The sequence below is a fragment of the Staphylococcus gallinarum genome, from assembly GCF_029774255.1.
Lineage (GTDB): Bacteria > Bacillota > Bacilli > Staphylococcales > Staphylococcaceae > Staphylococcus > Staphylococcus gallinarum.
Window position 1 is genome coordinate 57,672 of sequence record NZ_CP069082.1, and the last position, 57,671, is coordinate 115,342.

The window sequence follows — 57,671 nt, forward strand, 5'->3', positions numbered from 1 at the left end:
GCTAAAAGGGAGATTTTAAGGCTAGAACTTTGTGGAGTTAGTATTTCTGATTATGAAATAATAGTTTCAAAATGTTTATTTGAAAAGAAAGAGATAGTACTTTTATTACAATCAGGTAAGATACCTGAAGAAAAAGGTGTTGAGATATAAACAACATGGCAAATCGATTTGTATATTACGTTGATCCCAAAAATTATATATATAAAAAAATAGATATTTCTTTTAAATGGTATCCTGGTTTTTCAAAGGAGCAAAAACAAAAAAGTATTGAAGACTTACATTTTCAGTTTTTAAAAGAAAACATTACAGATCAAATATTAGAAGTTTCCAGTAAATCAGTGAAAGTAATAGGAGTAAAATCGAGCGCATTTAATTTGAAAATAAGTACAATGAATGGGAATGTATTTAGTGTAGAACAATTATTTCAATCTAGTAAAGTATACCAAAAAGCGGGTAATCAAAATTATTTATTAGAAAAAGGATATAATGCAAAAGAAATGAAACAGAAAATTAGAAAAATCGACAATAATGATTACATGACTAAATATAGTAGTTTTGGTCATGATTTTCCATTAGAGCCTAAAAATTTGTTTTATAATTGGTTATATGTAAATGCATTATATCGAAACCCAGATATTGCTAGTGAAATACTTAAATATGAAGCGTTTACAGATATAGAATTTAATCCTAAACGATCATTTAATTGTCAAGCAGAAGCTTGTGCAATTTATGTTTCTCTATTTAAAAGAGAATATTTACAAAAAGCTTTGAAAAGTGTGGATAATTTCAAGAAAATTGTATATTAAGTTTTCTATAACAAATATAAAAGAAGTTTTGTTTTCTTAATACAACCATAAACTGACTTTAATTAAAATTTTGAGAAAAGATTTCATTCATTTTACTGAAAAAATTATAGTAATTAGTTATCAAGAAAACAATTAAATTATTATTCATGTAACATAGTGTATATATTTTCATTTTAGATCAATAACTTTAAATATTACTATATATAGAAATAATAAATTTATAAACTAGTAATTATTGTATAAACGTTTCACTAATGAATAGGGGAATTATTAATGACATTATCAAATTTAATAGAAGCGATAGGTAATACATACGTTAAAGAAAGAGAATCTGGTAAATTTAAGAATGCGCCAGTCGGTGATTTAGTAAAATATAAAATGGTAGAAGAACTAAAAAGTATAAAAGAACTAAATGACTACGAAATTAAAGGCAGTATTGGGAATGGTCAATTTGCTTCTGTGCCGTGGGTTGCAATTATGAATCCAGATGTCACAGATGCTACTACAAAAGGTTTTTATATTGTTTTTTTATTTAGTGCTGATGGAGAAAAAGTATATTTGACATTAAATCAGGGAGCTACATATTTTAATGATAAAAAGGTGGATAGCTCGGAGATATTAAAAATATCAAAGTCAATTTATGGAATTTTAGAATCTCCAAAAAGTAAGCTAGTCGATATTCATTTAAATGCTGACACATCACTAGGAAAAAGCTATGAACCAACAACGATTAGTGGCTTTGAGTATTATATTAATGATATTCCTGACTCATCAGTGATAGAAAGAGATATTAATAAACTGTTGAATGATTATGAACAGTTAGTAGCTATATACAGAGAGAATGGTCAAGATATTGATCAATTTTATCAACTTATACGAAACTCTGAAGAAAAGAAATATCAAAATTTTAAAAATTTATTTATGAATTTTGTGGAACAAAGCCAGATTAATATAACTGATGAAAAAAACAAAAATACAAATATAAATCTTGAAGGTATCGAAGAGCTTGAAGTTACTAAAATTAAAAATTTTAACTCTGTACGAATGAATGGAGTAGACTTGCATGTTCATCTATTTAGTAATAGTCATTATGGAAGAAAAAATGGTAATGGAAGCGGAAAAGTTCCGTATATATGCTATCAATGTTCATTAGGAATTTGGATAACTATTAGAACAACTTTTAAAAATTATAAAATGACTCATGCTAGATTAACTATGTGGAATGAAATAGAGCAGAAAGAGCAGGAAATAAGTCAAAACTATAATATTATTGAAATGGATTTATTTTCAGATAATCCACCCAACGCATATTTCAAACAATTTTTTGATGATTATATGAGTTATAAAGTAGAGGGCGAGGAGGATTCAGTGGTGGAAAATGAAAATGTAAAAGAGATAGCTGAAAAATTATTAAAGTCAAAAAACATCATACTTAGAGGTGCACCAGGAACTGGTAAGAGTTATCTCGCCAAAGCGGTAGCGTCAAAGATCATAGGCGTATCTAATGAAGATGTCGAGTCATCAGAACAATTTGAATTTGTACAATTCCATCCGAATTACGACTATACAGACTTTGTAGAAGGAATCAGACCTGTTATATCTGATGATGGAACTATGGGGTTTAATTTGAAACCTGGAATATTCAAAACTTTTTGTGAGAAGGCTAAAAACCCACACAATAGTAACGTTTTCAATGAAATTTACACGGAAAATAATAATGATGTGAAATTTGTATTTATAATTGATGAAATAAATAGAGGGGAAATTTCTAAAATATTTGGAGAATTGTTCTTTTCTATTGATCCTAGTTACAGGGGAATAAAAGGAGCAGTAAAAACCCAGTATTCAAATATAGATTCTGAAAAAGATAAATTTTATATTCCTGATAACGTATATATAATTGGAACAATGAACGATATTGACCGTTCAGTTGATACTTTTGATTTTGCCATGAGACGTAGATTTAGATTTATTGAAATCAAGGCTAATGAAAATATTGAAATGTTAGAAACTCTAGGAGATAAAAAAGAAGAAGCTATTACTAGAATGACTAGTCTTAACAATGAAATATCGAAAGTAGATGAGTTGGATAGTAATTATCACATAGGTGCTGCTTATTATTTAAAGGTGGCTAACATAAGTTTTGAAGAGTTATGGGAAGATTATCTGGAGCCGTTATTATCTGATTATATTAGAGGAATGTTTAATGAGGAAGAGATTATGGAATTATTTAAATCGGCTTATAATAACTCACAAGGAGAATCAGGTTTAGATAATGAAATTGATTAAAGTGAAAGACAATGTTTCTAAACCGTCAAATGAGTTTAGAGAAATTCCGAATCTAACAAATTCAATATTAGATAAGACTACATCAGAACTTGAAGATACAGGCATATTTGTTTTTCCTAATAGTTTAAAGGAACAAGAAGGTATAAGTGACAATCAAGTTATTCTAAATAAAGTAAATCAATCCTATCGTACTGGTAATATAGTTGGATTTTTAGGTTATAATCAGGAAAATTTAATTATTGAATCACGCTTTTCAGAAGGACCACAGGATTATTTTTTTCAATATTTAATAGAAAATGTGCTGAAAATACCGTATGTTGTTGACTTTAATACGATAATTGACCAAGAAAATAAAGTTATTGATCTATTTATTTTTATTTTTCCTTATTATTTAAAAAAAGCTATGCGCAAAGGATTGTTCAAGGAATATAATCGAAATGAATATAATAACGATAATTTAAAAGGAACTATAGATATTCAAAGACATATAAAGAATAATACACCTTTTGTTGGGAATATCGCTTATTCACAGAGAGAATTTTCGTATGATAATTACATTATACAGTTAATTAGGCATACAATAGAGTTTATTAAAAAGAGAAAAGAAAGCAAAGGTATACTAAGTAGCGTTAAAACAGAAGTGCAAGAAATCAGAGAGGTTACGACAAGTTATAATCATAGGGATAGAAATAAAGTGATAATGTTTAATAATAAGAGACCTATTCGTCATGCATATTATAAGGAATATAGAGAGCTACAAAAACTATGTTTAACGATTTTACAACAACATAAACATTATATAGGTAATGGTGCAAAGAAAATAAATGGAATTCTATTTGATGCTGCATGGTTATGGGAAGAATATATTTATAAATTAATCGATGAAGATTTTTATCACCCTAAAAATAAAGGCGGTAGTGGCGCACAAAATTTATTCGGTAGAAAAAAGTATTCTAAAATAGGACTAATTTATCCAGATTTTATTGGGCGTAATGAAGAGAGAAGAATTATTGGAGATGCCAAATATAAACCTATTCAAAATATTGGAAATAAAGACTATTTGCAAGTATTAGCATATATGCTTAGATTTGATTCTAAAATAGGTTATTATTTTTACCCCAATCAAAAAGAAAATGATGATCAAGTATTGTATTTAAATCAAGGGACTACGTATGAAAATAATGTACAAATGCGTGAGGATATAAAAGTAATAAAACTTGGTCTAACAATACCGAGAAATGTTATTGATTATAAAGATTTTTCAGAGAAAATGAAACAGTCAGAAGAAGAATTTTTTGCAAAGTATAAGAGTTATATATAGCTTTTTGCTACAGTAGTAGTGAAATTGCTAAATGGTTCTAGCATTGTGTAATAATGGTAACGGAGTTTATAATATTAAAAGAATCAGATCAAAAATCAAAGGATTGCTTCCAGAAAAGTTTGGGAGCAATCCTTTGAATATTTATACTAAATCAAATTGTAACTTTTGATGTCTTGTATAGATGGTTGTTCTGTTTAATCCTCTAATCCCTCCGCAAAATTTACATAAATGAATCAATGATATACGCGAAACCAAAGGCAATTAATGCGAGCAATGTTTCCATCACTGACCAAGTTTTAAAAGTTTCTTTCACATTTAAACCTAAATATTCTTTAACCATCCAAAATCCAGCGTCATTAACATGGGAAAGCATTAAGGAACCTGCGCCTGTGGCAATAACTAATAATTCTAAGTTCACTCCAGACATATGTTGGATAATGGGTGACACAATACCTGCAGCTGTTGTTAATGCAACTGTGGCAGATCCGGTAGCAACACGTATTAGTCCGGCTACTAAAAATGCTAAGAGTAGTGGTGAGATTGAAAGGTGTTCTGTCATTTGTGCAATTGTGTCACCTACACCTGTTTCAATCAGTATCTCTTTAAATCCACCACCAGCTCCGATAATTAAAATAATTGAACCCACCGGTAAAATGCATTCTTCTACTAAATCTTTGATTACATTTTTGTTCATGCCTTGTTTAAATCCTAATAAATAAAAGGCGACAAAGCATGAAATCAGTAGTGCAATAACGGGGCTACCTATAAATAATAAAGTGTTTTTTAATAGATTTGGTATGTTTCCTAAATACGGCGTAACTATAGATAACAACATTAATAATACTGGTAAGGCAATAACTAAAAATGAAATAGCAACACTTGGAAAGACATTTGTTTTATTCTCAACTTTAATAATATTAGGCGGATTTTCTGGTGTGAGTCGTTTACTAATAAATTTGCCGAATATTGGACCAGCTATAATTGCAGTTGGCAATGCTATGATAAGAGAATAGAGCAATACTTTTCCTAAATTAGCTTCGTAAATACCTATGGCAGTCATCGCTCCAGGGTGAGGAGGGACAATACCATGTACAATAGATAAGCCAGCTAGTAATGGAATTGATATGAGTAATATATTTGCTTTAGTCGTTTTATGAATTGAAATAACGAGTGGTAATAAAATAACAATACCGACTTCAAAGAACACAGGTATACCAATAATAAAACCTGATAACATCATTGCCCAAGGCAGTTTTTTATATCCTAAGGCTTTAACAAGAAAATCAGAAATTTGCATGCCTGCACCTGAATCGGACATAAGTTTACCCAAGATTGTTCCTAGTGCTAATATGCCTACGAGGTGACCAAGCACATCGCCAACACCTGATTCATAAGCTGTTACAATTTTTTCGGGAGATAAGCCTGCTAATATTGCTAAAAATAAGCTGGCAACCGTTAAACTAATAAATGCGTGCCATTTCCACCATGCAACGCCTAAAATAACAATTACAATTGACAGTAGTGTAATAATTAATAAATAAATGTTAGAATCCATCCATGTTCCTCCAGTTATGTTAGCGCTTTCAAAATACTATAAAAAATCTGCATCAATCTTTTAGACTGATGCCATATTTTTTCAATTCACTATTATAATAACCAATACTATACTCTAACACTGCGCCATCTACGGAATAAGATTTTCTTTCTCTAATGAGTAATGGCTTATTTGTATCAAGGTTTAGTTGTAATGCAGCATCTTGATTAAAATCAGCAGAAAATTCATCTTCTATGTCTTGAATCTCTAATTTATCTGTTTCTAAAATTTTATATATTGATAGATCGTTATTTTCTTTAGATTTATCCACATCACTTAAAATATTAAGTGGGTAGGGCAAATAGTGCTCGAATAGTATATAGGGTTGATCATTTAATAAGTAAATTCTTGTAAGTTTATAGGATTTTGTGCCAAACATTTTAAATAAATGACTATCTTTTTCGTGTGTTATTACTGTAATATCTTTAATGATTTTTTGGATTTTATTACCTTGTTCTACAAGTTTTTCTGTGAAATTTTTATTTTTTGTTTGTGTGTCCGCTTGTTTGTGACTAATTACTGTAGTGCCTTTGCCGCTTTTCTTTTCTAAGTAACCTAAATTGACTAGCTCTTTAATTGCAGCTCTTACTGTTACTTTGCTTACGTTAAATTCTTTTTCGAATTCTATTTCTGTAGGTATATAGTTTCCTACTGTGTATATACCATGAATAATTCTATCTTCAATAATTTGTTTGATTTGTAAATATAAAGGTCCTTTGGCTGATGATAATTTTGTCATAAATCAATTACCTCTCAATATCGTTTTTTTCATTATTTATGATTTTTATTATATCATCAGTATCAAACAATGGTGTATCTCCAGAAATTGTATGTGCGAGTACACAAGAAGCTGTTGAAAATGATACGACATCTTGTGGTGCCATGCTTGAAAGTTCTCCATGTATAATGCCGCAGGTGTAAGCATCGCCAGTGCCAATTCTATCTAAGATATTAACATCATATATTTTAGAGTAATACATATTTTCGTTACTATATAAGTAGCCCTTAATGGTATTATGAGTGCTATCTTGTACAGTTCGTATCGTTCCTGCAATTTTATTTATGTTAAATTTTTGAGCTACAATAGGTAACAGTTCTTCTAGTTGACCTTCTTTTGTTTGATGGTTTGTTGAAAGACCTAACGTTTGAATTGCATCTTTTTCATTCATTATGACGATATCGGCTTGTGATAATATTGTTTCGTAAAATGGTTTCGCACGTTGATTGCCATTTTCTCCCCATAAGGAAGCCCTGAAATTACAATCGAATACTATTTTAATGTTTTGCTCTTTTGCTGCTTTCACTAATTTCATAATGTTATCGCGGGTTAATTGATTCATAGCGAGTGTGATACCACATATATGCAAGATGTCGACATCATTTAGTGATTGTATTAAATCATATTTTGAAATATCTGTAGTATTAAAACTACTGTGTTGTCTATTAGTATAAGTTACGTTGCTTGAACGGTTGCCGAAGCCTTTTTCTAAAAAATACATACCCAAATTGTCGTTATTTTTAATAATCAAATCACTATGAATGCCTAATCTACGTATGGCACCAATTGCAGAGGAACCAATTGAATTATCTGGTACAGCACTGATTAAACTAGAGCTATATCCAAATTGAGCTAATAGTCCCGTAATATTTACGCCTGTTCCTGTAAATGAGTATTTTAAATTCTCTGCTTGTCTAAGCAAAAGGTTGTCTGGAACTTCTAAACGCATCATTATTTCTCCGTAAGCAACAATGTTTTTATTCATATTGATCAACTAGAGATTTCATTTTAGTAGTTAGCCATTCTACATCTTCAACATAAGTTAAGCCTGTATCTTTGCTAATTATGGAAGAATATACATGAGGTATGATTTTAGGAACATTATAATCTAGAGCAATTTTTAAAATAGCTTCAAAGTTTTCTTTTGTAATGCCGCCTGTTGGTTCTAGACCGAAATTTGTTTCTCCACATGCTTGAGCTACGGCTTTATATTCTTCAACTGTATCTAAACCGCCCATTGGAAAGAATTTAATAGAATTTCCACCCATATCTTTAATTAGATTAATAGCTGTGTTTATAGGTATAATCGCTTTTTCAGAATCAGTACTACTAATCGGACCTGTTGATATATTCACATAACCTACTTTGCCAGAAGGTGACACTAAAGCATTGACCCAAGATTCATCATTTGCATTAGCTGTAGTTTGTCCTACGCTTGTAAATACTTGATTAATATGTGAACCTTGATAACATTTTGCAATGTTTGAGACAACTTTTGCTTGTCTATTATCACCAGCGCCTAATCCAATTGATATTGCATCATCAACGTTTGAACCTAAAGCACGCATACTATCTACAGCATCATCCACAGTCTTATAATCTTTTGATAATACGCCAACAACTACCTTTTTATCTGCTGCTTGATAGACATCTTGAATATTTTGTTCACCTTTTGCTAACACGTTAAGCGCTACTCTGCCTTTATAAAATCTGTCTGATATTTTCATTAAATTTCACCCTCCATTATTTGAACAATCGTTTTATAGATAATCTCTATCTCGCCATCTTTTAATGGTCTTGGATCAATGTCAAAAAATCCTTGTTTAACACCATAATCTCGTGTATAAATAGCAATTTCAGCCAATTTTAATTTCTCAACAACTGATTCTGCAGTTAATGTTGGTGAATCTACATGTACACGTGTTCTATAAATTTCTCTGCCTGCTTCATCTTGAACAATTTCTAAATTTATTTCCTTATAATTGTTCAATCTATCTAGTTTTTGTAGTTCTTCTTTTTCATGTATAGAGGTATCTACTTTTTCAAAATATTCATCGAGTGCTTGTAATAGTCCAAAAGTAGACTCTTTACCTACCTTCATACTTCGTCCTATAAAGTGTAGCTGCACTTTAGTTGCATCAATAAAATTCTTTTTACCTGCCACAATACCGGTTGTAGGTCCTTGTATAGCTTTTGATCCACTAAAAACAGCCATATCTGAACACTGTATATATTTTTCTAAATTTTCTTCTGCAGCTGCATCTACTATAAAAGGAATATTATTTTTCTGTGCGACTTCATATATTTCATCTACGTTTGCCATGTTTTTTTGTACTGCATGATGGGATTTTACATATAGTATCGCAGCGGTGTTTTCATTAATTGCTTCTTGTATATGTTGTGCCTTACCTTCATTGGCATAACCTACTTCAACAACTGATCCGCCACCTAAATAGATCATAGTTTCTATAGGTGCACCATATTGAACATTATGTCCTTTAAAAATAATCACTTCATTTTTGCTAATTTTATCATTATGAAGTCTTTGGCTTTTTCGTTCATTTCCCCCTGTTATAACGCCTGCAATTGATAATGCTATCCCGCTCGAAGCGGAGTTTACAACAACAGCATCTTCTGAATTAAGTTTATTCGCAATATACAATCCTGATTGCTTAACCAATTCTTCAATTTCTACATAATTTTGTCCGCCGAATTTCATTGCTTCCATGACTGAGTTGGTTGGTGAAGATACACCAAGAATGCTCATTCTTCCACTGGCATTAATGACTTGTTTTAAGCCATATTTATAATTTAATGAATTTGCCATTTGTAACTACGCCTCTTTCCTTAATAAATTTTTTCGTTTTGACTTTTTGTTGTGCTGAATCTATAAGTGATATTTCTTCATCAACTACATCAAATAGAGTTAAATTTGCTAGAATGCCTTCTCTAAATTCTGCCAATTGAGGTTTATTTATAATTTTCGCTGGTTTAAGCGTTACTGCATTAATAATTTCTTTTAGACTATAGTCTAAATATAAAAATTTTGATAAGACATTAGATAAACTATATACGGGTCCGTGTATTCTGTTTTTTTTATAAATATCAGTACTAATCGTATCAAAGTGTATATTTGCACTTTGTGCTTGCTTAGCTACTTCAAATGAAAAACTAGCATTGCCATGACCTACATCTAAATTAACGCCTCTATCAACAGCTTCTTTAAGGACGTTCAGTGGTTCTCCATTTTCATCAAATAGATTATTATCTTTACCATTTAAGAAATGTGTAATGACATCGCCTTGTCGTAATAGTGGTATGACATCTTGAATTTTTGGTGGTGCAGACCCGATGTGTGTCATAATAGGCAATTTTAATTGTTCACTTATTTCTATTGCGTTTTTTAGAGGAACAGTACCATTACCTTTTACAACACTGCTACTTATACGAGCTTTTAGACCGATAATCATATCTGGATATTTGTGTGCAGCAGATATACATAATTCCTTGTCTATCCAAGATAAATTAGACAATTCATCAATTCTCTCTAGACCTATTTTTGATATATTTAAGAATGAAAATAATTGTGTATCACTATATAATGCACGTTGATACAGTTCATCAATCCTATCGGAACCACAACTTCCAGCGTCAACAATCGTTGTAACACCTTGCTTAACCCCGATAGCATCTATATCATCTCCATATGGACTAAAGTCAGAAAATGCATGTACATGCAAATCAATCCATCCCGTTGACAAATAAGACTCAGAACCGTCAAAAAGTATGGGGCCTTTTAATGTATTGGCTTTTCCTATCTCTTTGACGACACCTGCCTCAAGTGAAACATCCATTCGTGTTTCTTTTTCTACTAATAATATGTTTTTTATTATTCCTGTACTTTTCACACAATATCACCTCGCAAAAAGATTATAACATTATAATGTTTGGAAGCGCAATCATTATAATATTCGATTAATAAAAATAATAAATAGTATTAAACAAATTTATGATGTATTGATTTATAAAACATATTCCAAATCAAAATGATGTAATATTGACAAATTAAAAATAATATGATTATATTCTTGTGCTTTCACATATATATTTTCATTTCACATATATGAAATAAGGAGGGGGATGGTGAGTATAGTTAAATCTGCAAAGCGTGTATTTGATGTTTTAGAGTTATTGAAGGATGCATCGCTACCGTTGAGTGAGAAGGAAATAGGTGATGCCTTAAATATTCCACCAAGTAGTTTGTTTAATTTACTTAAAACAATGTTGGATTCTAAATATATTAGGAAGGATTATCAAAATAAATATTTATTAGGGCATAAGTTGATTAATTTGGGCAATAGGGCTCGAGAAGATTTGGATTTATATAATGAGAGTTTAACTTATATTAAAAATCTAAATGACAAAATAAATGAAACAATTTTTCTTGCTTATCCTCAATACAATGAAATGATTTACCTAACTAAGATTGATAGTAATAGGTCTATTAGAACGACTGCACAACCTGGAACGAATAAACCGATATATTCTACAGGATTGGGCAAAGCTTGTTTATCCATGTATGACAGCAATTTATTAGATGAAATGTTTGAGCATATTAAATTTGAAGCAATCACACCCAAAACTGTAGGTAATTATGCTGATCTTAAAAAGCAGTTAGCGATGTTTAAAGCACAAGGTTATGCCATTGATGATGAGGAAAATGAGATGGGTTTATATTGCATCGCGGCACCAATATTGAATGATGCGCAGCAAGTTGTTGGTGCAATAAGTTGTGCTGGACCTAAGGAAAGAATTATTGAAAATAAAAATATCCCAGGACTTATTAAGCAAAATGCTTATTTTATTTCGAAGGCAATGGGTTTAACAAGAAATGGAGTGAATATATATTGACTGTAATTTCATATGGAGAAGTCATGGGTGTGTTTTCAATTAATGATGGTAAGTTCGTATATCGAGATCATGCACAATTTCATATTGCAGGTGCGGAAGTTAATACAATGATTGGTTTAGCTAAATTAGGTTTATCTTCACAGTTTATTACAGCAGTAGGCAATGATGCGATAGGTGATGCTATACGATATCAGTTGAATGGGGAAGCTGTAGGAACGCATTTTTTAACAACATTAAACAATTTTTCCACTGGACTCATGACTAAAGAAAGAGGCGTATCCAATACGATTCATGTAGATTATTTTAGACAGAACAGTGCGGTGAATCATTATGATATTAAGCCTTTTTTTAAAGATATATTTGAAAGCGCATCCATTTTGTATATTACTGGTATTACACCGGCATTAAGTGAACTAACTTACAACACTACTTTAGCTTTAATTAAAGAAGCGAAAACTAGAGGATTAACAGTGATATTTGATCCGAATTATAGGGGGAAATTATGGGCTCAAGATGAATTTAAGTGCTTTTATAACAAAATTGCCCAAGATGTAGATATTTTACTAACTGGTAGCAGTGAAGCACAGATTCTATTTGGAAATAATGCGAATGAAACGATTGCAAAGGAACTTAATCATAAGTTGTTAGTTATTAAAGATGGCTCAAACGGTGCCTTTTTTGCAAATCAAAAAGCACAATGCTTTAAATCAGCATATCATGTTAATGAAATTGATTCGGTAGGTGCAGGTGACGCTTTTGCTGCTGGATTAATATATGGACTTGAAAAATATGGATTGGAAAACTTAGCGCAAATGTCTCAATATGCGCTAGCTATGGGCGCATTGGCCACAACGGCTTATGGAGATTTTTATGGGTTACCAACGCTCAATGAATTAGAAAAATTTATAAATCATCAACTAAGTGATGTGGAAAGGTAGTGCTTTATATGAACATTGATCTAATAAAAGAACACAAAATCATATCAATCATTAGAGGATATGATACTGAAGATACATTGAAAATAGTAGAACAACTATATGAAGCGGGGATTAAACTAGTTGAAGTCACGTTGAATTCTCCGGAGGCATTAAAATCTATTAGCGATTTAAATGAAATTTATGGAGAAGCAATGTATATAGGCGCAGGTACTGTTTTAAATGCAGAAGATTGTCAACAAGCCATAAATGCAGGAGCAAAATTTATTATTTCGCCAGATACGAATAAAGAAGTAATAACATGTACGAAAAATAATCATAAGATTTCCATTCCAGGTGCGTTGACACCTTCTGAAATTACGTTTGCTATGAATACCGGTGCAGATATAGTGAAAGTATTTCCAATATCTGAAATGGGAGCAGGCTATATCAAAGATATTTTAGCGCCATTAAATGAAGTTGATTTGTTACCGACGGGTGGAATTAATTTAGAAAATATTAAGCAATACATTGATGTAGGTGCAATTGGTGTCGGTGTCAGTAGCGCGATTGTAAAAAATAATCTTGAAATTAATAGAACAACATTGCATGAAATCAAATTGAAAGCAGAAAAGTTACTTGAAAAGTTAAACTAGGAGGCTATTAATATGAAAATTAAAAGTTATGAATTGTATCAGGTACCACCGAGATGGTTGTTTTTAAAAATTACAACGGATTGTGGTATTTCTGGGTGGGGTGAGCCAGTTATTGAAGGTAAAGCCGCGACTGTGAAAGCAGCAGTGACTGAATTAATGGATCAAATTATTGGTGAGGATCCAAGTAATATTGAAGGATTATGGAATCAAATGTATCGTTCTTCATTTTATAGAGGTGGTCCAATATTGATGAGTGCAATTGCTGGGATCGATCAGGCGCTTTGGGATATTAAAGGAAAGTATCTTAATGCACCAGTGCATCAATTATTAGGTGGTAAAGCGCGTGAAAATATTAAAGTCTATTCATGGATTGGTGGAGATAGACCTACGGATGTTGCGATAGAAGCTCAAAAAGTTGCAGATAAAGGATTCACAGCAATTAAAATGAATGCTACCGAAGAATTACAATATATTGATGATTTTAGGAAAGTTCAAGAAGTTGTTGAACGTGTAAGTGCGATTCGAACGAAAATGGGAGAGGACTTTGGTATAGGCATTGATTTTCATGGTCGTGTACATAAACCTATGGCGAAAATTTTGTTTAAAGAGTTAGAACCGCTGCATCCATTATTTATTGAGGAGCCTGTTTTACCAGAACATAATGATAGTTTGAAACATTTATCGAACTTTTCGACACCAATTGCAACTGGGGAAAGAATGTATTCACGTTATGATTATAAATCTTTATTAGCGGAAGGTTATGTAGATATTATTCAACCTGATTTGTCTCATGCGGGTGGTATTACGGAATGTAAAAAGATTATATCTATGGCAGAAGCTTATGATGTTGCAGCAGCACCACACTGCCCACTGGGTCCTATTGCTCTAGCTGCTTGTTTGCAAGTAGATGCAACTTGTCATAATGCAATTATACAAGAGCAAAGTTTAGGTATCCATTATAACAAAGGAAATGATTTATTGGATTATGTGAAAGGTAGAAGCATTTTTAAATATGAAAATGGTTTTGTGAAAATACCTGACGGACCTGGTTTAGGCATTGAAATTGATGAAGACTATGTTAAGGAAAAAGCAAAAGAAAGTCATAATTGGAAAAATCCAGTATGGAAACATAAGGATGGCTCTATTGCCGAATGGTAAAGGGGCGTAAGGGGGATAAATATGAGCTTAGTTGGCGTTATATTTAGTGTAGTTATCAGTGTCGCCATTCTTTTAATTTTAATTATAATATTAAAGTTAAATACATTTGTTTCACTAATTATTACATCGATCATTGCAGGTTTATTTTTAAACATACCAATGGAAAAAATAATGGGAAGTATTGAAAGTGGAATAGGAAGTACACTTGGTCATATTGCTTTAATATTTGGTCTTGGGGCAATGTTAGGTAAATTACTTTCTGATGGTGGTGGTGCGAATAGAATTGCAGAAACACTGATTTCGAAATTTGGAGAAAAATATACACAATGGGCAATCATCATTGCTTCGTTTATTGTAGGTATAGCCTTATTTTTAGAAGTTGGTTTAGTATTGCTTATACCATTAGTATTTACAATTGCCAAAAAACTTAAGGTATCACAATTAAAAATTGGAATTCCTATGATGGCGGCACTTTCCGTAACGCATGGATTCTTACCACCACATCCCGGACCAACAGTTATCGCGAAAGAGTTACATGCCAATATTGGAGAAGTACTCATGTATGGCATCATCATTGCGATACCTGTAGCGATTATATCTGGACCTTTATTTTTAAAAGTGGCAGAAAAAATTGCACCCTCTGCATTTCGAAAAGAAGGGGATATTTCAGAATTAGGTTCTCAAAAGAAGTTTTCCGAAAATGAAATGCCGAGTTTTGGTTTGAGTGTTTTTACAGCATTGTTACCTGTGATATTAATGCTATTATCTACGATTTTACAATTAATAACAGGTCACGAAGATGGTAATGGTATGAATTATATTGAGAACTTTGTGTATTTTATAGGTACAGCAGGAACAGCTATGGTGATTTCAGTTATATTTGCTATATTTTCTATGGGATTATGGAGAGGAAAACGAATTGGAGAAACAATGGAGTCTGTTACGAACTCTATTTATCCAATTGGCATGATGCTACTTATTATTGGTGGCGGTGGTGCATTTAAACAAATTCTAATAGACGGTGGCGTAGGCGATACGATTAAAGAGAGTTTTACAAATACAACTATGTCTCCGTTACTGTTTGCTTGGATTATAGCTGCGGTACTGCGTATTGCATTGGGATCAGCAACGGTAGCAGGTATATCGACGACGGCAATTATATTACCTATTATACAAAATTCGGACACGAATGTTGCACTTGCTGTCTTGGCCATAGGTGCTGGGAGTCTAATCTTTTCTCATGTTAATGATGCGGCGTTCTGGATGTTTAAAGAATATTTTGGTCTGACTATTAAAGAAACATTTTTAACGTGGTCACTTTTAGAAACCATTTTGTCAGTTTCAGGAATTATATTTATTTTATTTATAAGTTTGTTTGTATAGAAGTAATATGACAAAATTTAAGTAGAAGTTTCAGAAGCAGAGTGCTGTTTATAGTGCTCTGCTTCTTTATTATGTTCCAGGATTACCTTACTCTAAACCAGTTAATTTATTAATTACAGTGACCATATCGTCATTGATAACTAGATTAGCGTCATGGTCGTATGGTGTAGCATCTCGGTTAATGATAATAAGGTTATCGCCTTCGAAATTAGAGATGAGGCCAGCAGCAGGTTGAACTACGAGTGATGATCCAAGTACAACTAATGTATCTGCGGACTTGATTTTATGTAGTGCATTGAATATAATACCTTGATTGAGCATTTCTCCATAAAGTACGATGTCTGGTCTGATTGGCTCACCGCATGTTTCACAAGCGCGTAAATTTTTATTGATAACATCACTTTTTGAATATTTATGATTGCAATGCGTACAGTAAAAGCGGTTGAGTGTGCCATGTAATTCGTCTACATGTGCGCTGCCAGCATCAGCATGTAGTCCGTCTATATTTTGAGTGATGACGCCTAATGAACGTTTATCTTGTTCTAATTGAGCGATCCATTGATGAACGCTATTCGGTTTTTTGTCTGCAAATAGTAGATATTGATGACAAAAATTAATAAATCCAGAAGGGTCGCTTTTTAAATAATCATCACTTAGTAAATATTCTGGAGAGAATCCGTTTTTCGAAATTTCATCATACAGTCCTCCAACCGAACGGAAATCAGGAATGCCACTAGCAACTGATATACCTGCTCCAGTGAAAAAAACGATCTTGTTTGATGAATCAATCATATCTTTCAACTGTTTAATACTACTTTCCATATTTATCACTCCAGTTAGTTTTAAATCTATAAAAGTATAATGCTTTAGAATAATTTTAAAATTTTGTAGTACTTTTAGCAAATGTGCACAATAGATTAATGACTTTATAAGGGATAGTTTGAGGTAATTTTTTCTAACATACATTATACTTAGTTTAAATGTAAGGAATCGAGGTTAGACTATTGAAGAAATTATGGATTACTATTTTAACTACTCTGTTAGTTGTTGTTTTAGGAATTATATTATTGGTTACTTTTACGCATAAGAAACAGGATTCACAAGCTACAAGTGGTTCAGAATTTGCGAACAAGCAAGTACCAACTTTGTTTTTACATGGCTATGCGGGCAGTGTTAATTCTGAAAAATATATGGTTCAAAGAGCTAAAGCACAAGGGGTTTCTAAAAACATTATCACTGTGACTGTTTCAAAAGATGGTGATGTAGTATTAAGAGGGAAGCTTTCAAAAAATGCGAATAATCCAATCGTACAAGTACAATTTGAAGACAATAAGCAAGGGGATTATGCTAAAAATGCACAGTGGCTCAAAAACGTATTAGTAAAGCTACAACACAAATATCATTTCCAACATTTTAACTTCGTTGGACACTCTATGGGAAATATGACCTTATCGCAATATATGTTAACCTATGGAAATGACAAATCATTGCCGAAATTAGATAAGCAAGTGAATATCGCTGGCCCATTTAATGGTGTCTTGAATATGAATGAAAAAGTAAATGAAATTAGTGTTGATTCAAATGGCAAACCGAGTCGAATGAATCCGCCGTATCAAGAATTTCGTAAGCTCACACAGGTTTATAAAGGTAAAAATATAGAAGTGCTGAATATCTTTGGTGACTTAGAAGACGGTACGCACTCTGACGGTAGTGTTTCTATTAGTTCAGCGAAGTCACTGAAGTATTTACTAGGTGATAGTCCTAAATCATATAAAGAAAAACAATTTGATGGAGACGATGCACAACACAGTCAGTTACATGAGAATAGTGAAGTTGCAGATGATTTAATTCAATTCTTGTGGGGAAAATAGAACATCGTTTTGTTTATGATATATACAAATTAAGTAGGAATAACTGACATATTACAATAGCCCATCAATGAGCTTTGAAACTCATTGATGGGCCTTTTAATATAATAAAGTGTTAACATTCATCTTCGCCTTCGTATTTATTGAAATCAAGAGGCATTGGAGTTGCGAAACCTAACATAATGAAGTCTTCATCACTGGTATTAACCATGCCATGCGCATCGCCAGGAAATGAAACGAAAATATCTCCAGCCTTGATAGGCATTTCTTTAAAGTGGTTAGTGATAAATGTCCCTTCACCTTGAAGTACAATCCAAACGTCGTCGGCATTTTTATGTGTATGGCAAGGAAGAGATTGGCCTGGTTTCAAGCACCACATGGCTCCTGCTGATATTTGTGATTGATAGAATGTCGTCTTTTTTGCTGCTTCTTCTGAAAATGATGGGAGGTCTTTAATGTTAAAAAAACGATTTTTAGTATTAATCATGGTGTCACTCCTGTCAGTTCACAATATAATCTGGTAATGCTCCAGTAAGTTGTTTTACGACGTTAGTTGCTGCAATATCAGCCATCATATCTCGGGCTTCGAATGTAGCATTGCCAATGTGTGGCGTTATAACTACATTTGTCATAGACTTAAGTGCATCTGTAATTTGTGGTTCAAATTCAAATACATCTAATGCAGCACCTTCGATGAGTTTGTCTTCAAGTGCTTTAACAAGGTCTGCTTCGCAAACAATTGGACCTCGAGATGCATTGATTAAATAAGATGTTGATTTCATTTTTTGTAGTGCTTGATAATCAATCATATGGTGCAGTTGATCATTATAGGCACAATTGATAGTTACAAAGTCAGAACATGTCAGTAGTTCATCTAGTTCGACGTGTTTTGCGTTTAATTCGGCTTCTTTTTCTGGGTAACGTGTAGGTCCTGAGTATAAGATATCCATACCAAAGCCTTTAGCACGTCTGGCAACAGCAGTACCGATTTCACCTAAACCAATGATTCCAATTGTCTTGCCTGAGACTTCACGACCTCTGAAAAATAATGGTGACCATCCATTAAATCCAGTAGTACGACACAGTTGATCTCCTTCAGGAATACGTCTAGCAACAGCAAGTAATATACCCATAGTCAAATCTGCAGTAGCATTTGTTGAAGCAATAGGTGTATTAGTAACATTAATATCACGTTTACGTGCAGCCTTAATATCTATATTGTTAAAACCAGCACCATAGTTTGCAATGATTTTTAAATTTGGAGCAGCATCCATCACATTTTCACCGACATTCGTTGATAGTAAAGTGATTAAGGCATCCACATCTTGTACTTTTTCGATAAGTTCTGATTCTGAAATTAAGGTATCTCCAGTATACATATCTACATCAAAATGTGTCTTAAGTTGATTAAGACCAGCTTCAGGAATAGCACCTGCTATAAAAACTTTAGTCATAAACTTCGTCTCCTTTATATTGTGAAATTATTCACATATTATAGTTTTAGTTTATCACCTATATTTTGTATAGGTATGCCAAAATTGCTAAATCCTGACTGGAATTTTGTGCTTAAGTGACAAAATAATTCGGTACAACTAATCAATAATGAACTTACTGATAAATGCGTTAGTTGGTAGTGATTAAATTAGGAGAAAAGTTACTATCAAGATTCGATTATTGTCCCCCTATGACAGAAGGTATACCACAATCTAATAGTTGAAGTTATGTATTAAATTTGCAAAGTATCACGATGATTTTAAATTTGAAAATTTTATGAAAACTTGATATATCAGTAAAAAATTACTAAAACCTCTTTTATTTTAGTTAGATTTTTTGTAATATAGCACCTATGAATTTTTGTGAGTGAGTATCACATATAGTTAAAAGGGAGGGGAACAGTAATGAAAAATAATAATTTAATCTTTATTATCTTTATGATTGGTACATTTACAGTTGGGATGGCAGAATATGTTGTTACAGGATTGTTAACACAAATCGCCAATGATATGCATGTTTCAATATCTAATGCTGGTTTGCTCATTAGTGTATACGCAATAAGTGTAGCGATTATTGGTCCTTTTATGAGAATTGCAACGATTAATTATTCTGCAAAAAAGCTATTACCAATTTTAGTTGGGATTTTTATTATCAGTAATATTATAGGAATGCTGGCACCGAACTTTTATGTATTACTGCTTTCAAGATTATTATCTGCAGCAATGCATGCACCATTTTTCGGAGTTTGTATGAGTGTTGCAGCAACAATTGCGCCACCTGCTAAGAAAACGCAAGCTATTGCATTAGTTCAAGCAGGTTTAACGATTGCAGTAATGATTGGCGTACCTTTTGGTTCGTTTTTAGGTAGCTTTACAAATTGGAGAACTGTATTTGGCATTATGGTTCTCTTGGCAGTGATCACATTTATAGGTGTCCTAAAATTCACTCCAAATGTAAGTTTAAGTACGGAAGCCAATGTAAAGGATGAATTAACAGTCTTTAAGAATAAACATATTCTGATTATTATAGCGATTATTGTTTTTGGATTTTCAGGTGTGTTTACGTCTTATACATTTATGGAACCAATGATTCATGAATTTGCGCCATTTAAGACGGTCGGCTTAACAGTATGTCTATTTATGTTTGGACTAGGCGGTGTTATTGGGAATTTAACAACTGGTAATATCCCGCAAAGAAAGTTAACACAGTATTTATTCTATACGTTCTTGTTATTGTTTATTACGATTGCACTATTTGTAACGGTATTACATGTTACAGTATTAGCGTTCATCATTTGCTTTATGTTCGGCTTTGGTACATTTGGAACTACACCATTGCTTAATAGTATGATTATTTTAAATGCACATGAAGCACCATTATTAGCAAGTACATTGGCTGCTTCAGTATTTAATTTGGCTAACTTTATAGGTGCTATATTAGGTTCTCTATTATTGAATATCGGCTTACCATATATTGAAATTACATTTGTTTCAGCAAGTATCATTCTGTTGGGAATCATATTGAATTTTTTTAATTTCATATATGAACGTAAAGTTGTACGTAAACAATAAGATTAGAAAACCGTAATTATTAACTTTTTATAAAAAGTAATGAGGTTGGTAACAAATTAGAATCTCTTGTGTTTTGTAGTTTCAATATAAAGGTATGATATGACACGTGAAACACTTGAGAAAGATAAGTGAGTCCGAGATTTAGACGTGACTCAAGCCCTTTTGATCAGCAAAAAATGATATCATCTATTTATAAAAAAGAGGCCATCCGTAAAGATAGATTAATCTTGGCGGGTGGCCTAACTATATGCTGTCGATGCGTGTAGTGATTTAAAGTTGATTCCTTTCTAATTGATGGATTTGATGTGTCAGCATTTGATTGATAGGTGTTGGTACATCAAATTCCTGTCCATATTTAGCAATTTGTCCATTCAAGAAATCAATTTCTGTCGGTCTACCATTATTTAAATCTTGGTACATGGATGGGTAATGCAACCCTTGTTCAGAATTTGGATACATCGCGGTAATCGTATTTAGTAATGTGTCGGCTTCAATTTCTATGTTTTTGGCGTGTGCTACAGTAACAATTTCATCTATGATTAATGAGACCATCTCGTTTACTTTTGAATAAGCACCAAACTCTCCAATACGTTGATTTAATATGGTACAGAGTGGGTTAAGTACACAATTAACTGTGACCTTTGTCCAAATGGCTTCAAAGACATTGTTGCTTATAGTCGCGTTTAAATTTGCAGTATTTAAAATTTGTGCAATTGTTTTACTAACCTCATTGTTTACACCATTAGCACATTGGAAATTAATAGAACCTGTACCCTCTAATAGTAAATGACCAGGTCCTTTTAGCCCTGCAGACCACATAGTTACTGCTAGATAAATTTGATGCAGTGGGACAATTTTTGATAAACGTTCTTCGTGGCCTAAACCGTTCATCATACTCAATATTGCTGTATTCTCATGAATAGCACCACCATTTTTTAGCTGTGTTAACATCGATTCAGATTGCATCGATTTTGTTAATAAAATAATGAGATCATATGTATCAGCAACATCTTTGGATAAGATAGCAGGGATTGATACAGTATATGTATCTGTTTCAGTCTGAATTTTCATGCCATCATTATTGATATTTTGCACATGAGCTTCCCAATCATCAATAAGCGTCACATTATACCCTGCTTGATGTAAAGCAACTCCAATTCTACCACCCATGGCACCTGCGCCAGCTACTGCAATTTTATACATAATTAAGCCCCCTTGATTAATCAAAATTAAATTTCAGAAAAGTTAGATAGTTGTACAAAATAATAATATTATAGTGAAAGATATTTTTGAAGTGATTGATATGGAAAAGACTGTTAGCTCCAAATAGCTATATTCACTTTAATTAAAATAGCAAATTTCAATTTAAAAAAAGTTTCACATGAAACTTATATTTTTTAATAAATTGAGAGGTGTCTCATCGGTAGATAAATAATCAATAAAGCGTTTTATATTGAATGACAAAGAAATAAAAAACAATTAGATATTGCGCTACTTTTTGTATATAATTATATATAAATAAGTTTAATATTAGGAAAAGGGGATTATATTATGAAGTTTAAATATGTGGCGATTGCTACAATAACATCTGCTATTATGCTTTCTGCATGTGATATCAATATTAATACAGGTGGCGATGACTCTAATAAATCAAGCTCAGAGTCAAAAAGTAACGATAGTCAAAAAAATAATGATCAACAAAGTAATGACAATCAATCAAATTCTAACAACTCACAAAATAGTAATCAAAGTAATAGTTCACAAAGTGATCAACAGAATGCTACAGCACAAAATCATAACGATACTTATGTAACACGTGATAATGTTATTGATATTGTCGAATCATATGAAGGCGAATATTTAGATACAGATAACTATACATATAAAGAACCTGAAAAGCGTGGTAACGGCGAGTGGGGATTCTCGTTTACTGATAAAGACGGTGATTTAGCTGGTTCATATATTATCGACAAAGATGGCTATGTTACGAAATATGATGAAAATGGTAACGAAGAGTAATTTAAATATTATCAATTAATTTAAATGAGTCTGGTAAATAATGCTAGACTCATTTTTTATTGTATTATGTAAGAAACTTTGTGCAGTCGAACAATTTGACACTAAGATGGAAAAGTAATAAGTTGTACTTGTAATTGAAATTAATACATGTTTGAAGTGAGGGATAGCATGAAGATATTATTGACAGGAGCAACGGGTAACTTAGGCACGTATATCACAGAATTAGCACTTGAGTCAGAGGTTCCGGACTTTAACATTGGTGTGCGAAATATTGATAAGGTGCCGGAGCAATGGAAAAGTGAATTATCAGTTAGACAATTAGATTATTTCAATGTAGATAGTATGATTGAAGCATTCCAAGATATAGACCTAGTAGTATTTATTCCAAGTATTATTCATCCATCATTTAAAAGATTACCAGAAGTTGAAAACTTAGTAACAGCAGCTAAAACAGCACAAGTTTCACATATATTGTTTGTCGGTTATTACGCTGATCAACACAATAATCCATTTCATATGAGTCCATACTTTGGCTACGCTGAAAGATTGCTCGCTTCAAGTGGCATTCCATACACTTATGTGCGCAATGCAATGTACATGGATCCACTTGTCCCATATCTATCAGAATTAAAGGAACTAGGCAAGTTAATTTATCCAGTAGGTAATGGGAAAATCAACTATATTTCTAGAGCAGATATTGCAAAAGGTATCGTTGCGATACTTAAAGATCCAAAATTTTTAGGTTCCAGATATTTACTTTCAGGTTACAGTTATTCAATGGAACAACTAGCACAAATTTTAACAAATGTAAGTGGAACAGAAATTATTTATGAACCAGTATCTTTAGAAACTTTCGGTAAAATGTATGATGAACCGAAAGGATTTGGTCCTTTACTTGCTTCAATGTATCAAGCGGGAGCAATGGGGTTGCTGGATCAACAATCGACAGATATTGAACAGCTAACAGGAGATAAACCAGAAACTTTCGAAAGTTATTTATCAAGAAATTATAAAGGGTAGTTGAAGCGGAGCACTTATGGTTAAAAAGTGAATTTTACAAGCGTACGTTAGTAATTAGCGTAAGCATTTATGGATAACAAAACGATTGAATAAAGGTGGGACATGACAATGCATGTTCCACCTTTAATTTATAAATGTATAGTTTTAAAATATCCATAAACCTAATGGAATTGTAATTAATAGTGTTAATACAACGCGTAAGAACCAAATTACGACTAATTTCCATATCGGTATTTTTATTTCAGTAGCCATAATACATGGTACTAAAGCTGAGAAGAAGATAATTGCTGATACGCTGACAACACCTACGATGAATTTTGTGCTTAGTGCAGCTTTAGCTACGAGCAATGATGGCAAGAACATTTCGATAATAGATATTGCTGAAGCTTTAGCGAGTAGTGCTTGATCTGGCGTTGGGAATATATAGATAAATGGATAGAATATATAACTTAGCCAATCAATCACTGGTGTAAAGTTTGCCAGTATTAATCCTAGGAATCCAATTGATAAAATAGAAGGCAAGATTGCAATCGTCATTTCTAATCCGTCTCGTAAGTTATCCCAAACATTTTTAGCTAACGAAGGTGTCGCAGCATTTTTCTTCAATGCTTCTGCATAAGCAGTTTTCAAACGACTACCCACAATTTCTACCTCTGGTTCACCTTCTTGTCCGTTATAATATTCAGTTGATTCATTGACAATAGGTGGTAACCAGGCAGTAATGGCAGTTACTATGAATGTGATAACTAATGTTCCCCAGAAATATAAATTCCAATGTGGCATTAAACCCAATGTGTTCGCCACAATAATCATAAATGTGGCAGAAACAGTTGAGAATCCAGTGGCAATGATTGTCGCTTCTCTTTTATTATATAATCCTTCTTTATACACTCGATTCGTAATTAATAATCCAAGCGAGTAACTTCCTACAAATGAAGCTACGGCATCTACTGCTGACTTTCCTGGTGTTTTAAAAATAGGACGCATCACTGGTTCCATAAACACACCTACAAATTCTAGCAATCCATAACTCACAAGTAATGAGAGTGCTATAGCACCAACAGGAATTAGCACGCTTAATGGCATCATGAGTTGTTCAAATAGGAACGGACCGTAATCCTTTTTGAATAATAATGCTGGACCAAAATGAAAAACGTACATCACACCAATGATAGCGCCAAGGACTTTAAATACGACAATGACAAAATCGGCAAATGAATTCTTATAACTTTTCCTAATTAATGGTAAGATAGCACCAGCCAAAATCATAATTAAAGCAATATACGGCATGAGCCCACCAAATAATGCACGAATCGCTAAATGGACATGGTCTACAATAATAGAACTCGTCCCAGCAATCTCAATTGGTACGAAAAAACATAAAATCCCAATTAAACTAAAAACAAAAAATCTCCATGCGTTGTTACTTTGTGACTGAACATACCCCTTATTCATAATCTCACCCCAAAGTTTGAATTAAGATATCTAATTGAGCGTTATTAAAGTACTTGTGTACCATCCCCTATACATAAGTCTTTTAACAAACTCAAAGTATAAAATATTATGAAGATAACTTATTACTAATTATTTTATAGGGGTAAAATGTAAACAACCAATATAAATAAGTTAATTGTTTATAGTTTCAAACTATAACTATTGTTTATAGAATGTAAAAATTAAAAGATACATAACACAAAAAAGCTAGTGATGAAGATTTTCACCACTAGCTTAATTTATTTATATCTTAAAATTTATCTTTTAAATCTTTCGCTTTGTCAGAAGCTTGGTCTTTTAATTGTTCTTTTTTCTCATCGTCATTTTTAATTTCTTCGGCTTTATCTTTCGCTTGATCTTTGAATTCATCAAATTTACTCATTATAAATGCCTCCTTTAAAAGTTATATTTATGTGATTCCACTTTTAAGAGAAGTTAAACATAATTATCAAAAGATATATTTAATTTAGAAAACCTATTTAGAAAAATAACAACTTAAATCTCAAAATTCATAATCAGTGGGTATAGGTGGTAGTTTTCTTTTTCGAGAATCGGGACAAAAGGTTTACGATATAGAGATGACAAATGTCATATGCAATTTATGACAAATGGGACTAATATATCATCATCTTTCTTGATAAAGTTAAGTCGAATTAAGAAAGGGTGATTACACATGATTTGTGTTGAGAATATATCTAAGCGTTTTGGTAAGCGAGAAGTCTTGAAAGATATCACGCTCAATATTGAGCAAGGTATCTGTACAGCATTTATTGGTAAGAATGGTGCAGGAAAATCTACGCTAATAGATATAATTATTGGAAATAAACAGTTAGATACTGGAGAAATAGTAGATGAAGATAATTTATTAAATTCACAGCGTATGGCGATACTTTTCCAGAAAACACAGTTTCCAAAAATGTTAAAGGTGAGAGAATTGTTGGAGTTACACCAGTCTTTTTATAAACAAGTTATTTCAATTGAGCGATTTCAAGAAATAACGCAATTTGATGAAGGACAATTAGAACAAATGGCGGATAGTTTATCTGGAGGACAAAAGCGCATTTTAGATTTTGCTTTAACTTTAGTCGGGATACCTGAGTTTTTGATTATGGATGAACCAACTACTGCAATGGATATAGAAACTCGGGCGCATTTTTGGCAAATAATTGCTGATTTAAAACATAAAGGTATGACTATTTTATACACTTCACATTATATAGAAGAAGTAGAAAGAATGGCAGATCACGTGATATTACTAGATGAAGGTGTTATTCAAATTAGCGATTCTCCTGAAAATATAAGAACAAATGGTAGTCGTTCAGTAATAAACATTCCGAAATATTATCATAAGATAATAGAAAGTATGGATAATGATTGTAAAGTTTTAGAAAAGGGTCATTATTATAAAATTGAAACAAATGATGTAGGTAAAATTGTTGATGATTTAATTCGACTAAATGTAAACCTGAATGAAATTGAAATTCATAAATCGTCACTATTGGATATTATGTTTAATAACAAGGATGGAGTGGTTGAAATATGATGTTAGCGTACTTGCAAACTGAAATAAAAGTATTGTTTCGTAAAAAGATGTATTTAATCATATCGATATTTTTGCCAGTAGTATTCTATTTATTATTCACCTCATTGTTAGATTTACCATCAGCAGCTGCACAGAAATTTTATAAAGAGTATATGTATAGTATGACTGTATTTAGTTTAATGAGCTTTTGTTTAATGTCATTTCCTTTAGATATGATAGAAGAGAGAACAAGTGGTTGGTTTAGACATTTAATGTCGACACCTTTAACAGCTACTAAATATTTTACAGTTAAAATATTTAGAGCGATGATTCAATTTGCATTAGCAATTATTGTTATTTTTACGGTAGGACACTTTTATAAAAATGTTACTATGGATTTACAAAGTTGGCTATTCTCAGGTTTAATATTATGGCTTGGTGCAAGTCTATTTTTAACTTTTGGTTTAGTTATTGCACAATTTAAAGATGCTCAAAAGGCCAGTAGTTTTGCGAATATACTTAATTTAATTTTAGCAATAATCGGTGGTTTATGGTTCCCAGTGAATACTTTTCCAGAATGGTTACAAAATATTTCAACTAAAACTCCGACATATAATTTGAAATTAATTGCCTATGATTTAGGTAAGGGCGAAGGTGTTAATCTAGAATCTTTCGGTGTTTTAATTATCTATAGTATAATTTTTCTAGGTATAGCATTATATATAAATAAAAAAAGAGATGTGGAATAACTATGAAAAAAAGAGGTTGGGGTGTTCGTCTAGGTGAAATATCTACGTTAATTTATTTACTATTTCCTTTTCTTTCAATATTTGATGAAAAAAGAGGGTTTCAAGTAGTGTATATAAGTGTGCTATTAATATTTAGTATATCTTATTTAATCTTAGTATTATATCATGACAAATTAAATAGAAATAACATGTATATCATGTTAATTATTCACTACTTAGGAATTATATATTTTGTATATAGTGTCAATCCGATGAACAGTTTATTCTTCTTTTTTAGTGCGTTTGCTTTACCTTTTATAATGGGAGTATCTGTGAAATCAAAAGAATTTTATACCTTTATAGCTACAATGATTATTTGTTTAGTTATAACTTATTTTGTAACTCCAACTTATTTTGTCCTAATAATTGTATTTTACTTAGTTATTTTAATAGTTACATTAGGTAATTTTAAAGCGAGAGAAGATCGGAAAGTTAGGGAAGAATTAGAAGAAAAGAACAAATATATTAATGTCTTAATCGCTGAACAAGAACGCAACCGTATAGGGCAAGATTTACACGATACTTTGGGTCATATATTTGCGAGCTTAACTTTAAAATCAGAATTAGCAGAAAAACTTATAGATAAGGACGTTGAAGCGGCCAAAAAAGAAATGAACTCTGTCACGGCACTCTCTAGAGATGCTTTGAAAAAGGTGAGAGCTATAGTTGAAGATTTGAAAGTTCAATCATTTGAGGAAGAAGTGAAATCGGTTGAAACAATTTTAAATAACGCTAATTTAAAATTTACTTTTCATAATAAAGGTGGAGCGAAATCACTTAATCCAGCAAAGCAATCGATATTATCTATGATTCTGAGGGAAGCAATTAATAATATTGTAAAACATGCACAAGCGACTAAAGTTGTTGGTGAATTGCAAGAGGAACAAAATACATTGAAAATGACAATTTCTGACAATGGTATTGGTATAAACACAAAAAAGGTACAAAAGTTACAGAGTATTGAGGAACGAGTGAATTATTTGAACGGGCATTTAGAATTTCACTCCAACAATGGTACAACTTTAGTGATAGAAATTCCTAGGGGTGATTTGAAATGATATCAATCGTAATCGCAGAAGATCAATTAATGCTTAGAGAAGCAATGGTTCAATTACTCAATTTAAATGATGATTTAAACGTACTGGCCGATGTTGATAATGGTAAAGCTGTGATGGAATATGTGGAAGATGAAGTGCCGGATGTTATTATTTTGGATGTGGAAATGCCTCAAATGACAGGTCTTGAAGTATTGGCAGAGATTAGAGAACGACAAATTGAAACAAAAGTAATAATTGTCACAACATTTAAACGACCTGGCTACTTTGAAAGAGCTGTGGCGAATGATGTTGATGCATATGTATTAAAGGAGCGCTCGATTGAAGATTTAGCATCTACTATCCATAATGTTGTCGCAGGAGAAAAAGAATATAGTGCTTCGTTGATGACATCATTATTTTCAGATTCTAATCCACTAACACATAAGGAACAAATTGTTTTAAGAGAGATTGGTGAAGGTCTCAGCAGCAAAGAAATTGCAACGAAATTATATTTATCAAACGGAACAGTAAGAAACTATACTTCGATAATCATTGAAAAATTAGTTGCTGAAAATCGCTTTGATGCATGGAAAAAAGCAGTTGATAAAGGTTGGATATAATAATAAATTAAAGAATAAAAAGACTAAAACTTAACTATATATTTATCAGAGAGTACTATTTCGTAATTCATGGATTAGTACTCTTTTTCTATATTGGTTTATGTTTGTTGAATAGATAACATTTTATGTCTAAGCAAAATAATTAGCGAAGTTAAGTTTTGCTACTTTTAATATATTTATTAAAAAATAATGTAGTCATTTTCTGGTGTTAGTATTAAAATATGATTGATGATTTTAAATTTAAGTTTTTGCTAATTATAAGCAAATAATAGGGTGCTAAGATTACAATATTATATTTGATAACGTATTGTGTTCAGAGTCATAGATGGGGAGGTCATATACATATGAAATTTTGTTCGAATTGTGGAAATAAATTAGAGGAAAATCAATCATTTTGCAATAAGTGTGGTAAGCAAGTGAATGTTGGCACTAGTGAAGGTACTGAAAGTAGCAGTAATTCAAATGACAACAGTAGTACAAATAGTGAAAGCAGCATTAACCCTAATTACAGCAGTACTACAGGTAGTGAAAGTAGTAGTAACTCAAAGTATGACGCTAGCATAAACAGTGAGTACAGAAATAGCTCTAATTACAATCCTAATTCTTATAGTAAAAATAATAACTCAAACTATAGAACGAGTAATTATACGCAACGAAATAATGATTATTTATATTCAAGTAAGAAGAAAAAGAAATCTGCAACAGTAATTATATTATCTATTGTTGCAGTACTATTATTGCTAGGTGCTTTAATTGTTGCGGGATATTTTTTATTTAAAAATTTGAATATTAATATAAATACCGGCGATAGTTCTGAAAGTAATGCTAATAATCAAAGAATTTCTATTAATGTTTTATCGGATCAATTTAGCTCAGATTTTATGAAGAGTGATAATTCAGATGGCTACGATGGCTTTAATATTGGTATGTCAAAAGATGATATTAAGGAAGAATTTGGAGAGCCAGAAAGTGTTGATAGCATGGACTTTGGCGAAGTAGAAAAGTATGGCGATATTGGTGTTACCTATGATAGTGATGATACCGTATCTAGTGTTTATGTATTACCACAAGATGTATCCGTTAGTGCCTTCAAACAATTTCATGGTGAGCCAACGATGGAAAGTGATGGTCAGTTAATATATGACGATAATTCAGATAATGGCTTTACCATATTTATAAATGTGAAGGATGGGGAAGTTCAATCTATCGAAAATGGCTATCAGATGGATAGAAATTAAGTCTTTGTGACAAACAGTAAATGATTTGTTACGCAATTAGTATTAGAAATAATATAAATTCATAATATGAAAAGCTCTCATCAAAGTAAACATATAATAATGAAAACTTTGGTGGGAGCTTTTTTGTCTAATAAACAACATAAATTTAAATTATTGGCTACTGAAATACGGTGAAAGAATAATTAGTAAGTTATCTTCAAGCATTTATTTAAACATTTCAATTGTTAGTGGAACTACATAATCTTCTCCACTATATACTTTTACAATTGCAATGATTGTATAGACAAATGATGCAATTGATAAAATAATTAATGGTATAAATCCGATTATGATAATTGTAAGTAACCAAGATACTATGATGTAAATGACGTAGCTGATTAAATAATTGAAAAAGTTTTTACCTTGTTTATTTATAAATTCTGACTCATCTTTTTTCATAAGCCAAATAATGAGTGGACCGATAAAGCTTGTGAAAAGGCTTAATATCCAAAGTAGTAAACCCATTGTTTTGTCATCTTGACTTACTGGTACAAACGCTTGTGGTTCCTTTGATTGATTTATTAAATCCATACTGTTCACACCTATTTTAGTTATTCTGGGTCTCCGTTTTCATCGTATTTCGTTACGTTGCCATCCGAATCTATGATATAAGAACCTGCAAGTTCTCCATCTTTATCTGTGAATGAGAATCCCCAATCTCCGTTATCTTGCTGTTCTGGCTCTTTGTAAGTATATTCTGAGGTATCCAATGTGTGTCCTTCATAATCTTCGACTTTATCGATGACATTTTCTCTAGTTACACTGCCGCTATCGTTATCATCACTACTATCATCTGAGCTAGAGTTACTGCTCTCATTAGAACTGTTTGATTCTGAAATAACACTAGTCCACTCATTGATTTCATTTTGTGATAAATCTTGAAGTTTAACTGTTTTTGGATTATTTAGAATGCGGTTAGACTCACTTTGTGAATAATCATCTTCGTCCCAACGCTTGTCATGGAAATGACTTGGTACGTCATACACATCAACGGTACCATCATTGTTATCTTTGTAAATAACTTGTCCAGATGCAGTGGGTGTACCATATAAAGCTTGTGTTCCGCTTGGATATTTAGCAGAAGCACTTTCATTATATGGATTTAAAGCTTCACCAGATATATCATCATGGGTAACTTTCGTTTCTGAAGCATCTAAGTTATAATCTTTATCTTTAAGAACAGATACCCAGACTTTTGCAAAATGTTCTGGAGAGTTTATATTCTCATTACTGTTATTGTTGGTATGTGTTGATTTATTACTAGATGATTGACTACTGTTATTATCCTTTTTGCTATCATTCTTTTGACTTTGCTTGTTATCGCTTTTGGAGTCATCGTTGGATCCAGTATTAATATTAATGTCACAAGCCCCTAACAAAAGAGAAGCGGACACTGCCCCTATTGCTACATATTTCAATTTCACAAAATATCCCCCTTTAAAGTTTAATTGTCATTTCACTTATGTATTATACACAAAATATTGTGTCATATCTTATTGCTTTTTAAAAAAGAGGGATTACATTAGTAGCAGGATATTTTAAATTTTATATATGATAGAGGGAAACGCGCAATATTTGCAGTAATAAAGTTTTTCAGAAGTGGTAATGGTAAATGTATAAATAACTAATCATTCGAATTTATTTACGGTAGGTGTATCGATGGTGGAAGCTATAGAAATTTTTATCAAACAAATGAATGATATGGCACAAAAATTAAAAATGCACAATACAACGATTAAAAATCCTTCAGGCTTAAGTGCGAGGGGACAATTATCCACTACATATGATATTGCGCTATTAACTTTACATGCGAGCCAAAATCAGTACATTTCAGAGATTTGGCGTAAGAAGGAATATCAAGTTGATATATTAGGAGAAGACTCCCGACAAACAACGATTAAAACAACAATCGAAAATAAATTTTTGTCGGATTATTATACGCTACTAGGAGGAAAAACCGGAACGTTAGGCATTATAAAGAATTTGACTGCAATCGTCTATGAGCAAGGTAAGCCTTATATCGTTGTAACTATAGGGGCACAAGGAAATAGATTTCACCAAACAAGACTGATATTGGATTATGCATTAAAAGGTTCACTTGCAGAAGATATTCAAATTCAAGCTTATACTGTGATGCCATACCCGTCATTCCCGATACATCATTTAAATAATACTAGGTTGCAACAATTATTGGCATATAAAGAACATGAAAAAGTGAATCCAGCAAGTATTATTAAATTACTCACTATATTAACAGCTTTAACCTATCCGATAACTATGGAAGATTCAATTGTAATAGAAGCAGAAGATATCGTAGAAGATGCATTAAATGCTCTGAAAATAGGTGATATCATTAGCGTGAATGATGCCTTGCACTTGATGTTATTAGCTTCTTCCAATATCGCAGCTCAAGCTTTGGCAAGGTTTGTTGGACAGAAAAGCATAAAATAATCCCCCTTTGTAAAAATCAATTATAGTCCGAGGTGATTTATACAAGGGAGATATGTGTTTAGCGTTTATGTCAAATTGCCAGAAATAGAAATAAAATGATGGATGATTAGTGTGAATGCATTTCCTGGGCAATATTTTTGAAAAATGAGCGTATATATTTTTATAGTTCTTGTTTATTAAATATTTTTATAGATAAGATATATGAAATAATCATTGATAAAATCCCAATCAACCCGTAAACGCCTATAATTATAAACTGGCTAAGAGAGTTAGCGATATCTGTCATTGATCCTGATTCGTTTATATTAGGCATTATAAAGACGAAAAAGACTAAGAAAAATAATACTATAACAACAATAGAAGTCACAATGAATATTGCATTAGAATTTTCAGGACCAAATTTGAAGGTTAATGGAAACATAATTGCGTATGTTCCAGCAGCCCCTATACCTACAAGTGCGGACATTACTGCTAGATTAATATTTTGTGTGATGATTGAAACAATAATTAAACCAATGACTAATCCAATTAATGTTAGTACAGTGTAAAATGTAAAATAACTGTTTACATATGCTTTACGGCCACTCGGAAGAGTTGATACAAAATACATCCATCGAGAGTCTTTTTCATGTTTAATATTATCTGTAACAGGTGAAATCAAGAAAATCATAGGCATAAAGCAAGCCATTATAGGATTACTAAAAGTGAAAAACACACTAGCGCCTATACCGAGGAAAAAGTATAAAATTAAAGATTTTTTAGAAGTATAAATACTACTTAATAAAATGCCTTTCATTATTTATCACCTCGCATCAGTATTTTTGTTGCCTCATCGATATTTTGTATTGGCATGGTGTCTGTGAGACGTGACTTGTCATTTACTAAGGAAATTCGTTTGTTGTTATGTGTTCGAGATGCAACTAATATATCATTTGGTATATTAAAGTCTTCTACATTTTGTTCAATGACACCATAATTTTGTAATAATAGATTTTTATCTTCTGTTAATACAATTTTACCGTCTCTCATAAATACAAGTTTTGTAGCTAATTGTTCAATGTCCTCTGAAATATGTGATGAAATCATGATGCCATTTTCCCTAGCAACAAAATCTTGTAATATTTCTATAACTTCTTCTCTACCAGATGCATCCATACCAGCAGTTGCCTCATCTAGAATCAATAATTTACTATTATGGGCTAAACTGATAGCCAATGCTGTTTTCATGCGCATACCACGAGAAAATGTATTAATTAATTGATTAGTTGGTAGTTCGAAATCGTTAATGATACTAAAAAATTGTTCGCTGTTCCAAGTAGTATAAACATTGGAAAATACCTTATTTATTTCTGTAATTGTTAATTTATTAGGTACACGTAAATCATCAAACACTACACCAATCTGTTCTTTGTAATGACTGTCATTTTCAGAAATTGAATCACCGAAAAATTTGATATCTCCTGATGTCTTAAAACGATTTCCTACAATAGTATTAATCAATGTAGACTTACCTGAACCATTTTTCCCGATTAAGCCAATAACTTCTCCAGGTTGAAGCGTTAATGAAATATCTGTAAGTTGGAAGTCTGACTTTTTATACTGTTTATTGAGTTTACTGATTTCTAAAATTGACTTCATAATAATCCTCTCTCTTTTATTTGTAGAATTTTTTAACTTTGAGCAAGTAACCAAAGGCGTTATAACAAAATAGAATGATGAGCATAAATAAACCAATTGTTTGGTTGATACCAGAAATTATGGAAAATAATCCAAGAAATAAAGCAGCTATAATCAGTAAAGAAATATTTATATGATAGACTTTGTACATTGAAACTAGTGTGATATGACGTTCACCTTCATCCATAATTTCTAGAACTTTTTCTGTATATTGCTTTTCACCTTGCTTAGGCATGCGACTATCGTATTTTCGAACAAAAAATCCAATCATCAGCGATGGAATAATGGTAATTATAAATGGAATAATTGCCCAAAAAATGTATGCGTTCGAAGCATTACCTAACGCTAAAATAAATATTGTGATTAAACTGACTAAAATTTGAATATAATAAATCGTACTTGTACGCATAAATTTCAAGCTTGTTAGTTTTTCATAATCATCAGCTTGTTGATCATTGATATCAGTTTCCATTAATGATTTATATTTAAGGGCTTGCTGTTGTACTTTATATAGTAATAAGGTGAGGACGATATTAATTACAGATGCAATAATCGAAATAATTATAACAATTTGATTACTTGTAAATTTAACTATTTCAAATAGGTTTCTATCTTCGAACATGCCAAAGCAAAATCCAATAATTCCACCAACAACAGCACCTATTAATACAAATAATAAATAACGTTTTAGTTTCATAGTTCTTCCTCCTCAAAAATAAATATTTCTTCCACTGGTTCATTAAATATACGTGCTATCTTAACTGCGGTTAATATTGATGGCATAAAATCATTACGTTCTATTAACGATACGGTTTGACGAGATATACCTGCTAATTTAGCAAGTTGCGTTTGATTATAACCATCTCGAGCACGTAACTCTTTTAGTCGATTTTTCAATTATTACCAACTCCTTAACAATAATATATATTACTTTTGTCATTTTGACAACTATATTAGTCAAAATGACAGGTATATATTTATTTTTTGTAGTGAAATTCGACAAGTTAATTTTTAAATATAAGAAATGGTGAAGATAATTTATAACAACAATATATTCACTATAAAAATATTTAAATTTTTGTGTTGTAACTTTACTATATAATTGAAAATATAAAAACAGTGGCGTACCATTAAATTATAAAGAATAAGGAGGTAATACGATGAAAGCTGCAGTATGGTATGGTCAAAAGGATGTTCGAGTTGAAGAGCGTGCACAAAATGAATTAAAGGATGGGGAAGTTAAGGTTAAAGTATCTTGGGCTGGTATTTGTGGAACGGATTTGCATGAATACTTAGAAGGACCTATTTTTATTTCAACTGATAAACCTGATCCATTTCTTGGTGGTAAAGCACCTGTAACTTTAGGGCATGAATTTGCTGGTGTCGTTGAAGAAGTAGGCGCAAATGTTAATAAATTTGCTAAAGGTGATAGAGTCGTAGTTAACCCAACTGTTTCAAAGCGTGAAAAGGAAGAAAATATTGATTTGTATGATGGCTATTCATTTGTAGGTTTAGGTTCTGATGGTGGCTTTGCGGAATTTACCAATGTTCCGGAAGAAAATGTTTATAAATTACCGGATAATGTTTCTGACAAAGAGGGCGCATTAGTTGAGCCAACTGCAGTTGCTGTGCAAGCTATCAAAGAAGGGGAAGTATTATTTGGAGATACAGTAGCTATTTTTGGTGCTGGACCAATCGGCTTGCTAACAGTTGTAGCCGCTAAAGCAGCGGGTGCAAGTAAGATATTTGTCGTCGATTTATCACCAGAAAGATTAGCGAAAGCGAAAGATTTAGGTGCTACACATGTCATTAATTCTGGTGAAGATGATCCGGTTGAAATAATTAAAAATAATACTGACAGTGGTGTTGATGTAGCATTTGAAGTTGCAGGAGTAGCGCCAACACTCAAACTTTCTATTGATGTGACTAAAGCACGTGGAACGGTCGTGATTGTCTCAATCTTCGGTCATCCTATTGAGTGGCATCCAATGCAATTAACGAATACTGGTGTTAAATTAACATCTACGATTGCGTATACACCTACTACTTTCCAACAAACAATTGATTTGATTAATGAAGGTAATTTACAAGTAAAAGATGTGATTACTGATGAAATTCAACTAGAGGATATTGTGGAGTCTGGTTTTGAACAATTAGTAAATGATAAATCACAAGCTAAAATTTTAGTGAAGATTTAACAAGTTTAGGTAACTTAATTACCAAATTCAATATATTTAATAGCTCAAGTGTGCTAATCGAATAAGAAGGCAATTTCTGTTGAGATTGCCTTCTTATTTTAGTTTCCATTGGTAGAGTTAATTGGGACAAGTTTAATTTTTTATACATAAGACACCACGTTAATTTAGTTTAGCGGAAGTTATTAAATGATACGAAAGTGTCTTATTTTTTGTAATAATAGTATCAATGCACTTCGTATGGTTTGCTATACACCTGAGGGAGTAGGGTTAGTGTCAAGACCAAGGCTCGACCATTCCCCTAGGTAAGCGAGCAATAACAATACTGAGTATCGATAACAATAACAAAGCCCATCAAAAATCTTTGATGAGCTTAATGCAAAGTATTTATGTCCCAGATTCTGTATTTTATACAAATTGACCATTTTCAAAAATAACGCGTTGCTTTTCTCCTTTAATAAAGGCATTATAATTATCATTTTGGAAATCAGCTAATAGCGCTCTGGAAGTTCCAAATTTCAAAGTTTGTTCTCCACTTTTTATATACATCTTTCTAAATAATAAGGCGTCTTTTAATGTGATTTTATCAATCATATCGTAGTCTAATTGTACTGCTTCACGATATTCAAAAGTGTTAAATTTCGTTACTACATTTGCCAAGAAATCTTCGCCTAAATAGAAAATAGATAAGTCAGATCTTCTTTGTTGACCAATCAACAACCGACCTTTTTCAAATTTTTGTTGTGGAAAATTCAACTCCAAATATTCTAAAATATCCGCTTCTTTCAATTTAAATTGCATAGTAAGCACCCCTATATGTATGATTTTAAGTTAATAAATCTTTATAAATAAAATATACCCAAATATCGCGCTATTTGAATATTTTTTATAAAAGAAAACAAAAATATTCAATTGCCCAATTCTTATATTTGCCTGTTTGAAAAATTTGTACGATATTTTGATGCACTTATTTCAAAATGTTTTGTAAAGATTTTAGAGAATAACAAGGGATCTTTATAACCTACTTTTAAGGCGATTTCACAAATCATTAAATTAGAATTAATTAATAATTGAGATGCATGATACATCCGAATATAAGTTAAATAATCTTTAGGCGAACAATTTAAATTTTTTTTGAATAGCTTAAATAAATGGCTGCGTGTTATATTTACATGATTTGCAACATCGACAACCATTATATTTCTATGATAATTACTGTTGATAAAATCTACAGCATGTTGAATGTCTTCATTTATAATTGCTATTTCGGTTGAAAATGTTTTAGGGAATAATGTCTGTAAATGATAAACGAGTTGGTATAAATTTTGTATAATTAAAATGTCCGAACCGTTTTGTGTATCAACTGATTTAGATAATTCACAGACATTTTGAATAATTGTTTTAATATCGGAAGTATCCTCATTGCTGATAACGTAATTATCAACAATTTGACAACGATTGAGATAATTGATAATTTGCTTTCCACCCACGCCAAGCCAATAATACGTCCAAGGATTTGAAAACGAAGGATAGTATTCAACAGTTTCACCTTTCTTTAATAAAAATATATCACCTTCTTTTAAGTGATGTTCCACATCCTGACATTTAAATGTGCCTTCTCCATTTGTAACAATATGTAAAACGGCGTCTTTTATTACTGTATATTGGTAACCTACATTAGGCACACCAACCTCAATACCACATTCAACTAGATTTGCGTCAATGTGCTTCTTTTGGAATTTTTTCCAAAGTAATTGCATGACATTACACCTCGATTTCATAGAAATTATAGCTTCTTATGTCTATAAAACCACAACTTCAAGGAATAATGAAACATTTTTCCATATATTATCATCATTATGCTATTCATAATATTTGTTTTATACAAGTAAAATAAACTTAAGTTATTTGTAAGCGTTTTATATTATTTGCTAATAGAGGTGAATGTGATGGATAGACATTTAACAGGTATGCAAAAGTTTTCTTTTGGTTTTGGTGCAATTGGTAAAGATGCGATATTTAATATCGTTAGCGTATTTTTAATGTTTTACATAACGGACATTGTCGGGTTATCACCAGCATTTGTTGGCGTAATGTTATTTGTTGCACGTATATGGGATGCAATTAATGATCCAATAATGGGGATGATTGTTGATAATACGCGTAATAATTTCGGTAAATTTAAAACGTGGTTAACTATCGGGACGCTAGTGAATGCAGTCATTACAGTACTGTTATTCACTAATTTTGATTTACCTCAAAGTGCAATGTATGTGTATATTTCGGTCTTGTATATTTCCTGGGGAATGAGTTACACGATGATGGATATACCTTATTGGTCATGGTTACCAAATTTAACGCATAATCCTAGAGAGCGTGAGGAAGTTTCAGTAATTCCTAGATTTTTTGCAAGTTTAGCTGCATTTACAGTAGGTACATTTGGGTTGTTTTTTATTCATAAATTAGGAGATTTGTTTGGAAAAGGCAGTGATTCTGTAGGAATATTTGTCTTTGCAATTATTTGTAGTGCTGTCTTTATTTTTACAATTGCTGTAACGATTATAAAAGTACCTGAGGATAAAGAAATGGAGCAGCAAATTGGAATAAAGGTGAACTTTAAAGATATTGGGCGTATTTTATTTAAAAATAAAGAATTACTAGCCATTATGGGTGTATTACTTACTTTTAATCTATGTATGCAAACATTAAATGGATCGATTATATATTACTTTAAATATGCGGTTAATGCAGAACATTTATTTTCTATATTCAATTCAATGATTTTATGTGAAATGGTTGGTTTGTTATTTCTTCCTAGATTTATAAAATGGGTGGGAAGAACGAAAGCATTTAATACAGCAATTATCTTAATTGTTACCGGTTTAGCAGTTATTTTAATAGCTGGATTTATTATTCCAAAGTTTACGATTCCAGTTATTATTGGTGCCGGTTTATTAAGAGTTGGTTCAGGATTTATGACAGGTATAACAACTGTTTCATTAGCCGATGTTATTGATTATAGCGAGGTGAAATTTGGACAGAGAAATGAAAGTATTATTACATCGACTAATACGTTTTTAACAAAGGCTTCACAAGCTATTGCTGCTTTGATTGTAGGAATGGGATTAACCATTTTGGGTTATACGCCGAATGAATCACAAACAGCACTTACAATTAATGGATTGAGAGTAATGATTATTGTGGCGCCTGTCATATTTGTGTTTCTAGCGGCATTTTTATATCACAAAGCATTTAATTTAAAGGGCGATTTTTTAAAGGATGTAGAGCAAACACTCTATTACAAACGTCAGAGAGAACATAATGAACGTATGAATAAGGAGGATGCTAAAGATGTTACAACAACAGTATCATGAAAATTTTGAGGTGCAACATATAAATAAATTACCGAGACGTGCTTTTTATATTCCATTTCAACAAGGGGAATCATCGTATCGTCTTGAAACGAGATATCAAACAGCAAATGTTACTTTATTGAATGGTGACTGGCAATTCGACTATTATGAAACGTTCGATAATTGTTTAAATCATTTGTTTAAAGAAACGAAAAAGGAGTTACCTGTGCCATCGGTTTGGAACTTATATGGCTTTGATCAATTGCAATATTTAAATACGCAATATCCAATACCATTTGATCCGCCATACGTTCCTATAAACAATCCTTGTGGGCGATATCAACGTAAGTTTGAAATTGAACAATTTAGCGATGTTAGTGATTATCACTTGAACTTTGAAGGTGTAGGTAGTGCTTTTTATGTATGGATTAACAAGCAATTTGTGGGATATAGTCAGATTGCACATTCAATATCTGAATTTGATATTACTGAATATGTACATGAGGGTGTTAACGCAATCGAAGTAATTGTATTAAAGTATTCAGACGGAACATATTTTGAAGATCAAGATATGTTTAGACATTCAGGTATATTTAGAGATGTGTATATTTTAAAAAGAGCAAAAGCGCGTTTGAATGATTTCAAGATCGAAACTATTGTAGATAATGAATCAAATACAGCAACTATAGCAGTGGACTTAATAGATAAACAACATTTAGAAAATGTTAAATTATCACTATTTGATCCTGCGGGGAGTCTTATATCTGAAAATATCGTTAGTGATTATTGCAAATTTAAAATAGATAAACCACTGTTATGGTCTGCAGAAAGTCCGTTACTCTATTCATTAATGATTGCCACAAATGATGAAGTGATTACGCAAAATATTGGTATACGCCAAGTAGAAATAAAAAATAATCAATTTTATATTAACGGCCAATCTATTAAATTTAGAGGCGTGAACTATCATGATAGTGATCCGAATACGGGTTATGTAATGAGTGAAATACAATTTGCCAAAGATATGAAACTAATGAAACAAGGTAATTTTAATGCGATTAGGACGGCACATTATCCGAAATCTCCTTTATTTTATGAGCTGACCGATAAATATGGATTTTATGTGATGAGTGAAGCAGATATTGAAACCCATGGTGTGGTTCGACTATATGGGGAAGATAAGAATGAGCATTTCAATATCATAACTGACGATCCTAAATATCAGCAATCTATTATTGAAAGAATAGAAGCATCAATAGTTCCAATAAAGAATTATAGTTCTATCGTATCATGGTCTATGGGCAATGAGTCAGGATTCGGTATTAATATGGTTAAAGGTCTAGAACGTGCCAAGCGTTTGGATAGTACAAGACCTTTACATTATGAAGGAACGCATTATCGAAATCGCGATAAGCAATATGATTTATCTAATGTTGACATGATCAGTAGAATGTATCCTTCTCCTGATGAAATAGAAGAGAAATATTTGAAGAATGAGCATTTAGATAAGCCATTTATCTTGTGTGAATACGCGCATGCAATGGGTAATTCACCTGGGGATTTACATGCATACCAGGAACTGGTTGAAAAATATGATAGCTTTATCGGTGGCTTTGTTTGGGAATGGTGTGATCATGCGATTCAGACTGGTGTCAAAAATGGCGAAGCGGTATTTAGATATGGGGGAGACTTTGGCGAAAAGTTACACGATGGTAATTTTTGTGTGGATGGTATTGTTTCTCCAAATCGTATACCACATGAAGGGTACTATGAATTTAAATATGAGCACCAGCCTTTAAAAATAATTCAGCAACAAGGTGAATATTTAACATTTAGAAATCAATTAGATTTTACAAATATTGAAAATTATTTATTAGTTGAAGCTATAATTACAAAATTAAACGGTGATAGAACAAAAGTGGCAATTCATTTTGAAAACTTTGAACCACATAGTGAGCAGGTGATAAATCTATCAAATTATGTAGATTGTTCTAATGTGAGTACTGTGATTTTTAAATATAGTTTATTGAATGATGAACTGCTTCGCTCACAATATTTTGAATTAGGGTATGAGCAAATTATCTATAAGAGAAGAAATATTGAATTAGAAAGAAATAATCAAAGCCACATAGAATACGAAGAATTAGAGCGACAAGTTAATATATCTGTTCATGATTGGATCTATAGCTTTGATAAGGAAACGGCGAATTTAACTTCAATAATAAAATCAAGAAATATTATCTTAAATGAACCTACAAAAATTAATTTATGGAGAGCACCAATAGATAATGATGTTCAAATTGTATCTGACTGGAAGTATGCAGGATATGAAGATGCCTCGACACGTGTCCGTGATTACCAAATTCGAGAAAGTAAGAATGAGCTCAGTCTTAAATTTGATATTGTAGTCGTTAATGATGTTGTACCACCGATTCTTTGGGGCACACTGACTTGGACAATAAATCATGAAGGGGTATTAAAGGTGGATTACCAGTTAGAAAAGAATGACCTTGCACCATTTTTACCTAGACTTGGCATGGCTATTACACTTATAGATCGATATGAACAGTTAAGTTATTATGGCAATGGTCCATATAGTAGCTATAGCGACAAAGGTGTCGCAACATATTTAGATTATTTTAATACGACGGTTACAGAAAATGGAGATCAGCACATAAAACCTCAAGAGACAGGTAGTCATAACAATACTACATTTATGCAAGTTACAAATGGTATAAATAAAGTGATTGTAACGAGTGAGCAACCATATAGTTTTAATGCGAGCCACTATTCATTAGCAGAATTGACTCATAAAAAGCATAAAGATGAATTAGTCGAAAGTAATCATACGTATCTATATATAGATTATGCACAGAGTGGTATCGGATCTAATAGTTGTGGTCCTGAATTAATAGAAGCGCACAGATTGAACGAAAAAGAAATTAAATTTAACTTTGAATTGAGATTTGAATAGTAAAATAAAGCAACAGAAACATAATGACACTAAACATTAAAATAGAGAGTTTAATAAAACATCTACGTATGATTCAATTCAATCAAAGTGACGAGAGTGTTTACATTTAAGACTCAATAATTGTAGTAATGTCATTGGTATACTGTTGCTTTTATTTTTAACAATATTGATTTACATATTGTTTAAGTTTGATTAATGCATAATGTATATTTTCTACTGTTTCATAGGCAAATGATAGGCGAACAGTATTATATTTACTGCCATAGATATAACCAGGATTAATGAGGATATTCTCTTTATTTATTAAATCAAAAAAGACTTGTTTGATATTAATATTTTCATTAAAAGTTACCCAAATGAAAAATCCACCTTTTGGTACTGTCCAATTTGCAATTTGAGAAAAATGCTCAGCTAAAATTTCTATCATATAATCTCGCTTTTCTTTTAGTTTGCTTCGTAGATGATTAACATGGTCGTCAAAATCACCATTCTTAAGAAGCTCATAGATAACCATTTGAGACAAAATACTAGAGCCATAATCACTTTGCATTCTTATATCAGCTAGTTGCTCAATGACTTTTTCTGAAGCTACTATCCATCCAATACGAAGTGCAGGAGCTACAGATTTTGAAAAACTACTAATATGAATTATATTTCCACTTTTATCTAGAGACTTCATAGATGGTATAGGACTTGTTGTGAAATATAAATCTCTATATATGTCATCTTCTATCACAGGTATATTATGAATTTGGCAGTATTTTATTATATCTTTTTGGGTTTCTATCGGTAAATACGCTCCAGTTGGATTATTAAACGTAGGTTCAATATAAAGTGCGCCCTCAGTTGTAAATGAATAATTATCGATAATATTTTTAAAATCATATAAATTATTATATGGAATCCTTACTTTTTTCATATTGAAACTATCAAATACATGCGTTGATTCAATATAAGATGGTGAATTAAAAAATATTGTAGCGTTTTGGCTAAGAAATCCTGTTGTTAATAATTGAATGGCATGTAGCGATCCAGAAGTTATTAAAATATTATCAAAACTAATATCTATACCATCTTCTTGTAGTCGTTTGGCGATTAATTTACGTAAATTTAGATAACCATAACCATTATTGTAACCAAAGGATAAGTCTCCGATGTACTTAGATACAGAAATCATAGCTTGTTGTAATTTGATTTCAGGAATTAAGTTCTTTCCTAACTCCCCTTTACTTATATGTATAAAATTTGAATCTGTCTCAAGTTTGTTTATTAGTTGTACTGTGTATTCACTTCTTGATTTAGCAGACCATTCCATTGACTGTGCCCAGTTATTAAAGGTGGAATGATTATTTAAATAATCATTTACATATGTACCACTACCTTCTTTAGTGAAAATAAAGGACTCAGATTCTAATAATTCAATACTTTTTATAATTGTTACTCTATTTACATTGAATTGTTCGGCTAACTTTCTGTGAGAAGGGATTTTCATTCCTATGAACCAATCGCCGTGTAAAATTTTATCACGGATATATTTAGCAATCATTTTATATTTGATATTAATCACCGCCTTAAAATTGGTTGGGTTTTTTTAGTATGAATTGGTTGTGCACTCGTGATGATTGTTTGATTAATATTAACACAAATTAATTATAAAGGTGTGTTAATATTGAATGGTTTTAAAGCTAAATTTAAAGTTAATCTAGCATTTAGTATTACTATATTATTATGGGCATCAGCATTTCCAATAATAAAAATCGCATTACAAGACTTCAGAGGTCAAAACTTGGCAGCGTTACGTTTACTTGTGGCTTCTACAATTTTATTAGTATATGCAATTATTAAAAAGTATCCAATTCCAAATTGGAAAGATTTGCCTGTAATTTTACTTTTAGGATTTTGTGGATTTACTGTTTATCATATAGGTTTAAGTTACGGTGAATTATTTATTAGTTCAGGAGTAGCTAGTTTATTAGTGTCTCTTACACCAATATTTTCAGCGTTATTAGCAAAGTACTTTCTTAAAGAACGTTTTACAATTATTGGATGGTTAGGATCTTTAATTGCTTTTCTCGGCATTTTGTTTATTACTTTTGGAGAAGATGAGAAATTAAGTGTAATGATAATTGGCGTTGTATTAACCCTTTTAGCTACAATAGGTGAAAGTATATATTTCACATTTCAAACAAAATACTTAAAAAAATATGGGTTTATTCCGTTAACAGTGTATACAATAATAGGGAGTAATATATTTACTATTATTTTTATTCCAAATGCTTTATTTGAACTAGGTCAAGCTAATTATTTTTCTATCATTTCTGTTTTATATTTAGGTGTTTTTCCTACTGTATTACCATATATTGCGTTAGCGTACACGATACAAAAAGTTGGTGTGTCAGATGCAACAATATCTCTTTATTTGACACCTGTAATCTCTATTATTTTAGCTCATTTAATAATAGGTGAATCACCCACTATTATTTCAATAGTAGGTGGTGCAATTACTTTATTAGGTGTTTCAACTATTGTCTTTAAGGAAAAGTTTTGGATTGTGATAAATAGCATAAAATCCAATTCCTAAAATCAATTTTATACTATACAATTTAAATACATTTTAGATTGGGTGATAATTGTGAAATTTATAAAAATATTTGGAATGCTTATTTTAGGGTTATTGATTATGGGGATAACTCAAGGCTTAGCTTCGATTTTTGAGGACTTAATACCGTTTTGGGGAATTGGAGTTATTGTATTTGCGGTAATTTATATTCTTTTAGCGTATTTCGTAGTGAAGTGGGTTATTGTAAACCTATTTAAAGAAAGTTTATATGTTTATAGGATTACTAAACCACGCTTTAATAAATTGTTCGTTTTATGTGCGATATTATTACCTGTTTTAGTTTATGGTGTTTATATATTATGTATACCCGGTGAATTTTTCACTCCAAATTTCACTTCTCAAAATGAATATTTTAGAAGTGTTTTTTGGGTAGTATTTGTGAATGGAGTTGCAGCAGCAATTGTTGAGGAAATGATTTGTCGTGGTTTACTTATGCGTTATATTCAGCGAAAGACTAATATTTTTGTAGCAATATCAATAACGTCAATATTTTTTGCAGTTATACATATCTTTAATGGTGCGCTTTCTATGTGGAGTTTGGTCATGTTATTAGTCAGTGGCATATTAGTTGGAATTATGTTTGGTTTAGCAACATATATATTTAATTCAATTTGGGCAAGCATTTCTATACATTTATGTTGGAATGTTAGCCAATTAATATGGATAACTGACCATAAGATAGATGATCAACCGTTACAATATGTTTTAACTTCTAATAATATGTTGGTAACGGGTGGTGAATTTGGTTTTGAATCATCACTGATTAGTATATTAGGATATAGTGTGATTATAATGATATTAATAGTAATACATAAGCAGAAATTAAAGGGTTTAAAGATAAATTGAACTAATTTGCCGTGAAAATACTCAATAGGAATCATATTGATTTATTTGATTGTTTCTGGTGATGATTTTGAGAGAGATGCATATTGAATTCGAAGGTGGAAGAAGTACTTAATTAAAATGAATCAAGAATACGAAATTATAGTAAATAAAAAGCTAGTAAATGAATTTGTAGAAACTCATTTACTAGCTATATTTATAGCTTTATTTTTGTCATCATTGCTTATTCTTTACGATTTTTGGATTTTTTTAAGTCTATTTGTGCGACGAGTGGGTCATGGTCGCTTGCGCGTCCAGACATGTCGGTGAAGTCGCTATTTACATGTACTGGGTCAAGTTTTGTACTATCTACTAAATTATTTGATACTAGTACATGATCAAGTGCTTGAGAATTCCCTTGATAAACATATGAGTAACGGTATTTTTCAGGAACTTTATTCATCATATCTGTCATGTTAAAGCTTTCTAGTGTTTTGATTGGTTTTGACCATTGGAAATCATTGTAATCACCAACGGATATAATGTTTGCTTGTGGATTATCTCTTTGTACTTGTTCTATGAAGCGGCCAACTGCTTTAGCAATCTCTACTCGTTGGTTTTCACTTTGTAATACGGGTGGTTGTTGACTACCAAATAATGGCATATCACCATTTTTTGAATTCCAATGATTTGCTAGCATAATAACCTGTTCACCATGAAATTTAAATTGAGCTGCTAATGGTTTTCTTGAATCATCAAATGCTGGATTATGTGGGTCTATACGTCCAGGATTATGTGAGAGGTTGCCATCTTTATATGATACGGCTGTATCCGCGTCCCCTGGCTTAATTGATTTATCATAATGTACACGTTTTGGATTATATAGGAATCCAACTCTAATGTTGGCGTTAGGCTGACCGCCGTCTTCATTCATATCTGGGTCAATATTTAAATATTTGTACGAAGGTCCTCCAGCTTCTTCGATTTTTTTAATTAAGCGTTCATATGATTCGTTGGCTTCTGGTCCGCCGGCATTGGGGCCGTCATTATCTTGAACTTCTGTCACTCCGATAATATCTGGATTCTTCATATGAGTTGTAATGCCTTTAGCAATTTTTTCTGCTTTATCTTCGGTAGTGGATTGTTGATTATTAGAAAAATTTTCTAGATTGTAAGATGCAACATTTAGTTTTTGTTTGTTTGACTCTATCGTTGTGGGCTTTGGTTGAGTGTTGCCTTTAACGTGTGCTTTTTTCATATTATCCAAGTCTACATTAATTTTATAATTAGAGTACCCGTAGTTTACATAACCAATAATTGGTCCTTTAAAATAATCTCCTGTGGCAACATCAAAATCACGTGCAGCATCATTATCATACATTTTAAAAGGGATGCGCTCCCCATGTGAATTATTTTCGGTCAATCGTACGCCACCATTTTTAGTTTCAGCAGGTTGATTGTCTAATACGGTAAAGAGTTCTCCGTGTTCCTGTGGTCCAACGCTTCTAACATCTCCAGTTTCTACACGCATACCTTCTAACGATTCCCAGTAATCTATTGCATATTGATTACGATCAAATGTATTGAACTGGTCATTTGCTGAGACTTTCGTTGGTACATTTTTTATTTTATAAGGTTTTGGTAATGATTGGTTTGAAGATTTTACAGTAATTTTACCGCCTTTATCATCACGCGCATTAATTTGTGTTACAGGTAAGTCAGTTTTCTTCTTTTCACTATAACCATCGATATAATATTCGTCGACTGTACCGTTCACTTTTACTAAATCTCCAATTTTTGTATTGTAATCTTGATTACCTGTATAAACGATAAGACCTTCAGAAGTGTTTGGATTATTATCCTTTTTATTATCTGGAGTTTGAATATGTAAGTAGTGGCCACCATTCAATTTATATTTATAGGTTACTATGCCTTCTACGTTTTCTACTTTTTTGTCATCATAAGGTGATGTATGACCTTCCCCTTGGATATCATGAATCGCTATGTTTTTAGTAGCTTCTTTTTGTGTGTTTTCTGTTGCTGCTTGTGTAGTTGTCGTTGCAATGGCTGACATGGCTAAGATTGAAATGAAACTAAATGCAGTTTTAAACAAAATAATACCCCCTTCAGTGTTAATACATTAATAGTGTAACAAAGCAGAGTAAGCAATATTGTAAAATTTTGATAAATTTATGTTAAATGAAAAATAAGGATGACTTATAATTCAGTTTAATCTTTTTAGTTGAATTGTATTATTTTGTAAATACTTAAAAGCGAGTAGAAAAAAGTAGCTGATTTTATTAAAATTGATATATACATATTTTGAAAATTGTTACATAAACTATTTATTAATTGAAGGAGCGTTTGATATGATTAGTCGAACTGCGGAAAGAGTACTTACGTGGATTGGAATTGTCCTACATGCACTATATTTCTTAATATTTGCTGGACTTTTAGTTGCATTAAATCTAAATGCGACAGAATTTAAGCAAAGTATGTTAGATAATGAAACGACAATGGAAGATGCAAGTGGTTTATTTTTCATTACTAATGCATTTTTGATTACAGTGGTAATTATCGCTTTAATAATGTTAGTATTGGGAATTTTATCTGCTTTATGGATTGGGAAAAAGAATAAACCAGCTGGTGTTATTTTAATCGTCATTGGGGCCTTATCACTTTTTGGTAGTCCATTAATCGGAGTGTTATGGATTGTAGCAGGCATCATGTTATTAGTTAGAAAGCCTAAACCTGAAGATTATCATAATAAGCAAAATTCATTTGAAACATTTGAGCACCAGGAAGAATCAGATTTTGAATCTAAAGATGAATTACAGAGCATAAATAATAATGCTAACAATAATCAAAAACAAGAAGATCCTTATAAGTGTTAAAAATTATACAGATTTGGTTTGAACATTCACGTACCAGCGAAAAGGGCAGTTTCTATTGAAAGTAAGATAGAAATTGCCTTTTTATTTTATTAAATAATACGAAATTTCTTCGCTTTTTTTTGAGTTCTTAATTTATAAGAAATCAGTTTTGTTTGTAAGAGGAATGGTTGTCTTAGAACAGATACTTCAAGCTGACTGTCTAGATAAATATGGAACTATTCATGAACTCTAGGTGAGTGAGTAACACCAATACGATGTAATAATATAATGAGAGCCACCTCAAAATGATTTAATTTTTTGGGGTGGCATTTTTAGGATGTATATCTGCAATTATATTTATAAGCTATGATAATAGTTGCTTTTTATTTTCTTTTAATAGTAAGGAAGAAATAAGACCGATGATGAGTAAAGCCCCAGCTAAATAGAATCCGGTAGCCATTTTTCCTGTCATATCTGTTAAGTAACCTGTTAGATAGGGTGCTAAAATCGAGGCAGTCATTCCGATAAAGTTATAAACACTAAATGAAGTTCCAAGCGCATTTTTCGGGGCATTGTCTGCAACTACAGCGATTAGTACTGGATTGGTACTTATTTTACCTACAATTCCATAACCGATTAAGGCAAGGTATAATATCCATATATTATCGAACAAAACGATAGAGATGGTGAATAGAAATGCTAATGGCAACATTATAAGTAACACAGGACGTCGTCTACCTAATCTATCTGATAACCAACTAAAGAACAGTGATCCAGGTATTGCTGCCCATGGTACTAGTGAAGCAACAAACGCAACTTGTGCACCGTTAATACCACGTTCAGTTTCTAAATAGAATGGCAGCCAAGTGATAATCATAAAGAAGCCGTAAATCGAACAGAATATGATGACATACGCAAGAAGTAGATTTCGATTTTTAAAGAGACTACTGAACTGAAATTTTGTTTCTGTCGTGGTTGGGTCGACTAATTGTGTTTTTGGTCGTTCCTTAATCACGGTATACATTAGAAAGGCTAGGATAAGAATAGGTATGGCAATTATAAAGAATGGTATATGCCAATTCATACCAAATTCATGCACGGTATAGCTAGAAATAAAGTATCCGATAGATGTACCAAAGGCCATCCCACTATTAATAAGTGCGCTACCCAATGTTATGTGTTGTTTAGGTATTGCTTCTGATGATAGTGCGTATTGTGGACCATAAAACATGCCTTGGGCAAGGCCGACAATGAGCCAAGCAATCATAAATAATAAGAATGTAGGCATGATCCCTGTAATTGCTGTAGCTATACCGAAAATAATCATACTAGGGATCAGTATTTTTTTACGTCCAATTTTGTCGCCTAATATCCCTGAAGGAATTTGGGTCACTGTATAGCCGATGAAAAAGATACTCATAATGAGTCCGAGCTGGGCATTATTTAATGTAAATGTATCTTTAATATTTCCCATTATAGGATTAAGTATAGTACGGGCAGCGTAGATAACGAGCCAACCCAACGTGAAAATGGATACCAATTTAATCCAATAATATTTACTAATTGGTGTTGATTCTTGATGCATAATTTAAATACTCCTCTCAAATTTTCAAACTACTATGTTTAATCATACCTTTTTATGTTGTGTGTAACCTTGTATGAAATGACAAAAAGTATTGATGATTTTGAGTGGAATTAACATGAAATAGTATTAAATATTTGAACATAAATAGTATGGCGTTACGTTGGATAGAATTTAATTTGTAAGGATAATAATGGTTGGAATTGTTGATATATCAATAGTTTGTCACTACCTTCAGTGTTCGGACAGACAAACCGAAGACTTACCAATATGTACTTAATGTAAGTTGTGTCAGGAAACTAGAATTATATTTTGGAAAGTCCTCAAACCTGTTGTATTTTAGGTTAAATCATAAAATATCTGACTTGATATAAAGCAATCCTTAAAAATGTTTATGTGTTATTTTTGTAAGTCCCTCGTTAACTTTAAAAATTTTGTGCTTGCTATCTGTAATACCAAGTTGAATTAATCTTTGGGTATGCATTGTTAAATAGCTTTGAGCATCTTGTTCTGTTGTAAATGCGTAAATTCCCCCAGCTTCTTGTGCATTTTCATTTTCTGTCCAAATTTTCCAAAGAAACCCTGGTTCTTTAGTGATTGACCTCGCTAATTCTGAAAAAGTTTCAGTCATTTCTATACCGAATGGACCTGTTATAGGGAAATCTATTTGTAGAATATAAGTCATCGTAATGAGCTCCTTTATTAAAATTTTAAACTACTTGTTCATGTGTAATTAAATGGTTAATAAGCATTAGTAAATGCTAATCATACATTATATAAGGACCCTTTTAGAAACATTAATATAGATTCATCCCTTTAAAATATCGAAAATCATATTTCTACAATAAATAATGAAAAATTTTTAATAATTCAACAGCTAATTTTAATGAAATATTTTCTTAAAAATATCATTTAGTATTTAGATATTAAAATTTAATGTTATATTAACAATTCTATGAAAGAAATTTACAAATTATTAAACCTCCTTATATATAATAGGATTCATTACGATTAAGGAGGTTAATTTATGAAAAAAGAAAAGTCGATGTTGAAGTTATTTACTACAGGGGCAGCAAGTGTAGTATTGATGATGTCCTTGGGAAGTAGCAATTTTGCTGAAGCGAGTGCACCAGGACAGGGAATGCAAGAACAATCTACAACGGAAAAAGCAAATAATAATGAGCAAGGTATCAAGGTTACACAAGATAAACCAAAGGTTGCTCCGGTGCCTGTAAAGAATGAACCTAACCGTATAATCACTAATTTCAATGGAGATACAAAGTCTGAAATGGCATTCAATTGGTATACAACGGATGAATTTAAAGATGCTAAGGTATGGGTCTCTGAAACGGGGGATTTTAGTGATGCTAAATCATTTGATGCCTCTACGAAAAAAGTAATTTCTAAATACATAGAAAGGGACAAAAACGGTAATTTTATTTTTGCAGATGTTGAAAAAGATGATGAAGGAAAAGCTATAAAAAATAAAAATGGGAAAGAAAAAATAAATGGTTATTATACAGATAAACATGCAAGTGGTCCTGAATGGACAAGGGGAGATTTGCAAGGGAAGACTGAGATGACTAACGTAAAAGAATTTAATTATAAAGCAAAAGCGACAGGACTTAAGCCAAATACAAAATACTATTACAAAGTTGGAAGTGACAGTGGTGCTAAAAGTCCAGTAGGTCAATTCCAAACATCTGGTGGCAAAGGAGATCCTTTTAAATTTGTACAGTATACAGATACGCAAAACGCATTTTGGAATGAACATGTTAGAAATGAGGCGCAATTTGGTGCAGATACATTAAATCAAGCAATTCAAACTGCGGGTAATCCAAATTTTGCATTGCATACAGGAGATTATGTTGAAACGGCAGAAGTGGAAGATGAGTGGTTAGACTTATATGAGCAATCGCGACCATCATTTATGTCATTGCCTGTTGCAACAGCTGCAGGTAACCATGATGAGTATGCTTTAAGTGAGGAAGATGGAAAATTGTTAGATTCATTTAACAAGCATGTAAATGTACCTAAAGAAAATAATGCGGTTAATGGGGGCTCATATTATTCGTTTGATTATAATGGAGCGCATATGGTCGTAGCCAATACGAATGATAATAAAAAATCTAAAGATAATCCGGATGAAAAAGCAATTGGAAAAGAGCAGATGGAATGGATTAAATCAGATATTAAAAAAGCTAAAGCAAATGGAGCCAATTGGATCGTGTTAAATCTACACAAACCGATGTATTCAAAATCATATCATGCATTATCGGATGAGGATGTGCGTAAAATTCGTGACGAGTTAACAAAACAAATTGATGAACTTGACGTGGATTTAGTATTGCAAGGTCATGACCATGTGTTATCGCGCACACATCCTTTAGAGCATACATCAACGAAAAATAGCTTTGTAAATGCGAAGAAAGAGGATGCGAAACAAGTACTTGGAGATGATAATGTAGAGTACTATGATAATCCTAAGGGTTCTGTATATGTTTTACCTAATACTGGTGGAACTAAGGCATATGACAATATTTACGATAGATCCTTAGAACATATTAAGAAAGTACGTCCAGAATTAGGTGACTTAACACAAGATAAGTTAGATCACTATAATAGCTTGTTTGCATTAGGAAAACAGCCACATAAATCTAAGGCCTTTGAAAAGAGTCATGAAAATGATCGTAATGCATCTGAACAAAATTTCTCTGTTTATGAAGTTGAAGGAGATAAGTTAAAAGTAAAAATTTATCAATTATATGGTGATATCAGTAAAGGAGAACAGCGCCAAGTTAAATTGGTAGATGAATTTGGAATATTGAAAGATGACAAAGCTAAAAAGTAAAGTTTGTTATAACAGAGGAAGTGACGACTTTACAGTGATAAAGTCAGTCTTGTTAGTGATTGTAAGTTAGGAGTTTTTGAATGCATAAATTCATTTATAGTCTTTTATTTATTATTATGATGATTACTATGGCAGGTTGCCAAGGACAACAAGGATCAGCTAAGACTGATTTGAAAGATAAAGCAACTCAAACTAAAAATTTAACGCAACATGATAAAGACAAATTAAATAAAGCGATAACGAATAAAGTCGTTGCATATGCTAAAGAACAAAAATTATCAGTTTCGAATCGTTATGTAGGAAATGGCAGTTATAGTGAAAGTGATTTTTATGCTACAACGACTGATGGTGAGATTCAAGTTATAAATAATGACAAACCAGGCGCTAAACACTTTAAACTGCATAATGTAACTGGACTGTCAGTTTATACATCTAAAACTGGAAACATCGGTTTAGATGATGCAGCAAAAAACCTGACTAATATTGAGGGTTATAAATCTGTAGCTAATACGACATATCCTATTAAGAAATACTTATTTGCAGATAACGGTAAGGTATATGAGTATACCTTTGAAGGTGATGACCATACAACCTTATCGACTGGATTTGCATATAAGGATAGTAATGACAAAGATCCCAATTTAAAGCCTAATGTCATATTTAAAGAAACAAAGAATGATACAATTCGTAAAATGTGGGCGAATGTATTGAGAGAATATGATTAGACGATAAAAATATAAAGTGTAGTGGAATATATTTAATTAAGAAAAAGTTGATCTATGCAGAAATGTGTAGATAGTAAAGTTGTAATAATGAGTTTTCGATATTTACTTTTACTTTAGTATTGTTCTCTCGTTAAATATTGCTAAAACTACAGTATAAGGCTGAAATATAAACATTAGAAAAATAGCCATGGAATAAGTTATTTAACTCATTTCATGGCTATTTGATTTATCATATTTTTTATTGTTTGCTCGCGTTCCTAGGATGCTGTTTAACTGACAATGTTCCTCGCAGAGTCTTGTAAAAATGCGTCATAAATAGCTATGAATATACATTGAAACTGCATAATGCACGCTATTTAAAAGTGCATAGAGTTAACAATTATATTATTTGCTAATATTTTGAGGTTAGATAGTTATTTATAGTTTTTGTTATTTTATTATAATTAATGTATCACATAACTTATTGCTTTATATAAGCTATAGCTTCAATTTCAATTTGTGCGTTTTTAGGAAGTTTGTTAACTTCAATAGCTGCTCGGGCGGGTTTGTGATCATTTAAGAATGTACCGTAGGCATCATTAATTTCGTTAAAGTGTGCTAAGTTAACTACATAGATATTAGTTTTGACGATGTTCTTAATAGATAAACCTTGACTAGTTAAAATGGCGATAATATTTTTCATAACTTGTGTTGTTTGTTCAACAATGTTATCTGAGATAAATTTGCCTGTGTTAGGATTGATAGGTAACTGTCCAGAAATATAAAGGAAATCTCCTGCTTGAACTGCCTGTGAATAAGGTCCTATTGCTTGAGGTGCTTCATTTGTAGTAATAAATTTCATAAATGTTACTCCTTTTAAAATAGTTTGTTGTGTATAATATCGTCGTAATTTTTAGGGTTTGTATTGCCTTCAGTATTAATAAGTAAAATATTTGATGAATTATCTAGTTTGAGTGAATCTTTCGCGTTAAATAGCGCTTTTGAAGTCATAATTTCTATAAGGACACCTAATGGTAAGGCGCCTGATTCCCCTGAAATTATTGAGCGGTCATTGTTTAATGGATTAGCATATTGTTTCATACCAATGGAACTAATAACATCCTTACATGAGAATGTAGCTTGTATGGTTGGCTTTAATATTTCCCAGGCAATAGTGCTGGGTTCGCCACAGGCTAGACCAGCCATCATTGAATCTAAGGGACCGTTAACACGTTTAGGAATACCGTCATTACTTTTTATTGAAGTAAAGATACAATCAGCTTTATTAGGTTCGACAATAATAAACTTTGGTGGATCAGGTACAGTTTGATTATAAATACTAGCTATAACTGCAGCAGCAAAGGATCCTACGCCAGCTTGTAAAATAACATGTGTATATTGAGAAATATGCTTTCTATCTAGTTGCTTAATTAATTCTGCAACAATAGTTGAATAACCTTGCATTATAGCTAATGGCAGTGTTTCATAATCTACCCAGGCAGTATCTTGTAATAATATCCACCCTTGTTCATCTGACTGTTTAGCAATTTCTACAACAGCATCATCATAATTTAAATCTGATATATAGGCTTCTGCACCTAAATCTTGAATAGCTGTCAAACGTTCAACAGAGGATCCTTTTGGTAATACAACTTTCACTTTTTGACCGAATGTTTTTGCTGCCCATGCGACACCTTTACCATGATTTCCTGCTGTGACAGTTGCAAAAGTAACAGGTTCTAAATCTTTAATGACTTCCATAAGCTTATTAAAGGTAATATTGCCTAAATCCAAGTTTAATTTTTGGGCAAAATAGCTTGCCATCGCATATGCGCCACCCAACCCTTTGAATGCATTTAAATCAAATCTTTTTGATTCATCTTTTACGTCAATTGATGCTACACCAAGGTGTTTAGCTAAATTATCCAAATGATATAAAGGTGTTTGACTATAGTTGGGCAAAGTACTTTGAAAATTTAAAACTTGTTCTAAATTTGATGGTTTAAACGAATTAAATACTGTTGTTGGTATAGATGTAGATTGAAATTGATTGGATTGCCATACAATATTCATGAATTTACTCCTTTCATATTTTTTATTCTCAATTTAAAACTTTATCAATTAAGCGTAAGTATGCACGGATTCCAGTGGTTAATTGATTAATAGGTGTGTCTTCGTCTTTATCATGAGAAATCCCATTTTTAGACATAACGAACATCATCACAGTGGGTATAAGCTTGTTCATTTCAACAGCATCATGTAAGGGTCCCGAATACATTTGATTACTTTCTCCTATTTCTTCTGCTACTGCTGTTTTACAAATATCTACTAAATTGCTATCAAATATTTGAGGGGAGACACTGTAAATTTTTCTCCAAGAGACGGTACAATCAAATTGCTGAGCAGAAGTTTGAGATATATTTTGCGCTTCCGATAACATTGCAGCTAAATCATCCTTGTTAATACTTCTCATATCAATGGAAATGGTACATTGACCAGGAACAATGGTTACGACGCCGGGTGTAACGTTTACTTCGCCAACCGTACAAACAGCATTATATTTGAGTGCTAAATCACGAAATTTTAATGAAGATGTTGCAGCAGCTAAAAATGCATCTTGGCGCATTTTAGTTGGAAATGAACCGGCGTGTGCGGACTGTCCACTAAAGTCTATATAATAACGTTCAACACCAGCTGTACCATAAACAGCAGCAATATTTTTATTGCTTTGTTCAAGTACTGGACCTTGTTCAATATGAAATTCTAAATATGCAATTAGTTCATTTATTTTATTCTGAAAGGTTTTGTGAGCGTCTGTAAATGTGTCTATGTTTAATCCATGTTTGCTAATTGCCATTTTAAAGGGAATGCCTTCATTATCGACTCTGTTAGTAAATTCAGAGATATTGACTGACCCACTTGCTGCTGATGAACCCAAACAGCTATATCCATATCTAGCACCTTCTTCATCAGCCCAATCTACAATGTAAATGGAATGTTGTGGCACGATTTGTGCCTCACTAAAATGACGTAAGACCTCTAAACCTGA

General features: G+C 31.9%; 53 protein-coding genes and 1 pseudogene (2 of these 54 cut by a window edge). 27 read left to right on the top strand and 27 right to left on the bottom strand.

Going from position 1 to position 57,671, the window contains the following annotated elements:
• From JN168_RS00230 to JN168_RS00245, 4 genes are all read left to right on the top strand, one after another.
• A protein-coding gene (locus JN168_RS00230; protein WP_279526024.1) for a DarT ssDNA thymidine ADP-ribosyltransferase family protein crosses the window boundary here: on the top strand, positions 1 to 150 show its 3' portion. Its footprint begins 540 nt before the window's first position; 150 of the gene's 690 nt are visible here — the last part of the coding sequence; the start codon falls outside the window, past its left edge; it ends in the stop codon at positions 148 to 150.
• 5 nt (positions 151 to 155) lie between these two features.
• Positions 156 to 806 (top strand): DarT1-associated NADAR antitoxin family protein, encoded by a 651-nt coding sequence (locus tag JN168_RS00235; protein ID WP_279526025.1) that lies wholly within the window; start codon positions 156 to 158, stop codon positions 804 to 806.
• Positions 807 to 1,079: 273 nt separating this feature from the next.
• Positions 1,080 to 3,095 carry an MrcB family domain-containing protein gene (locus tag JN168_RS00240; RefSeq protein ID WP_279526026.1) on the top strand — a complete coding sequence of 672 codons (2,016 nt, stop codon included), beginning with the start codon at positions 1,080 to 1,082 and terminating at the stop codon, positions 3,093 to 3,095.
• Positions 3,082 to 4,416: a 5-methylcytosine restriction system specificity protein McrC gene (locus JN168_RS00245; protein ID WP_229366720.1), complete on the top strand. Its 1,335-nt coding sequence runs from the start codon at positions 3,082 to 3,084 to the stop codon at positions 4,414 to 4,416. Before JN168_RS00240 ends, JN168_RS00245 begins: the two co-directional genes overlap by 14 nt.
• 220 nt (positions 4,417 to 4,636) lie before the next feature.
• Here JN168_RS00245 and JN168_RS00250 read toward each other — a convergent pair whose 3' ends face one another.
• Genes JN168_RS00250 through JN168_RS00275 form a run of 6 tightly spaced genes read right to left on the bottom strand, consistent with a single transcriptional unit; the run spans position 4,637 to position 10,642 of the window.
• Entirely contained in the window at positions 4,637 to 5,971 is a 1,335-nt protein-coding gene (locus tag JN168_RS00250) for a GntT/GntP/DsdX family permease (RefSeq protein WP_229366719.1), read from the bottom strand.
• Positions 5,972 to 6,023: 52 nt separating this feature from the next.
• Complete coding sequence (locus JN168_RS00255) at positions 6,024 to 6,749, bottom strand: GntR family transcriptional regulator (protein ID WP_229366718.1); 726 nt, start codon at positions 6,747 to 6,749, stop codon at positions 6,024 to 6,026.
• 7 nt (positions 6,750 to 6,756) lie between these two features.
• Positions 6,757 to 7,773: a sugar kinase gene (locus JN168_RS00260; RefSeq protein WP_279526027.1), complete on the bottom strand. Its 1,017-nt coding sequence runs from the start codon at positions 7,771 to 7,773 to the stop codon at positions 6,757 to 6,759.
• The gene (dagF, locus tag JN168_RS00265; protein WP_279526028.1) at positions 7,766 to 8,515 is read right to left on the bottom strand and encodes a 2-dehydro-3-deoxy-phosphogluconate aldolase; all 750 of its coding nucleotides are present in this window, start codon (positions 8,513 to 8,515) and stop codon (positions 7,766 to 7,768) included. The genes JN168_RS00260 and dagF overlap by 8 nt, the downstream gene beginning before the upstream one ends.
• The gene (locus JN168_RS00270) at positions 8,515 to 9,615 is read right to left on the bottom strand and encodes a DgaE family pyridoxal phosphate-dependent ammonia lyase (RefSeq protein ID WP_279526029.1); all 1,101 of its coding nucleotides are present in this window, start codon (positions 9,613 to 9,615) and stop codon (positions 8,515 to 8,517) included. Before JN168_RS00270 ends, dagF begins: the two co-directional genes overlap by 1 nt.
• The gene (locus JN168_RS00275) at positions 9,593 to 10,642 is read right to left on the bottom strand and encodes an amidohydrolase/deacetylase family metallohydrolase (RefSeq protein ID WP_279526260.1); all 1,050 of its coding nucleotides are present in this window, start codon (positions 10,640 to 10,642) and stop codon (positions 9,593 to 9,595) included. Before JN168_RS00275 ends, JN168_RS00270 begins: the two co-directional genes overlap by 23 nt.
• A gap of 289 nt (positions 10,643 to 10,931) precedes the next feature.
• Here JN168_RS00275 and JN168_RS00280 point away from each other — a divergent pair, with 289 nt between their 5' ends.
• The 5 genes from JN168_RS00280 to JN168_RS00300 are packed head-to-tail and all read left to right on the top strand — an operon-like array spanning position 10,932 to position 15,810.
• Positions 10,932 to 11,699: an IclR family transcriptional regulator gene (locus JN168_RS00280; RefSeq protein ID WP_229366716.1), complete on the top strand. Its 768-nt coding sequence runs from the start codon at positions 10,932 to 10,934 to the stop codon at positions 11,697 to 11,699.
• Positions 11,696 to 12,637, top strand: coding sequence for a sugar kinase (locus JN168_RS00285; RefSeq protein ID WP_229366715.1), 942 nt, complete (start codon positions 11,696 to 11,698; stop codon positions 12,635 to 12,637). Before JN168_RS00280 ends, JN168_RS00285 begins: the two co-directional genes overlap by 4 nt.
• A gap of 8 nt (positions 12,638 to 12,645) precedes the next feature.
• Positions 12,646 to 13,269, top strand: coding sequence for a bifunctional 4-hydroxy-2-oxoglutarate aldolase/2-dehydro-3-deoxy-phosphogluconate aldolase (locus JN168_RS00290; protein WP_229366714.1), 624 nt, complete (start codon positions 12,646 to 12,648; stop codon positions 13,267 to 13,269).
• 12 nt (positions 13,270 to 13,281) lie between these two features.
• Complete coding sequence (gene dgoD, locus JN168_RS00295) at positions 13,282 to 14,427, top strand: galactonate dehydratase (protein ID WP_279526030.1); 1,146 nt, start codon at positions 13,282 to 13,284, stop codon at positions 14,425 to 14,427.
• A 21-nt stretch (positions 14,428 to 14,448) separates the two neighbouring features.
• Positions 14,449 to 15,810, top strand: coding sequence for a gluconate:H+ symporter (locus JN168_RS00300; protein WP_279526031.1), 1,362 nt, complete (start codon positions 14,449 to 14,451; stop codon positions 15,808 to 15,810).
• 87 nt (positions 15,811 to 15,897) lie between these two features.
• Here the strand turns inward: JN168_RS00300 and JN168_RS00305 are convergent, their stop codons facing one another.
• Positions 15,898 to 16,632, bottom strand: coding sequence for an NAD-dependent protein deacylase (locus JN168_RS00305; RefSeq protein ID WP_279526032.1), 735 nt, complete (start codon positions 16,630 to 16,632; stop codon positions 15,898 to 15,900).
• A 182-nt stretch (positions 16,633 to 16,814) separates the two neighbouring features.
• On the opposite strand from JN168_RS00305, the gene JN168_RS00310 reads away from it, so the two are divergent.
• Positions 16,815 to 17,681: an alpha/beta hydrolase gene (locus JN168_RS00310; RefSeq protein WP_279526033.1), complete on the top strand. Its 867-nt coding sequence runs from the start codon at positions 16,815 to 16,817 to the stop codon at positions 17,679 to 17,681.
• A 112-nt stretch (positions 17,682 to 17,793) separates the two neighbouring features.
• Here the strand turns inward: JN168_RS00310 and JN168_RS00315 are convergent, their stop codons facing one another.
• Positions 17,794 to 18,165, bottom strand: coding sequence for a cupin domain-containing protein (locus tag JN168_RS00315; protein WP_107527153.1), 372 nt, complete (start codon positions 18,163 to 18,165; stop codon positions 17,794 to 17,796).
• Between the two features lie 13 nt (positions 18,166 to 18,178).
• Entirely contained in the window at positions 18,179 to 19,132 is a 954-nt protein-coding gene (locus tag JN168_RS00320; RefSeq protein WP_279526034.1) for an NAD(P)-dependent oxidoreductase, read from the bottom strand.
• Between the two features lie 444 nt (positions 19,133 to 19,576).
• Between JN168_RS00320 and JN168_RS00325 the strand changes: the two genes are divergently transcribed.
• Positions 19,577 to 20,743: an MFS transporter gene (locus JN168_RS00325; RefSeq protein ID WP_279526035.1), complete on the top strand. Its 1,167-nt coding sequence runs from the start codon at positions 19,577 to 19,579 to the stop codon at positions 20,741 to 20,743.
• Positions 20,744 to 21,013: 270 nt separating this feature from the next.
• Here JN168_RS00325 and JN168_RS00330 read toward each other — a convergent pair whose 3' ends face one another.
• A complete protein-coding gene (locus tag JN168_RS00330) occupies positions 21,014 to 21,946 on the bottom strand; it encodes a ketopantoate reductase family protein (protein WP_279526036.1) in 933 nt (310 codons plus the stop codon).
• Between the two features lie 603 nt (positions 21,947 to 22,549).
• Here JN168_RS00330 and JN168_RS00335 point away from each other — a divergent pair.
• Together JN168_RS00335 and JN168_RS00340 are read left to right on the top strand one after the other, a co-directional pair.
• Positions 22,550 to 22,762 (top strand): annotated as a pseudogene (locus JN168_RS00335) (hypothetical protein); the annotation flags it as partial.
• A gap of 168 nt (positions 22,763 to 22,930) precedes the next feature.
• Positions 22,931 to 23,782: an SDR family oxidoreductase gene (locus JN168_RS00340; RefSeq protein ID WP_279526037.1), complete on the top strand. Its 852-nt coding sequence runs from the start codon at positions 22,931 to 22,933 to the stop codon at positions 23,780 to 23,782.
• 144 nt (positions 23,783 to 23,926) lie between these two features.
• Here JN168_RS00340 and JN168_RS00345 read toward each other — a convergent pair whose 3' ends face one another.
• Positions 23,927 to 25,237 carry a YjiH family protein gene (locus JN168_RS00345; protein WP_042737867.1) on the bottom strand — a complete coding sequence of 437 codons (1,311 nt, stop codon included), beginning with the start codon at positions 25,235 to 25,237 and terminating at the stop codon, positions 23,927 to 23,929.
• 289 nt (positions 25,238 to 25,526) lie between these two features.
• Positions 25,527 to 25,658 (bottom strand): hypothetical protein, encoded by a 132-nt coding sequence (locus JN168_RS00350; RefSeq protein WP_257044044.1) that lies wholly within the window; start codon positions 25,656 to 25,658, stop codon positions 25,527 to 25,529.
• Between the two features lie 291 nt (positions 25,659 to 25,949).
• Here JN168_RS00350 and JN168_RS00355 point away from each other — a divergent pair, with 291 nt between their 5' ends.
• The 5 genes from JN168_RS00355 (at position 25,950) to JN168_RS00375 (ending at position 30,481) form a co-directional block, all read left to right on the top strand.
• Entirely contained in the window at positions 25,950 to 26,819 is an 870-nt protein-coding gene (locus JN168_RS00355) for an ABC transporter ATP-binding protein (RefSeq protein ID WP_279526038.1), read from the top strand.
• On the top strand, positions 26,816 to 27,547 hold the full coding sequence (locus tag JN168_RS00360; protein ID WP_279526039.1) for an ABC transporter permease: 732 nt from the start codon (positions 26,816 to 26,818) through the stop codon (positions 27,545 to 27,547). Before JN168_RS00355 ends, JN168_RS00360 begins: the two co-directional genes overlap by 4 nt.
• Positions 27,548 to 27,549: 2 nt before the next feature.
• Positions 27,550 to 28,644, top strand: a complete 1,095-nt coding sequence (locus JN168_RS00365; RefSeq protein WP_232138956.1) for a sensor histidine kinase — start codon at positions 27,550 to 27,552, stop codon at positions 28,642 to 28,644.
• Complete coding sequence (locus JN168_RS00370) at positions 28,641 to 29,243, top strand: response regulator transcription factor (protein ID WP_042737871.1); 603 nt, start codon at positions 28,641 to 28,643, stop codon at positions 29,241 to 29,243. Before JN168_RS00365 ends, JN168_RS00370 begins: the two co-directional genes overlap by 4 nt.
• A gap of 344 nt (positions 29,244 to 29,587) precedes the next feature.
• A complete protein-coding gene (locus JN168_RS00375; RefSeq protein WP_279526040.1) occupies positions 29,588 to 30,481 on the top strand; it encodes a zinc ribbon domain-containing protein in 894 nt (297 codons plus the stop codon).
• A gap of 204 nt (positions 30,482 to 30,685) precedes the next feature.
• Here JN168_RS00375 and JN168_RS00380 read toward each other — a convergent pair whose 3' ends face one another.
• Both JN168_RS00380 and JN168_RS00385 read right to left on the bottom strand, forming a co-directional pair.
• Positions 30,686 to 31,051, bottom strand: coding sequence for a DUF4870 domain-containing protein (locus JN168_RS00380; protein ID WP_107642061.1), 366 nt, complete (start codon positions 31,049 to 31,051; stop codon positions 30,686 to 30,688).
• 20 nt (positions 31,052 to 31,071) lie between these two features.
• Positions 31,072 to 31,938: a hypothetical protein gene (locus JN168_RS00385; protein ID WP_481133369.1), complete on the bottom strand. Its 867-nt coding sequence runs from the start codon at positions 31,936 to 31,938 to the stop codon at positions 31,072 to 31,074.
• 241 nt (positions 31,939 to 32,179) lie between these two features.
• Here JN168_RS00385 and JN168_RS00390 point away from each other — a divergent pair, with 241 nt between their 5' ends.
• Positions 32,180 to 32,971 carry a serine hydrolase gene (locus tag JN168_RS00390; protein ID WP_279526042.1) on the top strand — a complete coding sequence of 264 codons (792 nt, stop codon included), beginning with the start codon at positions 32,180 to 32,182 and terminating at the stop codon, positions 32,969 to 32,971.
• A gap of 160 nt (positions 32,972 to 33,131) precedes the next feature.
• Here JN168_RS00390 and JN168_RS00395 read toward each other — a convergent pair whose 3' ends face one another.
• From JN168_RS00395 to JN168_RS00410, 4 genes are read right to left on the bottom strand one after another with little or no spacing between them, the layout of a single operon-like run.
• Complete coding sequence (locus JN168_RS00395; protein WP_119480039.1) at positions 33,132 to 33,767, bottom strand: ABC-2 transporter permease; 636 nt, start codon at positions 33,765 to 33,767, stop codon at positions 33,132 to 33,134.
• On the bottom strand, positions 33,767 to 34,609 hold the full coding sequence (locus JN168_RS00400; RefSeq protein WP_279526043.1) for an ABC transporter ATP-binding protein: 843 nt from the start codon (positions 34,607 to 34,609) through the stop codon (positions 33,767 to 33,769). Before JN168_RS00400 ends, JN168_RS00395 begins: the two co-directional genes overlap by 1 nt.
• Before the next feature lie 16 nt (positions 34,610 to 34,625).
• The gene (locus JN168_RS00405; RefSeq protein WP_279526044.1) at positions 34,626 to 35,345 is read right to left on the bottom strand and encodes a DUF3169 family protein; all 720 of its coding nucleotides are present in this window, start codon (positions 35,343 to 35,345) and stop codon (positions 34,626 to 34,628) included.
• Positions 35,342 to 35,545, bottom strand: coding sequence for a helix-turn-helix transcriptional regulator (locus JN168_RS00410; protein WP_119480042.1), 204 nt, complete (start codon positions 35,543 to 35,545; stop codon positions 35,342 to 35,344). Before JN168_RS00410 ends, JN168_RS00405 begins: the two co-directional genes overlap by 4 nt.
• Positions 35,546 to 35,808: 263 nt before the next feature.
• Between JN168_RS00410 and JN168_RS00415 the strand changes: the two genes are divergently transcribed.
• A complete protein-coding gene (locus JN168_RS00415; RefSeq protein WP_107579672.1) occupies positions 35,809 to 36,846 on the top strand; it encodes a 2,3-butanediol dehydrogenase in 1,038 nt (345 codons plus the stop codon).
• A gap of 405 nt (positions 36,847 to 37,251) precedes the next feature.
• On the opposite strand, the gene JN168_RS00420 is transcribed toward JN168_RS00415, so the two are convergent.
• The gene (locus tag JN168_RS00420; protein WP_042737884.1) at positions 37,252 to 37,644 is read right to left on the bottom strand and encodes a hypothetical protein; all 393 of its coding nucleotides are present in this window, start codon (positions 37,642 to 37,644) and stop codon (positions 37,252 to 37,254) included.
• Between the two features lie 122 nt (positions 37,645 to 37,766).
• Positions 37,767 to 38,603, bottom strand: coding sequence for an AraC family transcriptional regulator (locus tag JN168_RS00425; protein WP_279526045.1), 837 nt, complete (start codon positions 38,601 to 38,603; stop codon positions 37,767 to 37,769).
• Positions 38,604 to 38,792: 189 nt separating this feature from the next.
• On the opposite strand from JN168_RS00425, the gene melB reads away from it, so the two are divergent.
• Both melB and JN168_RS00435 read left to right on the top strand, forming a co-directional pair.
• Positions 38,793 to 40,217 (top strand): melibiose:sodium transporter MelB, encoded by a 1,425-nt coding sequence (gene melB, locus JN168_RS00430; protein WP_279526046.1) that lies wholly within the window; start codon positions 38,793 to 38,795, stop codon positions 40,215 to 40,217.
• Complete coding sequence (locus JN168_RS00435; RefSeq protein WP_279526047.1) at positions 40,195 to 43,170, top strand: glycoside hydrolase family 2 TIM barrel-domain containing protein; 2,976 nt, start codon at positions 40,195 to 40,197, stop codon at positions 43,168 to 43,170. The genes melB and JN168_RS00435 overlap by 23 nt, the downstream gene beginning before the upstream one ends.
• A 157-nt stretch (positions 43,171 to 43,327) precedes the next feature.
• Here JN168_RS00435 and JN168_RS00440 read toward each other — a convergent pair whose 3' ends face one another.
• Positions 43,328 to 44,716, bottom strand: a complete 1,389-nt coding sequence (locus JN168_RS00440; protein WP_326219905.1) for an aminotransferase-like domain-containing protein — start codon at positions 44,714 to 44,716, stop codon at positions 43,328 to 43,330.
• Positions 44,717 to 44,830: 114 nt separating this feature from the next.
• On the opposite strand from JN168_RS00440, the gene JN168_RS00445 reads away from it, so the two are divergent.
• Together JN168_RS00445 and JN168_RS00450 are read left to right on the top strand one after the other, a co-directional pair.
• A complete protein-coding gene (locus JN168_RS00445; protein WP_279526049.1) occupies positions 44,831 to 45,751 on the top strand; it encodes a DMT family transporter in 921 nt (306 codons plus the stop codon).
• Positions 45,752 to 45,802: 51 nt separating this feature from the next.
• On the top strand, positions 45,803 to 46,636 hold the full coding sequence (locus JN168_RS00450) for a CPBP family intramembrane glutamic endopeptidase (protein ID WP_279526050.1): 834 nt from the start codon (positions 45,803 to 45,805) through the stop codon (positions 46,634 to 46,636).
• A 220-nt stretch (positions 46,637 to 46,856) separates the two neighbouring features.
• Here the strand turns inward: JN168_RS00450 and JN168_RS00455 are convergent, their stop codons facing one another.
• On the bottom strand, positions 46,857 to 48,686 hold the full coding sequence (locus tag JN168_RS00455) for a DUF8508 domain-containing protein (protein ID WP_279526261.1): 1,830 nt from the start codon (positions 48,684 to 48,686) through the stop codon (positions 46,857 to 46,859).
• Positions 48,687 to 48,981: 295 nt separating this feature from the next.
• Here JN168_RS00455 and JN168_RS00460 point away from each other — a divergent pair, with 295 nt between their 5' ends.
• Complete coding sequence (locus JN168_RS00460; RefSeq protein ID WP_279526051.1) at positions 48,982 to 49,506, top strand: DUF4064 domain-containing protein; 525 nt, start codon at positions 48,982 to 48,984, stop codon at positions 49,504 to 49,506.
• 343 nt (positions 49,507 to 49,849) lie between these two features.
• On the opposite strand, the gene JN168_RS00465 is transcribed toward JN168_RS00460, so the two are convergent.
• A complete protein-coding gene (locus JN168_RS00465; protein WP_279526052.1) occupies positions 49,850 to 51,070 on the bottom strand; it encodes an MFS transporter in 1,221 nt (406 codons plus the stop codon).
• Between the two features lie 379 nt (positions 51,071 to 51,449).
• Positions 51,450 to 51,752, bottom strand: coding sequence for a monooxygenase (locus JN168_RS00470; protein WP_279526053.1), 303 nt, complete (start codon positions 51,750 to 51,752; stop codon positions 51,450 to 51,452).
• A gap of 342 nt (positions 51,753 to 52,094) precedes the next feature.
• On the opposite strand from JN168_RS00470, the gene JN168_RS00475 reads away from it, so the two are divergent.
• A complete protein-coding gene (locus JN168_RS00475; protein ID WP_279526054.1) occupies positions 52,095 to 53,918 on the top strand; it encodes a purple acid phosphatase family protein in 1,824 nt (607 codons plus the stop codon).
• An 80-nt stretch (positions 53,919 to 53,998) separates the two neighbouring features.
• Positions 53,999 to 54,643: a hypothetical protein gene (locus tag JN168_RS00480; protein ID WP_232171012.1), complete on the top strand. Its 645-nt coding sequence runs from the start codon at positions 53,999 to 54,001 to the stop codon at positions 54,641 to 54,643.
• A 460-nt stretch (positions 54,644 to 55,103) separates the two neighbouring features.
• Here JN168_RS00480 and JN168_RS00485 read toward each other — a convergent pair whose 3' ends face one another.
• The 3 genes in view from JN168_RS00485 to JN168_RS00495 are tightly spaced (at most 28 nt apart) and all read right to left on the bottom strand, a layout consistent with a single transcriptional unit that may run on beyond the window.
• Positions 55,104 to 55,484, bottom strand: coding sequence for a RidA family protein (locus tag JN168_RS00485; RefSeq protein WP_042737896.1), 381 nt, complete (start codon positions 55,482 to 55,484; stop codon positions 55,104 to 55,106).
• 14 nt (positions 55,485 to 55,498) lie between these two features.
• Positions 55,499 to 56,695, bottom strand: coding sequence for a diaminopropionate ammonia-lyase (locus tag JN168_RS00490; RefSeq protein WP_279526055.1), 1,197 nt, complete (start codon positions 56,693 to 56,695; stop codon positions 55,499 to 55,501).
• A gap of 28 nt (positions 56,696 to 56,723) precedes the next feature.
• Positions 56,724 to 57,671 carry the 3' portion of a hydantoinase/carbamoylase family amidase gene (locus tag JN168_RS00495; protein WP_279526056.1) on the bottom strand. The gene runs 294 nt beyond the window's last position, so the window shows 948 of its 1,242 coding nt (coding positions 295–1,242); its start codon lies beyond the right edge, outside the window; its stop codon occupies positions 56,724 to 56,726.

Coding starts and splice junctions, on each gene's coding strand:
- JN168_RS00340 (WP_279526037.1), top strand. CDS start 22,931: ATGAAGATATTATTGACAGGAGCAACGGGTAACTTAGGCACGTATATC.
- JN168_RS00485 (WP_042737896.1), bottom strand. CDS start 55,484: ATGAAATTTATTACTACAAATGAAGCACCTCAAGCAATAGGACCTTAT.
- JN168_RS00315 (WP_107527153.1), bottom strand. CDS start 18,165: ATGATTAATACTAAAAATCGTTTTTTTAACATTAAAGACCTCCCATCA.
- JN168_RS00360 (WP_279526039.1), top strand. CDS start 26,816: ATGATGTTAGCGTACTTGCAAACTGAAATAAAAGTATTGTTTCGTAAA.
- JN168_RS00365 (WP_232138956.1), top strand. CDS start 27,550: ATGAAAAAAAGAGGTTGGGGTGTTCGTCTAGGTGAAATATCTACGTTA.
- JN168_RS00455 (WP_279526261.1), bottom strand. CDS start 48,686: ATGTCAGCCATTGCAACGACAACTACACAAGCAGCAACAGAAAACACA.
- dgoD (WP_279526030.1), top strand. CDS start 13,282: ATGAAAATTAAAAGTTATGAATTGTATCAGGTACCACCGAGATGGTTG.
- JN168_RS00475 (WP_279526054.1), top strand. CDS start 52,095: ATGAAAAAAGAAAAGTCGATGTTGAAGTTATTTACTACAGGGGCAGCA.
- JN168_RS00435 (WP_279526047.1), top strand. CDS start 40,195: ATGTTACAACAACAGTATCATGAAAATTTTGAGGTGCAACATATAAAT.
- JN168_RS00275 (WP_279526260.1), bottom strand. CDS start 10,642: ATGGATGTTTCACTTGAGGCAGGTGTCGTCAAAGAGATAGGAAAAGCC.
- JN168_RS00260 (WP_279526027.1), bottom strand. CDS start 7,773: ATGAATAAAAACATTGTTGCTTACGGAGAAATAATGATGCGTTTAGAA.
- JN168_RS00330 (WP_279526036.1), bottom strand. CDS start 21,946: ATGTATAAAATTGCAGTAGCTGGCGCAGGTGCCATGGGTGGTAGAATT.
- melB (WP_279526046.1), top strand. CDS start 38,793: ATGGATAGACATTTAACAGGTATGCAAAAGTTTTCTTTTGGTTTTGGT.
- JN168_RS00290 (WP_229366714.1), top strand. CDS start 12,646: ATGAACATTGATCTAATAAAAGAACACAAAATCATATCAATCATTAGA.
- JN168_RS00300 (WP_279526031.1), top strand. CDS start 14,449: ATGAGCTTAGTTGGCGTTATATTTAGTGTAGTTATCAGTGTCGCCATT.
- JN168_RS00490 (WP_279526055.1), bottom strand. CDS start 56,695: ATGAATATTGTATGGCAATCCAATCAATTTCAATCTACATCTATACCA.
- JN168_RS00440 (WP_326219905.1), bottom strand. CDS start 44,716: ATGATTGCTAAATATATCCGTGATAAAATTTTACACGGCGATTGGTTC.
- JN168_RS00400 (WP_279526043.1), bottom strand. CDS start 34,609: ATGAAGTCAATTTTAGAAATCAGTAAACTCAATAAACAGTATAAAAAG.
- JN168_RS00395 (WP_119480039.1), bottom strand. CDS start 33,767: ATGAAAGGCATTTTATTAAGTAGTATTTATACTTCTAAAAAATCTTTA.
- dagF (WP_279526028.1), bottom strand. CDS start 8,515: ATGAAAATATCAGACAGATTTTATAAAGGCAGAGTAGCGCTTAACGTG.
- JN168_RS00355 (WP_279526038.1), top strand. CDS start 25,950: ATGATTTGTGTTGAGAATATATCTAAGCGTTTTGGTAAGCGAGAAGTC.
- JN168_RS00470 (WP_279526053.1), bottom strand. CDS start 51,752: ATGACTTATATTCTACAAATAGATTTCCCTATAACAGGTCCATTCGGT.
- JN168_RS00480 (WP_232171012.1), top strand. CDS start 53,999: ATGCATAAATTCATTTATAGTCTTTTATTTATTATTATGATGATTACT.
- JN168_RS00390 (WP_279526042.1), top strand. CDS start 32,180: ATGGTGGAAGCTATAGAAATTTTTATCAAACAAATGAATGATATGGCA.
- JN168_RS00320 (WP_279526034.1), bottom strand. CDS start 19,132: ATGACTAAAGTTTTTATAGCAGGTGCTATTCCTGAAGCTGGTCTTAAT.
- JN168_RS00380 (WP_107642061.1), bottom strand. CDS start 31,051: ATGGATTTAATAAATCAATCAAAGGAACCACAAGCGTTTGTACCAGTA.
- JN168_RS00325 (WP_279526035.1), top strand. CDS start 19,577: ATGAAAAATAATAATTTAATCTTTATTATCTTTATGATTGGTACATTT.
- JN168_RS00350 (WP_257044044.1), bottom strand. CDS start 25,658: ATGAGTAAATTTGATGAATTCAAAGATCAAGCGAAAGATAAAGCCGAA.
- JN168_RS00460 (WP_279526051.1), top strand. CDS start 48,982: ATGATTAGTCGAACTGCGGAAAGAGTACTTACGTGGATTGGAATTGTC.
- JN168_RS00370 (WP_042737871.1), top strand. CDS start 28,641: ATGATATCAATCGTAATCGCAGAAGATCAATTAATGCTTAGAGAAGCA.
- JN168_RS00270 (WP_279526029.1), bottom strand. CDS start 9,615: ATGGCAAATTCATTAAATTATAAATATGGCTTAAAACAAGTCATTAAT.
- JN168_RS00465 (WP_279526052.1), bottom strand. CDS start 51,070: ATGCATCAAGAATCAACACCAATTAGTAAATATTATTGGATTAAATTG.
- JN168_RS00240 (WP_279526026.1), top strand. CDS start 1,080: ATGACATTATCAAATTTAATAGAAGCGATAGGTAATACATACGTTAAA.
- JN168_RS00415 (WP_107579672.1), top strand. CDS start 35,809: ATGAAAGCTGCAGTATGGTATGGTCAAAAGGATGTTCGAGTTGAAGAG.
- JN168_RS00405 (WP_279526044.1), bottom strand. CDS start 35,345: ATGAAACTAAAACGTTATTTATTATTTGTATTAATAGGTGCTGTTGTT.
- JN168_RS00235 (WP_279526025.1), top strand. CDS start 156: ATGGCAAATCGATTTGTATATTACGTTGATCCCAAAAATTATATATAT.
- JN168_RS00420 (WP_042737884.1), bottom strand. CDS start 37,644: ATGCAATTTAAATTGAAAGAAGCGGATATTTTAGAATATTTGGAGTTG.
- JN168_RS00250 (WP_229366719.1), bottom strand. CDS start 5,971: ATGGATTCTAACATTTATTTATTAATTATTACACTACTGTCAATTGTA.
- JN168_RS00255 (WP_229366718.1), bottom strand. CDS start 6,749: ATGACAAAATTATCATCAGCCAAAGGACCTTTATATTTACAAATCAAA.
- JN168_RS00425 (WP_279526045.1), bottom strand. CDS start 38,603: ATGCAATTACTTTGGAAAAAATTCCAAAAGAAGCACATTGACGCAAAT.
- JN168_RS00375 (WP_279526040.1), top strand. CDS start 29,588: ATGAAATTTTGTTCGAATTGTGGAAATAAATTAGAGGAAAATCAATCA.
- JN168_RS00345 (WP_042737867.1), bottom strand. CDS start 25,237: ATGAATAAGGGGTATGTTCAGTCACAAAGTAACAACGCATGGAGATTT.
- JN168_RS00245 (WP_229366720.1), top strand. CDS start 3,082: ATGAAATTGATTAAAGTGAAAGACAATGTTTCTAAACCGTCAAATGAG.
- JN168_RS00305 (WP_279526032.1), bottom strand. CDS start 16,632: ATGGAAAGTAGTATTAAACAGTTGAAAGATATGATTGATTCATCAAAC.